A 57671-nucleotide genomic window follows, 5' to 3' on the forward strand; every position below is an offset into this window, starting at 1 on the left:
CGCTCGCCCGCGGTGGCGGGTCCGGAGCGCCCGTGCGGCACGGGGAGGGGTCGGCCCCGTCGGACGCCGGAACGCGGAGAGGCCCCCAGGGTGAACCTGGGGGCCTCTCGTCGGCCGCGGTGCCGCTCGTCCGGTTACAGGAAGTCGGACAGTTCCTTCTCCAGGAGCCGCTTCGGCTTGGCGCCGATGATCTGCTTGACGACCTCGCCGTCCTTGTAGAGGTTCATCGTCGGCAGCGACATGACGTTGTACGCGCGCGGCGTCTCGGGGTTCTGGTCGGTGTTGAGCTTGACGACCTCGATCTTGTCGCCGTACTCGTCCGCCAGCTTGTCCAGGACCGGGGCCATCTGCTTGCACGGGCCGCACCAGTCGGCCCAGAAGTCGACCAGGACGGGCTTGTCGCTGGCGAGGACCTCCTCCTTGAAGGTGGCGTCCGTGACGTGCTTGACAGTGGACATGGTTCTCCTTGGTTCACCTGGTGGCGGATGGCGGGGGGCGGAAGCCGGGCCCTCTCGGACGGGCCCGGGGGAGGGAGGCGTCAGTTGCCCTGCGCGGCGAGGAAGCGCTCGGCGTCCAGTGCGGCGGAGCAGCCCGTGCCGGCGGCCGTGATCGCCTGGCGGTACTGGTGGTCGACGACGTCGCCGCAGGCGAACACGCCCTCCAGGGTGGTCCGGGTGGACGGGAACTCCACCTTGACGTACCCCTCCTCGTCCAGCTCGATCTGCTTGTCGAACAGCTCGACGCGCGGGTCGTGGCCGATGGCGACGAACAGTCCGGTCACGTCGAGGGTGCTCGTCTCGCCGGACTTGTTGTTCAGGACACGGAGACCGGTGACGCGCTCCGTGCCGAGCACCTCGGTGACCTCCGAGTTCCACAGGAACCGGATCTTCTCGTTGGCCTCGGCGCGCTCGACCATGATGCGGCTCGCGCGCAGCTCCTCGCGGCGGTGGACCACGGTCACCGACGAGGCGAAGCGGGTGAGGAAGAGGGCCTCCTCCATGGCGGTGTCGCCGCCGCCGACCACCGCGATGTCCTGGTCGCGGAAGAAGAAGCCGTCGCAGGTGGCGCACCAGGAGGTGCCCCGGCCGGAGAGCTCCTTCTCACCGGGCACGCCCAGCTCGCGGTACCCGGACCCGGTGGCGAGGATGACCGTGTGCGCGAGGAAGGTCTCGCCGCCCGCGACGACCTCCTTGACCGGCTTGTCCAGGTTGACGGAGGTCACGTCCTCGGGGACCAGCTCGGCTCCGAAGCGCTCGGCCTGCTTGCGCAGGTTGTCCATGAGGTCCGGCCCCATGATGCCGTCGGGGAAGCCGGGGAAGTTCTCGACCTCGGTCGTGTTCATGAGGGCGCCGCCGGCGGTGATCGAACCCTCGAACACCAGCGGGCGCAGCTCGGCTCGGGCGGCGTACACGGCAGCGGTGTACCCCGCCGGTCCGGAACCGATGATGATGACATTGCGGACGTCACTCACGCTCGTAGGCCCTTCACACAGTCGCTGCCCTGGCCACGCGTCGTGACGTCAGGGGAAGATGGTTAGCACAACCGATGGTAGGTGCAGGGCATTCCCCTCCGGACATCCGCCCAGCTTACGGGGGCGGGGTATGCGGCACGGAGGCGGGGAGCCCCCGCGGACGCCGCTCAGGGGCCCTCCTGGCGGCCTTCCGGCGCCGCTCGGACCTTCGGGGTGAGCGCACCCGCCAGGAGCCCCACAGGGCGTTCGTGGCGGGTGCGGCGACCAGCGCGAGAGGGTGGGCGGGCGGCCCCGGGGGACCGCCCGCCCGTCACACGGGAACTCAGGGTTTCGGCACGCTCTCCTGGGCGAGCACGCTCCCGGAGGAGTCACCGCCCTGCGCGCAGACCGGGTCGACCACGTACACGTCGTACTCGTCGCCGTCGAGGGCGAACATGGCCCACGCCGGGGTCGTTCCGTCGCCGTAGTGGGCCTCGTCGACCAGGGTGAACCGGGTGTCGAGTTGCTCGCCGAGGAGTGCGGCGCACTCGTCCACCCCGGGCGGCGCGGTCTCCTCCGCCACCAGGGGTTCGGCGCCGCCGTCCTCCCGCGCCCCTCCCAGGGGGGAGAGGCCCAGGGTCAGGGACGCCTGCTCCTCGAGGTCCGTGCCGTTGTAGACGGTGCCGCTCCGCACCACCTGGGGCGTGTAGGCCTGCGCGATGTCGGGCGCGGCCTCCTCCTCGTCCTGCTGGAGGGGCGCCGCGACGCCGCCGGAACTGGCGCTCTCCTGCGCGGTCAGCCCGTTGAACAGGGCCGCGCCGCCGCCCGCGACGACCGCCGCCGCGGCGGCCACCATCATCAGCCGGGGCAGGTTGACACCGCCGAAGCCCCGCCGCCGACGCGGGAGCTGTGTGACCGTGGCGGGGGTGCCGAGGGGTGCGGGAACGGCGTCCGCCCCTCCGCCGCCCCCGGTCCGCTCGCGCGCCGCCTCGGCGATACGCCGGTCGAGGAGGTCGGCCACGTCCCGGGGCATCTCGGGAACGGGTGCGGCGGCCAGCGCCTCGGTGACCCCCGTGAGCTCTTCCAGGGTCGTCGCGCAGGTCGCGCAGGTCTCGATGTGGGATGCGACGGTGCGTTCCTCGCCGGGCTCCAGGAGCTCCTCGGCGAAGAAGGCGAGTGCCTCCACGTCTGGATGGGACGTCACGATGGGTTGGCACCTCCTCTCCCAGATGTGACGTCTCGGGGGTGCCGGGGGTTCCTCAGATGGGCCAGGGACGGAAGAAGTTTGGCGCGACCTCGGGCACACCGGCTCTTGACCGTTCCGGAGGCCACGTCGAGGATCTCCGCCGCCTCCTCCACGCGATAGCCGAGCATGTCCACGAGGGTCAGGGCCATCCGCTGGTCCAGCGGAAGGAGTTCCAGGGCGGCGTGCACGTCGAGCCGGGCCTCGGTCTGCGAGGCGTGGTCCGGGGAGCCGCCGGTCCGGCCCAGCCGCTCGTTGGCGACCACGTCCAGGGTGGCGTCCTCGGTGGGGGTGGCGGGGCGCACCTTGCGCCGCCGCAGCCGGTCGTGGCAGGCGTTCACTACGATCCGGTGCAGCCACGTGGTCACCTGGGACTCACCGCGGAACCGGTCGGCGGCGCGGAACGCCGACAGGAACGCGTCCTGGAGGGCGTCCGAGGCCTCCTCGGGGTCGCCCATCATCCGGACGGCGACAGCCCAGAGGCGCTCACGGTGGCGGCGAACCAGTACCCCGAACGCCTGTTCGTCACCCTGAGCGTGCCTCGTCAACAGCTCCCGGTCAGGAAGCTCCTGGACCGCGTCCATCAGCGCTGATCACATACCCCACTACTCGGTTCCGCGTACCTCGACCTCGTTGACGCTCCCACGGTAGTCCCCCCCGTTCTGGGGCAGGGTCGTGAACCAGACCAGGACGTACTGACCGTTGGCGGGTTCGTCGAGGACGACCTCCTGGGAGCCGCCACTGCCGCTGGCGACCACCTCGTAGTCGTCCTCCGAGTTCCCGTCCGCGTCGCCGACCCTGATCTCGAACTCGTATCCCTCACCGCCGAGGTCGAGGTCGACCGCGTGGATCTCATGGCTCGCGCCGAGCTGGAGCTGGAGGCCGACGCCGGGCTTGATGATGTCCAGCGGGTCCTGGTAGCCCTGGGTGTTCCAGGCGGTGCCGGTCTGGCCGTCCCAGGCCAGGGGCGAGCGTGCGCTGTGCTCGTCGGTGTCGCCGTGCGGGTTGAGGCCGCGCGAATCGACGATCTCCAGCGCGGTCGCCTCCGCGGCCTCGTTCGCCGCGTCGTCGGTGGAGTCCGCGCTGGGTGTCGCGGGGTCCTCGCCGGGCTGCATCATCGACCCCAGCCCCCAGGCGCCCACGACCACGGCGGCGAACAGCACGACCGCGACGACGCCGATGAGGATCCTCCGGGGCGACGTCCGGGAACGGGCCGCACGCTGGTCCATGCGGGAGGGGGCGGAGCGCTCCGCCCGGGGGGCGGAGGCGCTGTGTGACGTGGTGGCTCCGCGTGTCCCGTTGCCGTTGCGTGCGCTGCGGCGGGGGCCGGAACCGGTGGTGTCGAGCTCGCCCGTACGCCGGGAGGTTCCGGGTTCGGGGGGCGGCGAGGACTCCACGGGGGAGACGGGGAGCGGGATGAGCCGCGGCACCTCGGCCATGGCGGCGCAGAAGTCCGCCGGGGTGGTGATCGGCGGTCCGGGCACCATCTGGCCCGCGAGGTGGGGCAGGGCCGCGCGCGTGGTGATGGTGTTGAGGGGCTCGGTGACGCCCTGTCTGATCTGTCCGGGCGGGTAGGGGCCCGCCGTCCCTTGGGGGGCGCCGGGGAGACCGCTCTGCGGGCCGCCGGGCCAGTGCCCGGTGAGCGCCGCGTACAGGAGGTTGCCCAGCCCCTGGGCGTCGACCGCCCCGGGGTCGGCCACGTTGGCGCCGAGCAGAGCGGCGTCGACGCCGATGCCGGTGACCTTGACGGCCCCGCCGCTGCTCCACATGAGCTTGCTCGGGGTGAGGCACAGGTGGTGGAGGCCGCCGGCGTGCGCGGCGGCGATGGCCTCGGCGGCCTCGGCGACCAGGCCCGCGGCGCGCTCGGGCTCCATGGGGCCCTGGGAGAGGAGGTCGGCGAGGGAGGAGCCGATGACCCACTCCTCGACGACGTAGGGGACGGGGGTGGTGTCGTCGGCGTCGAAGACCTGGGTGACGCGGGCGTCGGGGATACGGCTCGTGGCCCTGGCCGCGCGTACGACCTCGGACGTGCGCGGGAAGCCCTCGGTGAAGGTCCACACCGCGACGGGCCGTGCGAGGGTCTCGTCGGTGGCCTTCCAACGGGTGGCCCCGCCGGTCTCACTCACCACTTGGTCGAGGCGGTACCGGTTGGCCAGCTTCGCCCCGGGTTCGATCAGGAAGGTGCTCATGTTGGGAGTGACGGACGCCAGTGCCGTGAGCTCCGCGCGCTCCTGCCGCACACGGGTCCCTGGGGACCGGAGCGGTGCGGGGTGTGCGCGAGGGGGTTATCGGCCCTGCCTGCTGTCCCCAGCCTCCCTTCGGGCAGCTCGGATGAACATTGCTGTAGCGGTAAAGCGATGCGTGTCCATGCTAGGACGCCTGAACAGCATCTTCGGAGGACAGGGGATACTCATTCACCTTCCGGGGCGTATCGGTGCTCGGCTACCCAACGTCATCCATTCCTGGTGATCAGCGGCGTCGCAACCGTGTTCTGAGCAAATCGAGGAAGGATGTGACTTCGGTCACATTCAGGAACTTCGCGGTAACAACGAACAGTACGGCACCGACGATGCCCCCGGCCAGCATCGCTGCGAGACCCGGCCACAGATCACCCGGCAGTCCCTGGAAGGCGTAGATCATCGCCAGGCCGAAGACCGCGGCGGGAACGGTGGCCGCGTGGAGCTTGAACAGCGTCGCCGCGGTGCGCCGCCCGTCCATGCCGTTGAGCCTGCGGTGGAGCAGATACCACATGATGACCGAGCCGACGATGTAGTAGAGACCGTACGGCACGGGCAGCCACACCACGACGTGTTGCGGTTCGACGACGAACAGCAGCGCGATCGCCGTCACCGCGTGCGCGATCTCGGAGGGGATCGACACCAGGGCGGGGGTCCGGGTGTCACCCAGCGCGTAGAACACGCGCATCTGGAGCTGGAACAGCGTGAACGGGATCAACATCACGCAGAAGACCATCAGGATGCGGCCGATCGCCGCCGCGTCGGACGCCGTCGTGCTCCCCTGCGCGTAGATCATCACGCAGAACGGGATGGCGAAGACGATCATCGCGACCGAGATCGGCACGATGAGCACCGACGAGAGCCGGAACCCGCGGGAGAAGTCGCTGCGCACCTGGTCCTTGCGCCCCGCCGCCACGTGCTCGCTCATCCGCGGCAGCAGCGCGGTGATCACGGACACCGCGATGATCGCGTACGGCAGCTGGAACAGCATCGACGCGAACTTGTACGCGGTGATGCCCGCCCCGGAGTCGAAGCCGAGCTCCGCCGCGCGCGTTCCCGCACGCGTCGCCACGTTGGTGGAGACGAGCGCGCCCAGTTGCGCGACCACGATGTAGAGCATCATCCACGAGGCGGCGCCGGCCGCCTCGCCCAGGCCCGAGCCGCGCAGGTCCAGGCGCGGCCGCCAGCGGAAGCCCGCCGCGGCCAGCGCCCACACCAGGACAGCGGCCTGGAGCACCTGGCCGACGGCCGTGCCCAGGCCGAGCAGCATCAGTTCGCCGGAGGTGATCGTCTCCGGGGTGCGCCCCGGGCCCGCGATCGAGATGAACCACAGGAGGATGCCGATGATGACGATGTTGTTGAGCACCGGCGCCCACATCGGGGCGCCGAACCGGTTGCGCGCGTTGAGCATCGCGCTGGCCAGGCCGCTCGCCCCGATGAAGAAGATCTGCGTCACCAGGTACCGGGCCATGACGACCGACACCTCGTACTGCGCGCCCGTGAACTCGCCGGCGTAGATCCGGATGAACCACTCCGCGACCAGGACCGACAGGAGCGTGATCACGAACAGGGCCAGCAGCATGAGGGTGACCAGGCGCTGCTCGGTCCTGTTCCCGCCGTCCGGGTCCAGCTTGCGCCGCTTCACCAGGAAGGGCACGAACACGCTGGCCAGCAACCCGCCGATGAGCAGGTCGTAGATCATGTACGGGACCATGCCGGCGGTCTGGTAGGCGTCGCCCAGCAGTTGGGTGCCGATCGCCGCGGCCAGGATGATGGTCCGGACGAACCCCGTGACACGGGAGACGATGGTGCCCAGCGCCATGACCGCGCTGGACTTGGCGATGTTGCCGGGGGCGGTGTGGGCACTGCCGCCGATCTCGTCGCCGTCCTCCAGGCGGTCGGCGGTTCCCACGTCGCCGATGTCGCTCGGATCGCGGTCGGTGCGGAGCCCGGTCTCGGGCACACCGTCCGGCTCGTCGCGCTCGTACGTGTCGAGCACGTCCTCCGGCATCACCATGTGGCGCCGGTGGTGCGTGCCCGGTTCCGCGGGCGCCCCGCTCGGCGCGGGGTCCTGCTCTCGGGCTTGATCGCTGGGCACCGTCGGGACGTCCTTATCTCGGTCGGGGTGCTTCGGGGGACCTTCGGCGGGATCAGAGCCGTGGCGCTACGGCATCAACGACGCAGGCGCCCGCGGATGAGTTCCACCGCCGCGCTCAGCTCCGGTACGCGCAGCAGTCGCGCGAAGCCGAGGAAGAGGAGCGCACCGAGGACGCACCCGGTGACCGGGGCCCCGATGTAGGTGGCCAGGCCGGGACCGACGTAGGCGTCGAAGAACCAGAGCACACCGAGGCCGGCCGCGATGCTCGGGACGACGGCCAGGTGCAAGCGCAACATTGTGCCAATGACGTGCTTTCCGTCAAGTCCGCCGATACGCCGACTCAGGACCAGTCCGGCGATGGTCAGACCGGACAGGAACGAGATCATGAAGCCCGAGGCCACTCCCACGACCACCAGGTTCGGCGGGAGCACCAGGTAGGAGACCAGGGCCAGCCCGCTGTGCACGGCCAGGTTGGCGGCGCCGATCATCGCGGGCGTGCGTGTGTCGCCCATGGCGAAGAACACGCGCAGCATGAGCTGGAAGACCGTGAACGGCACCAGGCCCAGCGACATGACCGCGAGGATCTGCCCGATGCTGGACGCGTCGTCGACCGAGATGGAACCGCGGGCGAAGGCAAGGACGGACAGCGGCTCCGCGAACATCGCCACCGCGAAGGCGGTCGGCACCAGCACGAACGCGGACACGCGCAGCGTCCGGGAGAAGTCCGAGCGGACGGCGTCCCAGTTCCGGTCGTCGGCGTGGGCGCTCATCCGGGGCAGCAGCACGGTGATGAGCGAGACCGCGATGATCGCGTACGGGAGCTGGAAGAGCTGGTACGCCAGGTTGTACGCGCTGATGCCCGCACCGACGTCGAGGCCCTCCTCGATGCTCGCCACGTTCGCGGCGTTGGCGATGTTGGTGGTGATCCACAGCCCGGCCTGCGTGAGCAGGGTGTAGAGCATCATCCACCCGGCGGTGCGGACCGCGTCGCCCAGCCCGGAGCCGCGCAGGTCCAGGCGGGGGCGCCAGCGGTAGCCGGTCCGGGAGAGGGCGACGAACAGCACGACCGCCTGGAGCAGCATGCCGCCCGCGGTGCCCGCGCCGAGCAGGGTGAGCTGGCCGTCGGTGACGGTCTCGGGGGTGCGCCCGGGGCCCGCGACCCACAGGAACACGGCCGCCACGGACATGATGACGACGTTGTTGAGGACCGGCGCCCACACGGCGGCGCCGAACTTGCCCCGGGTGTTGAGCATGGCGCTCAACAGGCCGCTCAGGCCCACGAAGAAGATCTGCGCGAGCAGGAACCTCGCCAGGTAGACGGACGCCTCGAACTGGACCGGTGTGAACCGGGACCCGTACATCCAGATGAGGAACTCGGCCGCCAGGATCGCCGCCGCGGTCAGGAGGAACAGCGCCAGGACCGTGGTGGTGAACAGGCGGTCCTCGGTGGCCTTGCCCCCGTCCGCGTCGTTCTTACGCCGCTTGACCAGGAACGGGATGATGACGCTGGCCATCAGCCCGCCGATGAGCAGGTCGTTGAGGATGAAGGGGATCGTGTGGGCCGTGTGGTAGGCGTCACCGAGGAGGTGGGTGCCGATGGCGGCGCCGAGCACGATGGTGCGGGCGAACCCGGTGAGCCGGGAGGCCATGGTGCCCACGGCCATGATCATGCTGGAGCGCATCATGCCGCCGGAGTCCGACCCGGAACCCGCCCCCGCGTCGGCGTCCGCCGCGTCCGAACCGGGGCCGTCCCCGGCCTTCGGCGCGGGGACGACGGCGGGCTCGGGCAGTTCGCCCTCCTCGAAGGAGGGCATGGGTCCGCCGCTGGGGCGGATCGTGCTCTCACCCGGGAGGGGGCCTTCGGGCTGGGGGGAACGGCGGTGTTTCCCGTTGCCGTTCGGAGAGTCGGTGACCACCGTGGATCAGGGTTCCTTTCGTCCGACTGGGGAGGGTCCGGCCGCGGCGCCGCGGTCCGGCGCCTGTCCGGTCGGGCCGGACACGCGGCTCGCCGCCGCGTGTGCCGACATGGAGACGTGCGGGTGTGTCGACATGGCGTCCTGTCGGTAAGGAGCCATGTCACCCATCGGTCCGTCCGGGCTCCGGGGTCACTTCCCGGAGCCGTCCGGGCCCCGCTCCGCGTCGTCCCGCTCGGGACTCGCGGCGGGGGGATCCTCGGGGCCCGAGGCGTCCCCGTCGTCCGGGCGGGACGCGGAGCCGGCGGAGTCACCGGGCGTCGAGGAGTCCCCGCCCCCGGCGTCCTCGCGGGGAGCGGAGTCCTGGGGTGCGTCCTCCGACGCGTCGGCGGCCTCACCGGTCGCGGCGCCGGTACCGTCCGGCTCGTCGCCGTCGCCGTCGCCGTCGCCGTCGCCGTCGCCGTCGCCGCCCGCGGACGCCGCGGCACCCGAGCGGGCCGCCTGCTTGCGCGCCCACTTGCGCAGGGCGCGGGGGGCCAGCGCGGCGACCAGGATCAGCAGGCCGATACCGCTGATCAGCAGCGCCTGTGTGCCCAGACCGGTGGCGTTCACCGGGATCACGGTGTCCTGCGTGCTGATCGGCTCGCCCGCGGAGTTGTGGAGGCTCACGGTCAGTTCCGTGCGGCCGTTGACCCGCGCCGACAGCGGGACGTAGACCGTGGTCTTCGCACCGGGGTCGATCTCGAAGAAGTCCGTGTACGAGCCGATGCTCAACCGCTCGGAGTTCTCGGAGAAGACCGACAGGCGCACGATGACGGCCTGGTCCTCCAGGTCGTTGGCCACCAGGACGCCGGTGGTGCCGGTCTGGCTGGCCAGGGTGACCGGCTCGCCCGGGATGACCCGCACGTCGCCCATGCGGCCCTGGACCGCATCCAGGACGAGGGACCGGGTCGCAGCCGCGAGGGCCTCCTCCTCCCGCCAGTACACGGACTCCAGGCGCAGCAGCGCGGGGCGGAACGGGTCGACGTCGCCCACCAGGACGCTGTTGAACAGGCGCACGTCCTTGTTGACGTCCTCGACCTGGCCCAGGTAGGTGGAGCTGAGCTCCTGCTCGGTCGCACGGTCCGGGTAGTCCAGGTTGCGCCGGGTGTCCTCGCGCTCGTCCGGGGCGGCCGGCTCGATCTCGTCCAGGTCCTCCGGGGACAGCCAGGGGAGGTCGTCGGAGGCGGCCAGCACGCCGTCGGCGAACTCCGGGCTGGGGTTCCAGCCCGGGCCCGGCGAGGCGACGACCACCCGGTCGCCGCCCGCGTTCTCACCGGCGATCATCGCGGTCTCGGCGGCGAAGCGCTGCAGCGCGAGGGCCGACTCGCCCGGCTCCCACGACGGCATGGACAGCACGTCGGAGAGGCCGGAGTCGGCCACCAGCGCGAACGGATCCTCGGCGGTCTCCTCGTCCGGAGCCGACAGCGGGGCCTGGGCGGTGGGGGTCGTGGACATCCAGGACGCTGGCGGCATGGCGCCCTCGTCCAACAGGAAGCGGGTGGAGCCGTGGGAGGCGAACAGCTCGTAGACGGAGTCGTCCATCAACCCCTCGGGCGGCAGGGCGAAGGCGCCGTCCGCCTCGAACGTCAGTGCGCGCAGGACCGCGTCCTGCCCGATCCGGATCGAGGCCCCGGCGTCGTCGCCCATGTCGTTGCGGAGCAGGGCGCTCAGATCGGGGTTGGCGTAGGGGGTCGCCACGACCGTGTCGCGGGCCAGCACCGCACGCGCCTCGCGCAGCCACACCTGGGCGGCCTCGTCGGCTCCGACCTCGCGCCGGACGGGGTCGGCGTCCGCCGGCACGTCGAGGACGTCCTCCAGGACCTCGTGCTCCTCACCCGCCATCCGGCGGATGTCGTCGAGGGTGCCGGGGTCCACCGCCCAGGTGACCGGCACGCCCTCGGTACGGGAGGGACGCGGCTCCTCCTCGGGAGCGTCCTCGTCCTCGCCGTCCTCCGGGGCCTCGCCGGCGTCCGGGTCCTCCTCGTCGCCGTTGCCCGAGCCCTCGGTCGCCTCCTCGGTGGGGACCGAGTCGGCGGTCTCCTCCGCGGTGGCCTCGTCCTCCTCCGCAGGGGAGGCCGCGGGGTCCCCGTCGAGGCCGAGCAGCTCGACCAGGTCCTCCTCGCCGACCTCGAAGTCCAGGGGGACCTGTGCGCCGGCGGCCAGCAGACGGCCCAGCCTGCCCTCCGCGCCGACGGAGGCGTGCAGGTCGTCACCGAGGAAGGTGTCGTCGTCGGCGCGCTGCGGCCGGTCCATCAGCGGCCACACCCACGCGATGTCGACGGAGGGGACGTCGTCGTCCCCGCCGCCCGTGTAGGGGAGGAAGGTGTACTGCGAGCCGAGGACGCCGCCGTCCGCGTCGACCGCCTCGACCACGAGCGGGTACACGCCGTACGACGTGAGGTCGAGGTCCTCGACCGGCACGCTCAGCGAGTACTCCTCGGAGGCGTCGGGCGGCAGGGCGGAGGTGACCTCCTCGTCCGGGCCGGAGGCGCTGGGCTGCCAGCCGTCCCCCGAGGCGAACTCGTCCAGCTCGTCGCGGTTGGTGAACGGGTGCCGGGAGTAGCGGACCCGCACCGTCACGTCGCGCACACTGTCCGCGGTGGTGTTGGTCACCTCGCCCGCGATCCGCAGGGTGCTGTCCTCGCGGATCACGTCCGGTGTGATGCGTTCGACGACGAGCGGCTCGACGGAGCCGTCGTCCTCGGGGTCCGCCAGCGCGGGTGAGTGCGCGGCCGGTATCGGGAGCAGCGCGGTGGTCATGGCCATGACCACCGTCGCGGAGGCAATTCGACGCAACGCTTGACCGGTTTCCTGATTCGGGTCCAGGTGGCCGTCCCGCCGGGGAACACGGTGAAGGGGCGGAGACGCTCGGGGTGCCCGCACGGCGCACACGGCGTACGCGGGTCGGGTGGACGCGAGATGACCGCGGTCCTACCACTCCACCCGAAGATACCGTCTTCCCTGTCCCGCGGGTCGGGGGAGGACCGTCGTGTGGTGCGCGGCGGGGGGCCACTCTTTCATCAAACGGGTGTGCTCCACCAGAGCCGACGCCGACCTGTGGACGGCTCGGCGTTCCCGGGAGCCGCGACGACGGCGATCGATTCGCAGTTTGGGCGGGGTGCCGCCTAATCTGCGTGGTGTGCCGAACACAGAGTTTTCGAGTGAGAACGACGCCGACCAGCGGCCGGACGCCGAGGCGGTCCCGACCACGGGATCGCTGGACGGTGTCCAGCGCGCGGCGATCACCGCGCTGGCGGAGACCGTCCAGCCGGTGTCGGACGAGCTCGGCGCCCACTTCGCGTCGCACGGCCAGGAGCTCGCCCTCGTCGGCGGCCCGGTCCGCGACGCGCTCCTCGGCAGGCGCTCCAACGACGTCGACCTGACCACCGACGCGGTTCCCTCGCGCATCCTGGAGCTCGTGGACGGCTGGGCCGACTCCGTGTGGACGGTCGGCATCGAGTTCGGCACGGTGGGCCTGCGGAAGAAGAACCACCAGCTGGAGATCACCACCTACCGCAGCGAGTCCTACTCGCCCAAGTCCCGCAAACCCGACGTGGCGTACGGCACGAACATCCACGACGACCTGCTGCGGCGCGACTTCACCGTCAACGCGATGGCGGTGCGGCTGCCCGGCCTGGAGTTCGTGGACCCCTTCGGCGGGCTCGCGGACCTGCGCGCCGGGGTGCTGCGCACGCCGGGGCGCCCCGAGGACTCCTTCAGCGACGATCCGCTGCGCATCATGCGCGCGGTGCGCTTCGCCGCGCAGCTCGGCTTCACGCTCGCGCCCGAGGTCGCCGAGGCGGCCCGTGACATGGCCGACCGCCTGTCCATCGTCTCCGCCGAGCGCGTCCGGGACGAGCTGACCAAGCTCATGGTCAGCCCCGACCCGCGCCGCGGCATCGAGCTGATGGTGGAACTGGGCATCGCCGAGTACGTGCTGCCGGAGATCCCCAAGCTCCGCCTGGAGATCGACGAGCACCACCGGCACAAGGACGTGTACGAGCACTCGCTCACCGTTCTCGACCAGGCCGTCGACCTGGAGCGGGAACGCGGCCACGAGCCGGACCTGGTGCTGCGCCTGGCCGCGCTGCTGCACGACGTCGGCAAGCCCAAGACGCGCGAGTTCGAGGGCGGGGGCCGGGTCACCTTCCACCACCACGAGGTGGTGGGGGCGTCGATGAGCCGCAAGAGGCTCACCGCCCTGCGGTTCCCCAAGGACGTCGTCTCCGACGTCTCCACCCTGGTCGGGCTGCACCTGCGCTTCCACGGGTACGGCAAGGGGGAGTGGACGGACTCCGCCGTGCGCCGCTACGCACGGGACGCGGGATCACAGCTGGAGCGGCTGCACATCCTCACCCGGGCCGACTGCACCACCCGCAACCGCCGCAAGGCGGCCACGCTGTCGAGGGCCTACGACGACATCGAACGGCGCATCGGGAAGCTGGCCGAGCAGGAGGAGTTGGACCGCATCCGGCCCGACCTGGACGGCAACGAGATCCAGGAGATCCTCGGGCTCTCGCCGGGGCCGGTCGTCGGCAAGGCGTACCGCTTCCTCCTGGAGCTGCGCCTGGAGAACGGGCCGATGAGCAAGGAGGAGGCGGCCGGGGAGCTGCGCACCTGGGCGGCCGAACACCTGTAGGTCGGGACGCCGGGCCGCCGTCAGCGGCCCGGCTTCACCGCGGTGACGGCCATCGCCATGCCGAACACCCGAAGCGGAGTGCCCTCCAGGCCGTCGGCCAGGGACTGGAGCCCCCGGGGGCGGCGGTCCAACGGCGGCATCACGTAGTCGATGGCGCGCACGCTCAGTCCCGCCGTGCGCAGCAGGCGGCCCATCTCCTGGGTGGTGAACGCGCGCGCGTCCGACATCCGCTCGTGCAGCGGGCGGACCCAGGGGAGGAACGGCGCCGTCAGGGCGGACCGGCGCCGATCGCCCCACAGCACGCCGTGGGTCTCGAACGGGAACCACCGGTTGGGCGTGGTGAGGGAGAACGCCCCGCCCGGCTTCAGCACGCGGTTGATCTCCGCGAGGCCGCGCTCCAGGTCCGCGAGGTGCTCCACCACCTCGAACGCCGTCACCCGGTCGAAGGTGTTGTTGTCGAAGGCCAGTGCCTCGGCGGACATCTTGTGGATGCCGATCCGGTCCTCGAACCCGGTGCCCGCGATCCTGTCCGCGAACGCGTTGAGCCTGGCGGGTTCGACGTCGATGGCGTCCACCCGCACGTAGCCCTGGGAGAGCTCCACGGTGTACGTGCCGTCTCCGCACCCCACGTCCAGCAGCCGGTCCCCGTAGACGGGCAGCTGCCGGGACACGGCCCCGATCCGCTTGGTCACCCCGCGCGCCCCGAAGGCGCTGGAGGGGTTCCCGAGGCCGAGTTCGCCGACCATGACGCACCACCCCTGTTTGTCGACAAGTCTTTCCCGGGACACTACAACAAGTAACTCAAAGGTCACGGAAAGAAGGGGAGGCGGGAGAGAGGCCCCGTTCGGGAGCCGCGAGCCACGGCCGGACCGGGCCGGAGCCGCTGTTCGGGACGGTGTGCCGCCCAGGTGGGGAGGGGTGTCTGCCGGGGTGGCGACCTGTCGACATGTCGCTCCGTCGCCACGTCGACGACCGAGGGAGCCGAGGGGGCGCCGTAGTGACTCCCGTCCTTGTCGCGCCAGGTGGGAGCCGGGAGACTGGAGCGGTGACGATCACCACCTGGTACCTGGAGTCCCACGACCCCGCCGACCTGCGCCCGGCGCGGGAGCCGGGGGCGGACCTGCGGTTCTCCCGGGCCGAGATGCCCAGCCCGCTGCTGAGCCGGTTCATGCACGGCGGCGAGGTCGGCGGGGACTGGGAGGGGAGCGACGGGCTCGGACTGTCGGCGGAGCAGTGGCGGGAGTGGGTGGACCACCCGGGCCGCGAGACCTGGGTCCTGTACGAGGGGGACACCCCGGCGGGCCACGCGGAGCTCGACGCCCAGCCCGACGGCGCGGTGGAGATCGCCTACCTCGGACTCGTGCCCGGTTTCCTCGGCAGGGGCATGGGCGGGCACATGCTCACCCTCGCCCTGGAGCGCGCCTGGGACCTGGCAGGACGCTGGCCGGACCGGGAGCCGACCCGGCGCGTGTGGCTGCACACGTGCTCCCTGGACGGCGAGCACGCGCTGGCCAACTACCTGGCCCGCGGACTGAGGGTCTACGAGGAGACCACGGAGCAGGGCTGACGGGGCTGCCGGGGAGCCCCGGGACGACATGTCGACAGCAGCAGGAGGAGGACCTGCCGGCGGAACCGGGGCCGAGGGCCGCGCGCAGACCGCCGAGGAGGTACACGCGCCCCGGAGTAGGGCGTGCCCGGGGCCGAGACGGCCCCGGGCACGCCCTGATCAGGGCTGTTACTCGCCCGCGATGAAGCGCTCGACCTTGTCGTGCGCCTCGGCGTCGCTGTACTGGACGGGCGGGGACTTCATGAAGTAGGAGGAGGGCTCCAGGATCGGGCCGCCGATCCCGCGGTCCTTGGCGATCTTCGCCGCGCGGACCGCGTCGATGATGATGCCCGCGGAGTTGGGGGAGTCCCAGACCTCCAGCTTGTACTCCAGGTTGAGGGGGACGTCGCCGAACGCGCGCCCCTCCAGCCGGATGTAGGCCCACTTGCGGTCGTCGAGCCACGGCACGTGGTCCGACGGGCCGATGTGCACGGACCCGGCCTTGAGCTCGTGGGGGATCTGCGAGGTGACGGACTGGGTCTTGGAGATCTTCTTGGACTCCAGGCGATCACGCTCCAACATGTTCTTGAAGTCCATGTTGCCGCCGAAGTTCAGCTGGTAGGTGCGGTCGACGATCACGCCCCGGTCCTCGAACAGCTTGGACAGCACGCGGTGGGTGATGGTCGCGCCGATCTGCGACTTGATGTCGTCGCCGATGATCGGCACGCCGGCCCGGGTGAACTTGTCGGCCCACTCGGGGTCGGACGCGATGAAGACCGGGAGGGCGTTGACGAAGGCGACGCCCGCGTCGATCGCGCACTGGGCGTAGAACTTGCCCGCGGCCTCGGAACCCACCGGGAGGTAGGACACGAGGACGTCGGCCTTGGTCGCCTTGAGGGCGGCGACCACGTCCACGGCGTCCTCGGGGGACTCCTGGATGATCTCGCGGTAGTACTTGCCGAGGCCGTCGTAGGTGGGGCCGCGCATGACGGTGACGCCGGTGGGCGGCACGTCGCAGATCTTGATGGTGTTGTTCTCGCTGGCCGTGATGGCGTCGGCCAGGTCGTGCCCGACCTTCTTGGCGTCCACGTCGAAGGCGGCGACGAACTCGATGTCACTCACGTGGTACGCGCCGAACTGCACATGCATGAGGCCGGGTACCCGGGACTCGGGGTTGGCGTCCTTGTAGTAGTGAACGCCCTGCACGAGCGATGCCGCACAGTTGCCGACGCCCACGACGGCTACACGTACCGAACCCATTGGTCCTTGCTCCTTCTTCTCCGCGAACATGGATTCCACAGCGCACGGCGACGGCCCCGCGCCGGAGGCGGTCCGGGGTTCGTCGTCCTGCGTTCGTCTTCCGTATGTGGTCAGCAGCGAACACGGCGTTTCTGTTCCCCCTGGGGCGGCCACCGGCTGCTGGGGGGAGAACGTGCATGTCTGGCTGTTTTGTTCAGCTATGACTCTATCTCCGCTCGCTCACGGGCCCGCATGGCGCACCGGGACACGGCCGCCCGCCGCCTTCCGGACCCCCTCCGTCCTGCGGGTATTCGGAGACACTGGGGGCAAAATCTCACACAGTCACCCCGACCTGCGCGGACGAACCCTCCGTCACGCAGCGCGTGTACGGCCGCCACGCCTACCGATGTTCGGTTCCCGGGCCCTGAACAGGGGGGACGGGCGGTTCCGTGTGGAACGTGGTCGGGCGTTCCATTACGCGCGATAGCCTCGCGCGTGGGTTGTGCTATACCGTTCCCTCGCTCTAACGTGACCTTTGATTTGCGTGCGTAGCCGGTAGAGCCCCCGGACGAAGCCCCGCCGCGGCGGCGTCCCGTCGGCGCAGAGCACCGACGAACGGGCAGTGCTCCCGCAGGCCAACGATCAGGAGGAAGAAGCGGCTAACGTCTTCGCGACCTGTTGAAAACCCCGAACCGCCTCTGGGCGTCCCTTTTATCAAGCCTTGAACGACCGGTGAAGAGGCGGACACGACCCCCCAGGGTCGCTTCGCCCAGGTCGCACGAGGAACAGGTCGCGGATCACCGATCCCCCAGGGGGACCGTCCCCCCGTTTCCACCAAGGAATCGTCAGGCCGACCGGCCGTGAGAGGCAATCGAGGACCCCACGTGAGTACCGAACGACGACGGAATGCCGACGGTGGCCGTCGCCGGGCCGAGGGCCCGGGCGACGGGCCACGAGGCGACGGCGGAAGGCGCAGGGCAGACGGCCCTCCGCCGGGCGACCAGGCCGGAGGCCGGCGTCGATCGGGCTCCGGAGGCGGCGCCCGCCGCGGAGACGGCGGAGCCGAGCGCCCCCGCCGCCCGCGCCCCCCCGAGAACGAGGCACGCTCCGAGGGCCAGGGCGGCCGCCGGAGAGCCGAGGGCGAGCGCCCGCGCCGCCCCGAGGGCGAGCGCCGACGCCCCGAGGACGGCGACCGCCCCCGGCGCCGTCCCGAAGGCGACCGCCCCCGCAGGCCGGAGGACGGCGACCGTCCCCGGCGCCGACCGGAGGGTGACCGCGGCGGACGCCCCGAGGGGCAGCGCCGCCGGCCCGACGACGAAGCGCGGTCCGGAGGACGGCGCAGGGCGGGGAACGGCCCCCGCGACCCCCGTGACCGGGACCGCGAGCACGGCTCGCGCTCGGAGGGGCGCCGCGCCGCAGGCCGGGGCACCCGCGCCGCGGCCGGTTCCGGCGGGCGCGGAGGCGGCGGCGGACGCCGCCGGTCCCGCGACGAGGAGCCGGACGACCGCCCCTGGTACAAGCGGTTCTTCGCCAAGGCGTGGAAGCCCGCGCTGGTGGCCTTCGGCCTGATGGTCATCGGCGGCGTGGGTGCCTTCGCGGTCCTGTACGCCCAGGCGCCCGACCGGGACGACCTCGACACCAGGGCCGAGAACGACATGTCGGCCACCCAGATCATGTGGGCGGCGGAGGGCGACGCGAACCCCGAGGTCGCGGTCACCACGGGCGACGTCACGCGCATCGCGGTCGACTACGAGGACATCCCGCCGGAGGTGATCGACGGCGTGCTCGCCGCCGAGCAGCGCACCTTCTTCGACGACCCCGGCATCAGCCTCACCGGTATCGGGCGCGCCATCCTCTCGCGCGGCGAGGCCGGCGGCGGTTCCACCATCACCCAGCAGATGGCCCGCAACTACTACAGCAACCTGGACTCGGACGACCGCATCGTCCGCAAGATCCGCGAGATCTTCATCTCCATCAAGCTCGGCCAGCAGCTGGAGCACGAGGAGATCCTCGAGGCCTACCTCAACTCGATCTACTTCGGCCGCGGCGCCTCGGGGATCGAGATGGCCTCCCAGCGCTACTTCGACAAGAGCGTGTCGGAGCTCAACGCCGAAGAGGGCGCCTTCCTGGGCCTCATCATCCAGATGCCCAGCAACTTCGAGGGCAACGAGATGGGGGACTGGACCAAGACGTACCTCGAGGACGAGCGCTGGCCCTACCTGCAGAACCAGCTCGCCCTCATGAACGAGGAGAACCCCGACCGCGGAATGCCGCGTGCCGAGGCCGAGGCGCTGCAGATCCCCGAACGGATCTCCTACGACCCGACGAGCGAGGTCGAACCGAAGTTCGGCTACGTGCGCAACGCCGTCATCCAGGAGATCACGGAGCGCTACTCGGACGCGGGCATCACCGACGCGACGATCGCCACCCAGGGCCTGGTCGTCGAGACCTCCCTCGACCCCGCGCTCATGGACGCGGCGACCGGCGCCTTCGACGTCCTCCCGGGCACCCCCGACGACACCATGCTGGGCCTGACCGCGGTCGACCCCGCAACGGGACAGATCGTCGCCTTCCACGGCGGCCCTGACGTGTCCGCCGTCGTCAACAACTCGCTGGAGCACCGCACGCAGGCGGGGTCGTCCTACAAGCCCTACGTGCTCGCCACCGCGCTCAGCAACGACATCAGCCTCCGGAGCATGTTCGACGGCGACTCGCCGCAGGAGTTCCCGGAGCTGGAGAGCCCGGTGCAGAACGCGAACGGGGTCAGCCACGGGCCCGTCGACCTGATCAGGTCCACCGCGGACTCCGTCAACACCCCGTTCGTGGAGATCACCTCCCGGCTGGGCGCCGCGGCGGTGGACGAGACCGCGGTCGCCGCCGGGGTGGACGAGGACCAGATCACGACCTCCGTCCAGGGCCCCCTCGTCGCGCTGGGCACCCACCAGGTGACCGCCCTCGACCAGGCCTCCGCCTACGCCACCTTCGCGGCGGGCGGACTCCACCGGCCGGCGCACATGGTCACCGAGCTGAGGCGCGCGGACGGCACTGTCGTCGAACCCAACGACGCGACCGAGATCGAGCAGGGCACCCAGGTGGTGTCCTCCGAGGTCGCGGCCGACGTCACCTACGCCATGACCCAGGTGGTCGAGGCGGGCGGTGGCACCAACGCGGCGCTCCCCGACGGTCGCCCTGTCGCCGGCAAGACCGGTACCTCCAGCAACGCGGTCTCCGCGTGGTTTGTGGGCTACACACCCCAGCTCGTCGCGGCGGTCGGGCTCAGTCGAGGGGACGCCAACCTCTCACTGGAGTTCGAGGGCCAGCCGCAGGACGAGATCTTCGGTGGCAGCACCTCGGCGAACGTGTGGAAGGAGTTCATGACCACGGCCGTGGAGGGCATGCCCGTCGAGCAGTTCCCGCAGCCCGCCTACGTCGGCGCGGACCAGAGCTTCCTGCCCACGCCGAGCCCGAGCGACGAGCCCAGCGAGGAGGAGAGCGAGGAGCCGTCGGACGAGCCCTCCGAGGACCCCCCGTGCGACCCGTCGGCCATCGACGAGAACAACCCGAACTGCGAGGACGTGGAGCCCTCGCCGGAGTGCGAGCGGTGGGACTGGGAGTGCCAGAACGGGGAGAACCCCGACCTCCCGGAGGAGTGCAACGGCCCGAACCCGCCGGAGAACTGCCAGGAGACCCCCGGCCCCGGCGACGACCCGAGCGGGGAGGACAACTTCCCCTGGGGCCGGAGCAACACCACCGAGAACAACCGCATGATCGTTCTCGGCCGGGACGAGTGACCCGGTCCCGCCTCGGCGGGACGGCCGGATGACGGGGCCGGTGCGCGGATACTCCGCGCACCGGCCCTCTTGCGTGTCGGGCCGTCCACAGGCATCACCGGTGGTACGCGGCGACTGGTAACCTTGGGGGCTGTATGGCTCAGAGTCCGTGGGACGCCCGCCGACGACGGCGCGGAACGGAACGCGGACTCCTGCCCTCCTGCCATGGAGATTCCATGGCCGCAACAGTCCAGAGGAGGAACGTACGCCTATGCGTCGTTACGAAATCATGGTCATCCTCGACCCGAACCTCGACGAGCGCACCGTCGCCCCGTCGCTGGAGAACTTCCTGGGCGTCGTGCGCAACGACGGCGGCTCGGTCGAGAAGGTCGACATCTGGGGCAAGCGTCGTCTCGCCTACGACATCGACAAGAACCCCGAGGGCATCTATGCGGTCATCGACCTGACGGCCACGCCCGCCACGGTCAAGGAGCTCGACCGCCAGCTCGGTCTCGCCGAGGCCGTGCTGCGCACCAAGGTCCTCCGGCCCGAGGTCCACTAGGACGGCGTTGCCCGTACCCCCTCACCCCTGGATATCCGTCCCGTTCTGTCAGTACCGGCGCGGATGATCAGGGGAGCAGGCGAAACCGCCTGAACCGACTACCTCGAACCGGAGCCCATCCATGGCAGGCGAAACCCAGATCACGCTCGTCGGCAACCTCGTCGACGACCCTGAGCTGCGCTTCACGCCCAGTGGAGCCGCGGTCGCCAACTTCCGTGTGGCCTCGACGCCTCGCACCTTCGACAAGCAGTCGGGGGAGTGGAAGGACGGCGAGTCCATGTTCCTCACCTGCACTGTCTGGCGGCAGTACGCGGAGAACGTGGCCGAGAGCCTTCAGCGGGGCATGCGCGTCATCGTGCAGGGCCGGCTGAAGCAGCGCTCGTACGAGACCCAGCAGGGTGAGAAGCGGACCGTCTTCGAGATCGACGTCGAGGAGGTCGGCCCGGCACTGCGCAGCGCCACCGCGAAGGTGACCAAGACGCAGCGCCAGGGTGGCGGCGGCTTCGGCGGCGGCAACGGTGGCGGTGGCGGCGGTTTCGGTGGCGGTCAGCCCCAGCAGGGTGGTGGCGGCTACGGGAACCAGGGTGGCGGGTTCGGCGGGGCGCAGGGCGGCGGAGGCCGCAGCGGTCCGCCGGCCGACGACCCGTGGGCGACCAACGGTGGCGGCGGTGGCGGCGGGTTCGGTGGCGGCGGCGGAGGCGGTTTCTCCGACGAGCCCCCGTTCTAGCGACACCCCGCACCACGTAACACACGACCCGGTGCCCCAGGGCACCGTGTCACCTTTCCATCCATAGACCATCCCCGGGAGGACCCCGGGGCTCTTGCGAAGGAGCACCACGATGGCGAAGCCGGCAGCGCGCAAGCCCAAGAAGAAGGTTTGCCTCTTCTGCCAGGAGAAGCAGTCCTACATCGATTACAAGGACACCACGCTTCTCCGCAAGTTCATCTCCGAGCGTGGCAAGATCCGTGCCCGCCGCGTCACTGGTAACTGCACCCAGCACCAGCGTGACGTCGCGACCGCGATCAAGAACGCGCGCGAGGTGGCCCTGCTGCCCTACACCAGCACCGCTCGCTAGCGGCGATATCCGAGGGAGGTTTTTGTCGTGAAGCTGATTTTGACCCACGAGGTCAACGGTCTCGGAGCCCCCGGCGATGTCGTCGAGGTGAAGAACGGTTACGGTCGCAACTACCTGCTGCCCCGCGGGTTCGCCATTCGGTGGACGCGCGGCGGTCAGAAGCAGATCGACCTGATCCAGCGCGCGCGTTCCGCGCGTGACATCCGCACCCTGGACGAGGCCAAGCAGGTCGCGGGCCAGGTCGGTGCTCTCACCGTGCGCCTCAAGCAGCGCGCCGGCGAGGGTGGTCGTCTGTTCGGTTCGGTCACGCCCGCGGACATCGTCGACGCCGTCAAGGCGACCGGCGGTCCCGAGCTGGACAAGCGCCGTATCGAGGTCAAGAACCCGATCAAGTCCGTCGGCAGCCACAAGGTCCAGGTCCGCCTGCACCCCGAGGTCTCCGCGACGATCAAGCTGGACGTCGTCGGTTCCTGATTCCAGGCACCGGACGCGTCAGGGCCCCGCCTCTCCTCGGAGAGGCGGGGCCCCGCTTTTTTCGGGGTGTGTGCCGGTGGGGGCGGTGTGTGCTTTCGCGGTGTGGAAGCGTCCTGACACGCCGCGTCACCGAAAGCAATGCTTTGACTACTGTTTGTAACCTATCGTGTTGTCTGTGTTGGTGTCGCATAGCGCGGCGCCCCGCGCGGAGAGGACGACGACCGATGGCCGTAGAGAGAACGACCGATCCGGACCGACACCCGCTGGTGGACCGTAGGACACTCCTGCGCGGAACCGCCCTCGCCGCCGGGGGCGTGCTCCTCGGCGGGATGATGGGGGTCGCCCCGGCCGGGGTGGCCTCCGCAGCCGCGAAGCCCAAGGTGTACACGCGCGCGGACTGGAGCGCGAGACCGCCCAAGAACAAGATCGAGCTGCTGTCCAAGGGCCCCACCCACATCGTGGTGCACCACACCGCGACGGGCAACACCTCCGACACCTCGGCGGCGCACGCCGCCTCGCTGTCCCGGTCCATCCAGCGATATCACATGGACAGCAACGGGTGGAGCGACACCGGACAGCAGCTCACCATCAGCCGGGGCGGGCACATCATGGAGGGCCGGGACCTGTCCCTCCAGGCGATCGGCGACGGCAAGCACGTGGTCGGCGCGCACACCGCCAACCACAACTCGCACACCATCGGGATCGAGAACGAGGGGACGTACTCCTCGGAGACCCCGCCCAAGGCGCTGATGGGCTCCCTGGTCGACACCTGCGCGTGGCTGTGCCTGGTGTACCAGCTGGACCCGGCGGAGGCGATCGTCGGCCACCGGGACTACAACTCCACGAGCTGCCCCGGGGACGAGCTCTACTCGATGCTTCCCCAGCTGCGGAAGGACGTGGCGAGCAGTGTGCGCAAGCAGCTCACCCACCTGAGCCAGGTCACCGGGGCGGAGCTGACCCTGGAGGAGCTGCCGACGTATCCGAGGGTTCCGCAGGCCGAGCGGGCGGTGCCGTACTACCACGGCCCCGCCGTCGGCGACCTCGACGCGTCCCCGTGACCTGAGGGAGCGTCAACCCTGCCCTGCCCCTCAGGAGAGCCGCCCCGTCCCCCGGGGCGGCTGCTCCGTCTCCGGCACCGGACGGGCCCCGGGGCGGGGGACAGCTCGGCGGGATGAAGGGGTCGGAGGACCCACCGGCCCGGCTGCGTGCGACCGACACCCGGGCGTGGAGGGAGGGGCCCGCAGTGGCTGTCCTCCCTCCCCCGAAACGTCGACATCCCGACAGGCCGACTCGGGGACTGGTCGACTCGGGGACTGGTCGACTCGTCCACAGGTCGATCCGGGGAGAGGCCGACTCGTCGACAGGTCGACATGGCGAGGGGCCGACTCGTCCCCAGGTCGACCTGTCCGCTCGGGGCGGTCTCGTACGTTCCGGGCCCGGGCCGGGGCACAACGCCTGCCGTAGCGAGGCCCGCGGCTGCCGTCCCGCTACGGTCGCGTCGCCCCGGTGACCAGCCAGGCCGTACCTCGCGCCCGCGAGCCCAGGGTGACCGCGCGCGCGAGGATCCACACCGTGAAAGCGATCCACAACCCCACGAGCCCCCACAGGGAGTTCTCCGCCAGCCGGGGGATCACCAGGGCGCACGGCACGAACGCCGCCATCGTCCACAGTGACGCCCACGCCAGGTAGCGCTGGTCGCCCGCCCCCATCAACACGCCGTCCAGCACCATGGTCACGCCGCTCAGCGGCTGCATGAGCGCGACCACCACCAGCGTGGCCATGATGAGGGCGCGCACCTCGGGGTCGGACGTGAAGGGGATCGGCGCCCACGGCAGCACCATGAACACCAGCACCATGAAGACCACGCCCAACATCACCCCCCACTCCACCATGCGGCGAGTGGCGTCCTTCGTGCCGCGCACGTCCCCTGCGCCCAGATAACGCCCCACGATGGACTGCCCGGCGATGGCGATCGCGTCCATCGCGAACACCAGCAGGGCCCAGATGTTGTAGCTCACCTGGTGTGCGGCGATCGACTCGTCGCCCAGACGAGCGGCCACCGCGGTGGTCATCAGCGCGACCACGCGCATCGACACGCTGCGCAGGAACAGGGCGAACCCGGCCGACGCGGAGGCCCGCAGCCCCGCCGCGGTCGGTGCGAGGGAGACCCCCTCGCGCCGGGCGGCACGGGAGATCGCCGCCACGTACCAGAACGCCCCCGCGCCCTGCGCGAGCACCGTCGACCAGGCCGAGCCCGCGATGCCCCAGTCCAGGACGAGCACGAACACCACGCACAGCACCGCGTTGCCGGCGTAGGAGGCGACAGCGACCACCAGCGGGGTCCGCGCGTCCTGGAGCCCCCGGAGCACACCGGTGCCCGCCATGATGATCAGTAGGAAGGGCGTGCTGAGCAGGCTGATCCGCAGATAGGTCAGCGCGTACGGCGCGATCTCGGGTGAGGCGCCCAACACGTCGACCATCAGCGGGCCCAGCGGCCAGCCGATCGCGATGGCCGCGAAGCCCAGAAGGATCGCGAGCCACAGCCCGTCCACACCGTCGCGGATGCCGCCCGCGACGTCGCCCGCGCCGAACCGGCGGGAGACCGCCGCCGTCGTGCCGTACGCCAGGAAGATGCAGACGGCCACCAGGGTCAGGAGGACCTGCCCGGCCACACCCAGCCCTCCCAGCGCCTGCGTGCCCAGGGTTCCGACGACCGCGGCGTCGGTGAGCAGGAACAGGGGCTCGCTGATGAGTGCGAAGAACGTGGGGACCGCCAGGGCGAAGATCTCGCGGTCGTGGCGGTGCCGGAAGGGGGCGGCCGAGAGCAGTTTTGGCATGACCAAGCCACAGTATCGGACAGGCGTTCTAGACGGGTGTGGAGTTATCCACACCCGCCCGGAAGCCTGTGGATAACCTGTGGAAACACTCCCTGTGAGGCATCTTGCACGACCCGTCTGCGCACAGTGTTTTCGCAGCTCAATGTCCCTGTGTGAGGGGCGTGGCAAAGTTATCCACAGGTGATGTGCACAACCTGTCTCCGGAATGCCCCGCAGTGGCGGGAGATCGTGGTAAACGCTCCGTCCACAGGCGCCGCCCACGGCGTCCCCAGCGCTCGCGATGGGGCATCCTGGGAGGGTCGGCCTGTTCGGGCGGACGGAGTACGGTCCTGGGGAGAGCGTTCGTGAGTGTCGCTGAGCAGCCACCTGAAGAAGGCGGATACGAGCGCACCCCACCCCACGACATCCAGGCCGAACAGAGCGTGCTCGGCGGCATGCTCCTCTCCAAGGACGCCATCACCCAGGTCGTCGAGATCATCCGCTCGGCGGACTTCTACCGCCCCGCGCACCAGATCATCTACGACAGCGTCGTCGACCTCTTCTCGCGCGGCGAGCCCGTGGACGCCATCTCGGTCAACGCCGAGCTCACCAAGCGCGGCGAGGCCACCCGCGTCGGCGGCGCCCTCTACCTCCACACCCTCACCGAGGCCATCCCGACCGCGGCCAACGCCGGCTACTACGCCAAGATCGTCTCCGACCGTGCGGTCCTGCGCCGCCTCGTCGAGGTCGGCACCCGCATCGCGCAGATCGGCTACGCGGGCGACGGCGAGGTGGACGACCTCGTCGACCACGCCCAGGCCGAGATCTACAAGGTCGCGGAGAAGCGGACCGGCGAGGACTACGTGGTCCTCGCCGACATCATGCCGGGCGCCCTCGACGAGATCGAGGCGATCGGCGCCCGCGACGGCACCCTGACCGGCGTGCCCACCGGCTTCGCCGACTTCGACGCCCTCACCAACGGCCTCCACCCCGGGCAGATGATCATCATCGCCGCCCGCCCCGCTGTCGGAAAGTCCACCCTGGCCCTGGACTTCGCGCGCGCGGCGTCGATCAAGAACGACATGGCCTCGGTCTTCTTCAGCCTGGAGATGGGCCGGAACGAGATCGTCATGCGCCTGCTGTCCGCGGAGGCCCGCGTGCCCCTGCACACGATGCGCTCCGGCCTGATGACCGACGAGGACTGGGCCAGGCTGGCCAGGCGCATGGGCGAGGTCGCCAACGCGCCCCTGTTCATCGACGACTCCCCCAACATGTCGATGATGGAGATCCGGGCCAAGTGCCGCAGGCTCAAACAGCAGCACGACCTCAAGCTGGTCATCGTCGACTACCTCCAGCTGATGAGCTCGCCCGGCCGGGTGGAGAGCCGCCAACAGGAGGTCTCGGAGATGTCCCGGTCCCTCAAGCTCCTGGCCAAGGAGCTGGAGGTCCCCGTCGTGGCGCTCTCCCAGCTGAACCGTGGCCCCGAGCAGCGCACCGACAAGCGGCCCCAGGTCTCCGACCTGCGTGAGTCCGGGTCGATCGAGCAGGACGCCGACATGGTGATCCTGCTCTACCGCGAGGACGTGCACGACAAGGAGTCCCCGCGGGCCGGCGAGGCCGACATCATCGTGGCCAAGCACCGTAACGGCCCCACGGCGGACGTGACCGTGGCCTTCCAGGGTCACTACAGCCGGTTCGTCGACATGGCGCCCGGGTAGCCGAGCGCGCTCACGTCGGACGGGCGGGGCTTCGGGGGCGTGCGCCAGGCGCGAGGAGGCGCCCGCGAGGCGCGGCCCGCGGTGTCCTCCGGGGCGGTGGCGCACGAGCGGGTCCCCCAGGTGCCCGGGCGGCTCGACGGGCCGTGCCGACGGACGTCGGCACGGGGCGTCCTTCGTTGCGGGGCCGACACCTGCGGGGCCTGCCGCAGCGCGACGAGCCCCGCATATCGGTCAGTCTCTTTAGTTATTTATGGCCAAGCCGATTTATCGACAAAGAGTCACGTCGGTCTCACCGTGAGTCGCTGACGATCATCCCCTCCCGCAGCTCCACGTGCCGGCCGGTGAACCTGCCGCGCATCGTCCGATCGTGCGTGACGATCACCAGGGCGCCCGTGAAGTGCGACAACGCCTCCTCCAGCTCCTCCACGAGGCCGGGGGAGAGGTGGTTGGTCGGCTCGTCCAGCAGCAGGAGGTCGTGGATTCCGGACGTCAGCCCGGCCACCTCGATCCGTCGACGCTGACCGACCGAGAGCGACCCCACCGCCTGGTCCAGCTCCTTCAGCCGGAAGAGACCCAACGACGCCAGCTCCTCCCGGTACTCCTCCGCCGGACCGGGCCGGCCGGCCGCGTAGGCCTGGAGCACGGTCTGCCCCGACGGGACCACCCCGTCCTCCTGCCGTAGGAAGCCGACCCTCCCCGGCACGGACACCCGCCCGGTGTGGGGGGCCAGGTCGCCGGAGAGGACCCGGAGGAGTGTCGTCTTCCCGGCCCCGTTGGGGCCGGTGACGAGAACGCGCTCCCCCGGCGCCAGACCCAGGACCGGGACGTGGAGCCTGTGGTCGACCCTCACGCGCTCCAGCTCCGCGACCGGCGACGCGTCGGTCTCCTCGGGCAGGGCCCCGGCGAACTCGGCCGTCATCCGGAGCGGGACCGGAGGCGGCGCCACCGGGTCCCCGGTCAGCCGATCCATCCTCTCCTTGGCGTTGCGGATGCGGCCCATGGCGCCGTGTGCCCGACCGCGCATCCTGAACGCGCCGTGCCCGAACGAGGCCTTGTCCACCTTGCGCGGGATGGCCTGGAGCGCGGCGACGTTGTTGTCCGCCAACTGCCTCTGCCTGGCCAGGTCGGCTTTCCAGTCCTCGTACTCGCGGATCCAGCGGGCCCGCGCCGACGCCTTGGCGGCCAGGAACCCGTCGTACCCGTTGCCGTACCTGTGGATCCGGCGCAGGTCGTGGTCGACCTCCAGGACGGTGTCGGTCACCCCGGACAGGAAGGCCCGGTCGTGGGTGACGGCGACCACCGTGCCGCGGTGGCGGCGGAGCCGGTCCTCCAACCAGGCGACCGCGCGGTCGTCCAGGTCGTTGGTGGGCTCGTCCAGAAGGAGCAGTTCGGGCGAGGCAGCCAGCATCGCGGCGAGCGCCAGCCGCGAGCGCTCCCCACCGGAGAGCGTGCGCAGCGGACGGCCCCGGTCCAGCCCGGGGAGCCCCAGGCCGTGCAGTCCGGCGTCCACGCGGGCGTCGGCGTCGTAGCCGCCCCGCGCCTCGAACTCTGCGAGCAGGTCGCCGTAGGCGTCCAGGTCCTCCGACGTGGCGGAGCCGAGGACGGCTTCGGCCCGGTGCAGGCGCTCCTCCAGGTCGCGCAGGCCGGCCAGGGCGGAGTCGATCGCGTCTCCCACGGTGCCGGTCCGCACCCCGACCCGCTCCAGGGTCTGGGGGAGGTAGCCGACACCGCCGGGGGCTCTGACGGTGAGCTCCCCGTTGTCGGGTTGCTCCTCGCCCGCCAGCAGGCGTAGCAGGGTGCTCTTGCCCGATCCGTTGTCTCCGATGACGCCGACACGCTCACCTGGACTGATGGTGAGGGTGACGCGGTCGAGGACGGTGTGGTCGTCGTAGCGTTTGGTGATCTCGGTGAGGGTGAGCTGGGAACGTGCTCGGAGTGCGACGGTGCGCATGGGTGCGCCTCCTGGTCTTGCGGTGCGGTCTGGCGGAACGGGACCGCGGATCGCCGGAGGAGAGCGCGTTCGGCGTGGTTTCGGACAGAGACCGCCCGTCGTGGGCAGGGGTCCCGTACGGCCGGAACGCTGAGGCTTCCCTGGGTCGACCGCGGTACGGCGAGGCCGACGGAGCCGCGCTGCGCTGGTGGGGCGACGGGGTGTCGTCGCTGGACAGCGGGCGCGATGGTGCTCGGACGTCGACGTCTGGCGCGGGACTACAGGAAGATGTACAGCCTCATGGGTAAGACGGTACGTCTCGTTTTGCTTGGCGTCAAGAGCCTTCGGAATGAGACGGGCATCACTCTCAGTCGACGCCTGGCGACCTATATAAGGACATCCGGATTCCGATTAATTACCAAACCGATTTATCGACAAAGCGAGAACGGCCCATCCTCGGGACTGTCCGGCAGGTCCGGGAACGCGAGAAGGGGCCGCCCCCGGGGGGCGGCCCCTTCTCGTCACTCACTCGTTCTGAACTCCCGGAGTCAGGGGCGTCCGGCGGTGCGGCCGAGCGTCCCGCCCCGCGTCTCGGGGCTTCGGGGAAGCCGGCACCCCCGCTCATGGGCGGGGGCGCGGCGTTCGCGTGCGGCTACAGCCAGCGTGCCTCTGGGCGGGTCCGACCGTTGTCGTCGGTGACCAGCACCCAGTGCATGATCGGGTGTTCGGAGGCGATGGCGTCGGCGTCCTCGCGCGGCTGCGGGACGTGCACCGGCTCGGGCGAAAGGCCGGAGAGGCGGCGGGTCGCGGCCGTGGGGCGAATGCGCCGACGGGGCGTCGCGGAGCGAGTGGGTTGCGGTGCACGGTCTGTCCTGCGCGCCATGGGCCCTCCTCGTTTCCGTATCAGATGATCCGAGTTAACCCTATGTTCACCTTCGCGTCAATTCGATTGGCTTGCGAAGGTTCGCGCCAGAGGGGTAGTGGCGCCGACGCGCGCACCTGGGGGGAATCCTCCCCGGAGGGCGTCCGCCCAAGCAGGCGCGTGGGTGGACCGGCGTTCCAGGTGGGCGGCCGGCCGGGGCGCGGGGGAGGGAAGTGTGACTCCGAGGCAAGGTGAACAGAAGGTGAACGAGGGGCGAATCGGACGACGGCCGGCCCGCGTGGGCGCCCCGCCCCGCCCCGTCGCGGGGACGGTGGACTCGGAGGCGTGCCGGTGGCACGACGAAGGGCACCCGCCCCTCGGCGGATGCCCCACGACACTGGTCGAGACCTGCGGCGGCTCACTCCTTGAAGATGAGCCCCACGACCTCCAGATAGAGCTGCTCCGGGTACGGGATGAAGGCGATCTTGCTCAGCGCCTGGTCCTGACCCGCGGACTCCATCACGAAGGTGCCGTAGCCGAGGAAGCGGCCCAGCAGGGTCCGCTCGAACCTCATGTCCGTGACCTTGCCCAGCGGCATCATGTTGACCTGTCGGGTGATCAGCCCCGTGGTCAGCAGCAGGCGCGCCGACGTGATGACGAAGTAGTCCACGGACCACTCCGCGACCCGCCAGACGAACCACACCAGGACCAGCAGCCACAGCCACCAGATGATCGCCAGCGCCGCGGTGTTGTCCGCGATCTGTGTGTTGCTGAGGATCCCCGCGACGATCAACGCTCCGAGGACGGCCCCGACCGGCCCGATGAGGATCGCGGGGTGCCGACGGATGGTCACGACGTCCTGCTCGTGCGGCAGGAGGTAGCGGTTGACCGACGCGGGAGCGCTGTTACTCGACGCTACGAGGCGCATGGCACCCGACCATCCCCACTACGGCAGTAGTGCGTTGACGAAGCGGGACATCGACTCCGCGCCACCCATCAGACCGCCCAACGCGCTCTGGATCACCCCAGCGGCGCTTTCAGGTTGCGTGAGCAGATAAAACGCCACGAAACCGATGAGAGCGTAGCCGCCCCATTTCTTCAACTTCGCCACGACTGACTCCCCTTGGAATCCACCTGACCCACCAACCCAGCAGTGATTGTTCCATTCACAATGATGCCCGTAAAGCCTGGGGCGCACCCTCGGCGTGGCGGTATGTCTGCCGTACCGCGCTTGCGGGCTGTGTCCGGTTCCGGTGGTGTTGGTGAACCTGTGTTCGGTGGACCGGAACACGGTCCAGGTCCGACGCAGGTCACGACATCGGGGACGACCGTACGAAGAAGAGAGGGGTCTTCTCCGAGACCGGTTGAGTCCCCCACCGAGGATGGGACACGGTCGGGCCGAAACCCGTCGTCCGTCCGGGCCGATCCCTAGCGCTGTTCGGCGAAGGCCAGGGCGAGCACCTGGAGGTGCTGGCGGGCGATCCGTTCGACGAGATCGGGTGTGGCGCGGCCGGTGACGTCCTCGGCGCCGTGTCTGGCGGCGTCGACGCACCGGGTGACGGTGGAGTCGTGGTGGACGCCGGAGAACTCCGTGGACAGGCGGTCGACGACGGGGCCGAAGCTGGAGTCGCGGTCGGTCGAGGGAGAGGTGTTCTCGGGCATCTCGCTCCTTGAGGGACGTGGGGGAGGATGTCGCAGCGTGTGCAGTCGGGGGCTTTGGGTAGTCGACGGAGGGTTGCCCGAACGCCCCGCGAAAAGCGGCGAGGGAGTCGCCGTCAACGCGCCGGGCCCATGCGGGGTGGTTTCGGTCCGGCTGGTCTTGCCTGTTATGGGTGATCAGGAACCATGATCACTCTCATCTGTTACGTTCCAATCTCAAAATGAATTCGGCTAATGCAGTGACGTGTCGCTGCTCGGTCAGGCATGCGCCGCCACCTGGCCGAACATACCTGCCTCCGAGGTCAATGCCCGATTTTCGGGCGTTCATTCGCCCGGCGGCCAAAAGAGCCGAAAAAGCGCCCAACCGGTGATCCGGTTGGGCGCTGAGGCTCGTGGGGGCCGACGCGCGGGTCAGGCGCAGCCGTACAGGCGGTCGCCCGCGTCGCCGAGACCCGGGAGGATGAACCCGTTCTCGTCCAGGCGCTCGTCCACCGCCGCGGTCACCACGCGCAGGGTCGCACCGTGGTCCGGGGCCAGGGTTTCGGACAGCTTCTGCTCCACCGCGACCAGCCCTTCAGGAGCGGCGAGCAGGCAGATGGCGGTGATGTGGTCCGCGCCCCGGTCGACCAGGAGCTTGAGCGCGGCGGCCAGGGTGCCGCCGGTCGCCAGCATCGGGTCCAGCACGTAGCACTGGCGGCCGGACAGGTCCTGCGGCAGCCGGTCGGCGTAGGTGGCGGGCTGGAGCGTGTCCTCGTCGCGGGCCATGCCCAGGAAGCCGACCTCGGCGGTCGGGAGCAGACGGGTCATCCCGTCCAGCATGCCCAGTCCGGCGCGCAGGATCGGGACGACGAGGGGCGTCGGACGCGTCAGCTGCGTTCCGGTGGTCTCCACGAGAGGAGTTCTGATGGTGACGTCGGTCACTCGGACGTCCCGGGTCGCCTCGTAGGCGAGCAGGGTGACCAACTCGTCGGTCAGGCGCCGGAAGGTCGGTGAGTCGGTCCGCACGTCGCGCAGGGTGGTCAGTTTGTGCGCGACCAGGGGATGGTCGACGACCAGGGTTTCCAAGGCGTTCTCCGGGTGAGCTGGGATAACGGGACGATGGCTGGGGATGGGGGCCCGCCCGAGTCTAACCGCGCGTACCACCCGGAACAGGGCAAGGCGGATCCGCGCCGGTCGCGCGGCAGTCCCGTGGGAGGGGGCGGCCGACCCGGTGTCGTCCACGTGGAACCGCCGGGGCGGCAGCGCGCACCCGGTTCTCATGAGAGCGTGGTCCGACTGACACGGACCGGGGGAGACGGCTGCGCGGGAGTGATCGTTACCATTGCACTCGCACGGGCGCGGGCCTCCCTCGTCCGCACCGATACACCGGCCGGGTTGGGGTGACGATGACAGTACTCGATCATGGTGACGACGACTCGGGTGACTTCGCGGCGGTCGCGTACAGGGAAGAGGAGTACTGGGACGTCGACCTCCTCCCCGTGACGCTGACGCACGACCTGAAGGGCCTGATCCACGCACTGCGCCAACAACCGAGCATCAGCGGCTCCCTCGGGCTGGTCTCGGTCGGCGACGACTTCTTCATCATCGTGCGGGTCTACGGCGAGGACGTCTCCCTCTTCCTCTCCGACGTGACCGCGTCGGTGGACTGGCAGGTCGCCCGGGACGTCCTCGACTACCTGGACATCGACCTCCCCGATGACGACGACCTCGACCAGGTGCTCCCCGCCGGCGATCTGTCCATCGTCGCCGATCTGGGCCTGGACGAGATGGAACTCGGTGCCCTGGCGGGAGATCTCGACCTCTACCCCGACGAGGTTCTGGCCAGCGTCTCCGAACGCCTCGGATTCGCGCAGTCCTTCCAGCGTGTCCTGGACGGGATGGGGTAAGGGACCCCCTGGAAAAACCACCTGGAGAACAGGAGTGCCCGCGGTGTCGACCTTCGCAGCTGTCTTCACTCCCAACGGGAAGACGTGGCGGGGAACCGAGGTCGAACTCGGGGACGTGGACGTCATCGACGACGTCACCGACCTGATGCTCGACTTCGCGGCAGAGCAGAGCAGCGACAGCGCGCTTCTCCTGGTGGAGGCCGACGACGAGTGGTTCGCCGTCGTGCGCGCCGCCGACGACGGCGGTGAGCCGCGCGTGTACCTCTCCGACGCCCGCGTCGTCCACGACCACCCCCTGGCCTCCGTCCTCTCCGAGGCGGGCGCCCTCGGCGCCCCACAGCCCTCCGAGAGCGCGGGCTCCCGGCCCAACCCGGTGCCCGCCGGAGACGGCGACCTCATCACCGACCTCGGTGTGTCCGGCGACGAACTGCGCTCGCTGTCGGCCGGCGGCGGCGTCCTGCCCGCCGACGTCCTCGCGGTCGTGGCCGAGCGGGCCGGGTTCGGCGACATCCTCGACGCCATGAGGCTGTGACGTGAGGGACCGCGGGGTCCTCGACGCCGCGCTCTGGACGGCGGTCGCCGAGGCCGAGCTCGCCCTCGCGACGGACGACGTCCCGGTCGGCGCGATCGTCCTGGACGCCGACGGCAAGGTCCTGGGGACGGGGCACAACGAGCGCGAGGCGACGGGCGACCCCACCGCGCACGCCGAGGTGCTCGCCCTGCGGGCGGCGGCCCGCGCCCGCGGTGAGTGGCGCCTGAGCGGCTGCACCCTGGTCGTCACCCTCGAACCGTGCGTGATGTGCGCCGGCGCTACGGTGCTCTCGCGCGTGGACCGGCTGGTCTACGGCGCACGGGACGCCAAGGCCGGCGCGGTCGGATCGGTGTGGGACGTGGTCCGCGACCCCCGTCTCAACCACCGCCCCGAGGTGGTGCCGCCCGACCTGGTCGGCGTGGACGTCGCCGCGAGGTGCGCCGAGCTCCTCACCGCGTTCTTCGGGCACCGCCGTCAGGGCGGGGAGCCCGGCTGACCTGCGAGCCCCGGGGAGTGCCCCCGCGGCGGCAGGAGCCGTCCCGGCCATCCGGTTTTCCGCACGGCGGCGTATCCGGTAGAGTTGCTCGCGGTGGAGTCGCCTAGTGGCCGATGGCGCCCGCCTCGAAAGCGGGTAAGGGGCAACCCTTCGAGGGTTCAAATCCCTCCTCCACCGCACGAGGCCGACGTTCACGCAGGTGAGCGTAGGGCCGGTAGAGGTAGCGATGGCCGGTTGATCCGGGCCGGTGCACATACGGTGCACATGGTCGGAGAGACCGGCCTTTCGCGTTCCCGGGGTCCGATCCCCGAGGGAGCTCCGTCAGAATCCTTACGCAGCGGTGCCGAGAGCCTTCACACGGGCCGCGTCCATCGCGTCGGCCACCTCGTCCAGGCGGTCGGGGAACAGGTGCCCGTACCGGTCGAGGGTCATCGTGGCGGTCGCGTGGCCGAGCATCGCTTGCACCACCTTGACGTCCGCGCCGGCGGCGATGGCCAGAGACGCGGCGGTGTGCCGGAGCTTGTGCGGGGTCAGCCCGGTTCCGTCGAGCCTCGTAGGCCGGAAGCGGTGATGTCCTCGTCCAGTCCCGCTATGGCCCCGTCCAGGACTGCGAGCTGTTCTGGGTCAGCTGTCCCAGTGGCCGCGAGTCGGTCCCGTTCGGCGGTGACCATCGCACGCTGTTCCACCCAGGAGCGCTGTTCCTCGGTGGGCGGGTCGGGTTCCACGACGGGTTCTGTGGTCAGGTGCCAGTGCTCTTCGCATTGGGTCCGTCGCAGCGACCTCTTGCGTTTGGCGCAGGCGGGGCACCGGGATTCCAGGGTGGACCCGCACGGGACGTCGATGATCTCCGTGGCACCGGTGGCGATGTTCGTGCGTCGAAGTGAGACGGGGCGGATGCACACCCGTGGTCGGCGGCGACCTGTTCGGCCACCTCATGGGCCAGGGGTTGCGCGAGGCGTTCGGTCCTCGTTGACTTACCGGTAGGCGTCGGCATCAGCCCACCCCCCAAGAAGCAGAGGCGACATGATGAAGACCTTGTTGGGGTTACACGTGCTCAGTGCCGTGATGCTCACCGTGACCAGCGCTGTGATGGTGCTCCAAGAGCGGCCCGGCGCGGTGGTGTTCGGTGCCTGTGCAGTCACCATGGCCGCTTGCAGCGTTGTTTGGGCTGTGTACGCGAGGCAGGGTCAAGCGATGGGGAAGTTGAAGAGCACGGGTCGTCACTCGCATTCGTCGTCGGTGGAGTGAGGGCCGGACTTTCCAAAGGCACCGGCCATGGCGGTGATGTCGGAGGTGCTCTGTTCGGCCACCTGTCGGGCCAGCGGCTGCGCGAGGCGTTCGGCCCGGGTGGACTTACCGGTAGGCGTCGGCGTCAGCCCACCCCCACAACCACAGAGCAGGAGCGCCCCTGTTGGCCAGACTCTCCAAGGAGCTCCCTTTCCGCTGGTAGGCGATCCTGTGCGCGTTCGGGGTTCTGTGGTTCGCGTTCGAAATTCACATGAGCTGGAGCGGGGGCGAAGGCTTGGCAGGGGTGTCCCCGGTGGCGTGGTGGAGCGGCCCCGTGTGCGCCTTCGGGATCCCGTTCTTCGTGGTGGAGTACCGGCAACGACGTTGGGCGAAGCGCATCCAACAGGCCCTCCCTCCCACTGAGGAAGAGTCCGACCCGCATCCACCAGCCGGCACAGCTGAACACACTCACAGAGCGGGAGCCTCTCACCCCATGAGCCCTCCCATACCTCCGGCCCGCTGGCAGGTCATCGTCCCTGCTGTCGCCTTGCTGCTCGGAGTGGTGTGGGCGGTACTGACACGGGTGGCTGAAAGCCAGATCAACCCCATGGCGATTTTCTGGATGTACCTGTGGACCTTGCACCTGACTGTGGGGGTTGTGACGTACAGGCGTGAACGCCGTGACTTCCTTGCGCATCAGGCCGCCCAGCCCGCCGAGGAAGAGCCCGCCTCATAGCTTCCCGACGCACCACTCCACAACCACAGAGCAGGAGCCCCCGTGCCAGAACGAAGACCTCGCAGGCTTCTCTTCGTGGGGGCAGCGCACGGAATGATGTTCTTCGGCGCTTTGGGGACCCTGGTGGCTTCCAGCCCTCTCATGGGCCCTACGGACTGGCCGTTTCTCCTGTTCGCGAGCGCTGTGTTGGCATGGGTGCCGCTGAGCTGGCAGCTGTTTCGTCGCGCCACGACCGCGATCAACGCTCCTCCCCCTCACCGGACTCCCCGTAGGCGTTGACCATGGCGGTGATGTCGTCGTCGGAGACGTAGGCCGCGCGGACCCGCACCGGGGCGGAGGAGGTCCCCACCCGACGAAGACCCTCACACCTGCGATCCGTTGGCTGCTCCTGTTCATGGCGTTCGCCGCGCCGGTTGGAGTGGTGTGGGTGGCACTGGCGTGGGAGGCAGAAGGCCAGAGCAGGTATGTGGTGACGTTGTGGATGTGCCTGTTGTCTCGTGCCGGTTTTATTGGAGGCTCGGAATCAACGCTTCACCCTGTGTTGAAGCGGAACCCTGCTGGTAGAAGTCGTCTTCGAACTCTCTCGGCGGGACCAGGCCGATCTCTCCGTGCAGGCGGGGGCGGTTTTTCGTGCGGGTCGCCGGACACGGACGGGCGGGCCCGATGACTTGCGCGCGCCAGGGGGCTCGGGTTGGCTTACCGGCGGGTGTTGGCATCACGCCACCCCGGGACGAAGGAGTTCGGGTCGACATGAGGGATACACAGGACGCGTGGCGGCTCAACCTGTCGATGTTGGCCGTCACGGTCCCCCTGATGGTGGCGATCGCGTTGTCGCTCGTGTTCCTGACCGGATGGCCTGCGTGGGTCGCGTCCGCCGTCGGGGGCGCTGTCGGCGGGCTGGCGGGCCCTCTCGCCGTCCGGTGGATCCTCGCCCGACGCGAGCGCGGACGGGACCGCTCCCCATCGACCACCGAGCGGTAGACCTCGCACACCGCGGTGAGGCTGAGCGCCGACCCCGCCTCCGCAACCACGAAGCAGGAGCCCCCGTGACCGAACGCAGTCCCCGCGAACTCCTGGTGCTGCGGGCAGCTCTCGCAATGATGGTCGTCGGTGCCCTGATCCTGCTGGTGTGGGCCAGTCCCCTCCTGGGGGAGCCGAGGTGGCCGTACATGCTGTTCGCCGTGGTGATGCTGGTGGTGGCGCCGGTGAACTACCGGCTGATCCGTCGCCGTGACCGTGTTCCGCGTTCGGGCGACTCACCGGAATCGCCGTAGCGGCCCACCGGGGTGAGCGGGGGTGTGCCGCCTCCCTCCATGTGAGGGCTGCTCCGTGCCGCCCCGGCGGCGGTGGAACCACCACCGCCGGGGCGGACGCGGGCGACGCACCGCGGTCCGGTCCGCTTCTACGGAGCGGGGGCGGGGCCCGTGCTCCCGCGGGTGACGAGGGTCGCGGCGGGGGACCACCGCTCCGCGACGGGGAGCCCGTCGGCGCACTCCAGCGCCGACTCGCCGACCGCCGCCCCGTACCGGTACACGTCCACGCTCACGCTGGTCAGCGCCGGCGAGGCCAGACGGCACAGGGTCGAGTCGTCCCAGGCCACCATGCTGACCTCGCCGGGGACGGCGACGCCCAGCTCGCGGGCCGCCTCCAGCCCGGAGACGGCCATCACGTCGTTGTCGTACAGGATCGCCGTCGGGGGCTGCTCGCGGTCGAGCAGCTCCCGGGTGAGCCGTGCGCCCTCCTCGTGCGAGTAGTCGCCCTCCAGGACGACCGGGTCGGCGATCCCGGCCTCCCGGCAGCTCTCGGCGAGGGCGTCGGTCCGGGCCCGGGTGTGCAGCAGCCGGGAGGGCCCGGACACCCGGGCGATCCGCCGGTGCCCCAGGTCCAGGAGGCGTGTCAGGGCCTCCCGGACCGGGAACACGTGGTCGGTGCGGACCGCCGGGGGCCCGGACGGCTCGGGGTCCTGGACGCCCGCGAGCACCGCGGGCAGGCCGAGTCCGCGCAGCACGGCCGGCCTCGGGTCGTCCTCGGCGAGGTTGACCACGACCACGGCGTCGACCAGGCGCCGCTCCGCCCACCTGAGATAGGTGGAGAGCTCGGCGTCGGTGTCGGTCACCAGGTGCAGCAGGAACGCCGTGTCCCGTGCGGCCACGCGCTCCTCGATCCCGGCGACGAACTCCATGAAGAACGGTTCCGCGCTGAGCAGGCGGCGCGGTCGGGCCAGGACCAGCCCGATCGCGCCCGCGGGTTCGAGACGGTCCATCACACCTGTTTCGCCGGGGTGTGCGGGGTGTTCGCCGAGCGGAGGACGGCCGCCGTGGTCAGCGAGAGCGGGTCGATCTCCGCCTCGGTCCGCACCGTGAAGCTGTGCGTCTCCCCGGCCAGCAGGTCCACGAGCATGTCGTCCACCTCGGCGTCACGGGCGGCCCGGTCGGCCAGGACGGAGACGTCGCGGACGAACGAGGAGGCGCGCACGTCCACCCGGTAGCCGCCCGGGACGGGGACCGCCACGGCCGTCAGCGCCTCGGGGTCGTAGGCCAGGTGCACGTCCTCCCGGAAGGGGTGGACGACGCGCGCGTCCCCGGCCGCGGCCACGAACACCTCCCTGTCGGGGTCCGCGGGGGCGAGGAGGGGCCGTTCCGGCTCGAACTCGTAGGTCGAGCGGGGCGGCACGGCGAGCTCGGTGCTCCCCGTGTGGAGCACGTCGCCCCCGAAGGTCTGGCGCTCCAGCGTGAGGGCGCCCGACCAGGTCTTGTCGGTGTCGTTGACGGCGACGAGGACGAGGCGGCCGTCCCGGGGCTGGACGGTGAGCAGGCGCGGCGCGTAGGAGCGGCGGAGCGCGTACCAGAGGGGTTTGAGCCGTTCGTCGCCGTCGACGGCCGCCCAGGAGGTCACCGGCCAGCAGTCGTTGATCTGCCAGACGAGGGCCCCGGAGGTGCGGGGCCACCAGGACCGGAAGTGCTCGATGCCGAAGGCGACCGCGCGGGCCTGGTTGAGCTGGGTGGCCCAGTGCCAGTCCTCGAAGGTGCGCGGGGTGGCCAGGTGGGCGGAGTAGCCCCGGTCGAGCTTGCCGTTGCCGTCGGCGGCCTTCTGGTGCAGCAGGAACGCGGGCGAGGTGGGCGTCAGCGGCTCGTCGTGCACCGCGTCGGTGAGGGTGGTCCAGGTCGGCGGGCCCTGGAAGCCGAACTCGGAGCAGAACCGCGGGACGTGGTCCTGGTAGGCCCGGTAGTCGGTCTGGTTCCAGACGGTCCACTCGTGGCGGGTGCCGTGCGCCTCGTTGTTGGGGTGGACCTCGTCCGGGGCGAACCCGGGGCTGTAGGGGCTGCCCGCGGAGTAGAAGCGGGTCGGGTCGAGTTCGGCGACGATGCGGGGGAAGAGGTCGGTGTAGTAGCCGTGGCCCCAGGTGCGGCCGTCGAGCGGTTCCTGCCACCCCCAGTCCATGAAGCCCCACAGGTTCTCGTTGCCGCCGTTCCAGAGGGCGAGCGAGGCGTGGGAGGTGAGGCGGGCGACGTTCTCGCGTGCCTCGGCCTCGAACTCGCCGCGGAGCGGCTCCTCCTCGGGGTAGGCGGCGCAGGCGAGGAGGAAGTCCTGCCAGACGAGGACGCCGCGCTCGTCGCAGACGTCGTAGAAGTCCTCGCTCTCGTAGATGCCGCCGCCCCACACGCGCAGCATGTTCATGTGGGCGTCGACGGCCTGGTCCACGCGCCTGGCGAGGCGGTCGCGGGTGATCCGGGTCAGGAAGTGGTCGTCGGGGATCCAGTTGGCGCCCTTGACGAAGAGGGGCCGCCCGTTGACGGTGACGGTGAAGGGGGTGCCGTGCTCGTCGGGCTCGGTGTCCACGGTGATCGTGCGGAAGCCGATCCGGCGGGCGTCGGTGTCCAGGGTGGTCGGCGCGGAGGCGTCGTCGGCGGAGCCCAGGGTCACGGCGAGGTCGTACAGGGGGTGGTCGCCGTAGCCGACGGGCCACCACAGGCGCGCGTCGGGGACCTCCACCACGACCACGCCGGTGTCGGCGCCGGGGGCGAGGGTGGCGGTGGCCGTGTGCCCGGCGACCTCGGCGGTCAGGGTGAGTGCGGACGGCGCCTCGGTCGCGGAGCGCTCGACGTCGGCGTGGACCTCGACCCGGCCGACGCCGTCCTCGCCGACGGTGACCAGCGGGCGGACCCTGGCCAGGCGGGCGGTGCGCCAGCGCTCCAGGCGCACGGGCTTCCAGATCCCCGCGGTCTGGAAGTCGGGCCCCCAGTCCCAGCCGAAGGAGCAGGCCATCTTGCGGACCATGTTGTACGGGTGGGTGTTGGTGTGGGGGCGGGCGCCGAGTTCGTCGCGGACCTCCTCCGCGTACTCCAGCGCGGGCCGGAAGGAGACGGTGAGGTCGTTGGCTCCGTCGCGGAGGACGCCGCCCACGGGGAAGCGGTAGCCGCGGTGCATGTTGGCGGTGGAGCCGAGCGTCACCCCGTTGAGTTCGACCGTCGCCACGGTGTCGAGGCCGTCGAAGGCCAGGTCCACGTGTTCGGAGGCGGAGGCCTGCTCGGCGTCGAAGGTGAGGCTGTAGCGCCAGCCGACGCGGTGGGTCCAGGCCAGCTCGGTCTCGTTGGAGTCGAGGTAGGGGTCCGGGATCAGCCCGGCGGCCAGCAGGTCGAGGTGGGTGCTGCCCGGTACCTGGGCCGGGACCGAGCGGCCCGCGATCTGCTCGGGCACGTTTCCGGTGGTGCTCGTCAGCAGCCAGCCGTCATGCAGGGTGCGGCGGATCATCCTCTGCCTCTCCGGGTTCTGGGGGTGCGGCCGCGCTGGGGAGGCGGGCCGTCGGCGGCCGGGCGCATCGTGCGCCGACCACTCCCGAGATTCTTACTTCGGTGATCTAACTAAGTCAATGGGGTGCGGTGACTTCACGGGGCGGGCCCGACCCCGCCCCCGGGGCCGGGCCGCAGGCGCACGGCCTCTGCCCGGGGCAGGGCGTCGGTGCGGGACGGGAGGGAGGCGACCGCGGGCACAGGGCCTGCCCGAGCGCACCCCTCTCCGCGCCGCGTGCGCCCGGGGGCGGTCCGGCAGGGGGCCCGTCGCCGCACCGGGACCGGGGGAGGAACGGCCGCGGCGGTACGCTGGTACGCGCCCCGCCGGGCGCGGCGACGCGTTCGCCGGGCCGTACACCGAGGCCGCACCCCGCGCGGACGCCACGGCACGGAAGCGGCGGAGGTTCCCTTGGGCGGTCCATCACGCGCCACCCCCCACACCACGAGCAGGTCGGCGGTCCTCGACGTCATCCGGGCGGCGGGCACCATCAGCCGGGCCGGTCTGGTGTCCGCGACCGGGTTCACCGGTGCGACCATCTCCACGGTCGTCCGCGCGCTCATCGACGACGGGCTGGTCCGCGAGACCGGCCGCGCCGAGTCGACCGGGGGCAAGCCGCGCGTCCTGCTCCAGCTCGACCAGGGGGCCCGCTACGCCGTCGGCGTGCACCTCGACCCGGTCGGCATCACGTACGCCCTCACCGACCTCACGGGCGCGGTCGTGTCCCGGGTGACCCGTGCGGGCGAGGGCGGCGACGCCACCACGCTCGTCACCCGGATGGCCCGCCAGGTCGACGCGCTGGTCGAGGGGGCCGGGGTGGAGCGCGAGCGGGTCCTGGGCGTGGGCCTGGTGTCCGCCACCGGGGGGCCGAGGCCCCTGCCGGCGATGCGGCACTGGGCGCACTTCCCCGTGACGGAGGAGCTGGAGCGGGCGGTCGGCCTGCCCGTGGTGCCCGGAAACGACGCGACCGCCGCCGCGCTCGGCGAGTACTGGTCCGGCGGGGTGCACGAGGCGTCGGTCTTCGCGGCCGTCTACATGGGGACCGGCATCGGCGCCGGGCTCCTGGTCGACGGAATCCCGTACCACGGGGCGAGCGGGAACGCCGGGGAGATCGGGCACGTGTGCCTGGACGTGGACGGCCCCGCGTGCTGGTGCGGCGCGCGCGGGTGCGTCGAGGCGATCGCCGGGCCCGCCGCGGTGGTGCGGGCCGCGCGCGAGGACGCCGACCTGGTCCGCGCCGCCGAGCTGGGACCACCGGAGGACGGCTCCGGCTCCGGGGTGCGGGAGGCCTCCGCCCGGGGGGACGGATCGTGGGGCGACGGAAGGGCGGCGCGGTCCGAGGCGGCGGAGTTCGCCGCCGTCGTCCGGGCCGCACGCCGCGGCCAACCGACCGCGCGCGCCCTCCTGGACCGCTCAGCGCGGTACCTGGCGGTGGCGGTGCGGACGCTGGCCAACGTCATGGACCTGGACCTGCTGGTGCTGACGGGGCCGAGCCTGGCCCTCGCCGGGTCCGTGTACCTGCCCGCCATCCGGTCGGAGCTGGACGGCGCCTTCTTCGCCCGGGCCAGCCACCCGGTCGACGTGCGCCTGTCCGCGTCGGCCGCGACAGCACCCGCGATCGGGGCGGCGACGATGGTCCTCCAGTCACGGCTGGTGCCGCTGCGGCCGCGACCCCGCCTGCCCGAGGACCTGTCGGAGTCCGCGGCGCCGTCCGCGCGGTGACCGTCGGCCGACCCGGCCCCGGCCCTGGCCCCGGTCCCGGGGCCCGGCGCTCCGCCCGCCCGGCGGAGCCGGTCAGCCGGTGTCCTCCAGGTCGGCGAGGGCCCTGTCGAGCCAGGTGACCCAGAAGAGCTCCAGGTCGATCCCGCCCTGGAGCACCAGCCGGTGCACGCGGTCCCGCTCGGTCCCGTTGCCGCGCGCCGCGTCGCGCCTCTCGAACTCCCGGTACTCTGCCAGCCGCTCCTGGTGCAGTGCCCGGTGGCGGCGCAGCTCGTCCACCATGTCACCGCCGACCCCCACGACGCCCGTCGCACGCAGGCGCAGCAGCAGGGGGTCGCGGGGGTCGCGCGGGTCCTCGCGCACGCCGACCCACCGCTCCAGTTCCTCCCGGCCCGAGGGCAAGACCTCGTACTCCTTCTTCTGCCCCCGGGTCGGGACGTCGCGGTCGAGCGCCCTGATCAGCCCCGCCTTCTCCAGCTTTCCCAGCTCCCGGTAGATCTGCTGGTGGGTCGCCGACCAGAAGTACCCGATCGAGCGGTCGAAGCGGCGGGTCAGCTCCAGCCCGGAGGACGGCTTCTCCAGCAGGGCGGTCAGGATGGCGTGGGGCAGGGACATGAGCGCATTCTAGGTTCGGCGGCTACAGCGCGGCGGCGAGTCTGGTGCCCTGGTCGATGGCCCTCTTGGCATCCAGTTCGGCGGCGACGTCGGCGCCGCCGATGACGTGCACCGTCCGTCCCGCCGCCGCCAGTTCGTCGGCGAGGTCCCGCCGGGGCTCCTGGCCCGAGCAGAGCACCACCGTGTCCACGTCGAGCACGGTCTTCTCGTCCCCGACGGTCAGGTGCAGGCCCTCGTCGTCGATCCGGTCGTAGGAGACGCCCGCGACCATGTCCACGCCCCGGTGGCGCAGCTCCAGGCGGTGGATCCACCCCGTGGTCTTGCCCAGGCCCGCACCGACCTTGGCGGTCTTGCGCTGGAGCAGGTGCACGGTGCGCGGCGGAGCCGGGCGCTCCGGGGCGGTGAGCCCGCCCGCCGTGGTGTGACCGGTGTCCACGCCCCACTGGCGGAAGAACGCGCCGGAGTCCCGGCTCGCCCCCTCGCCGCCGTCGGTCAGGAACTCGGCGACGTCGAAGCCGATGCCGCCCGCGCCGATGACCGCGACCCGGGCGCCGACGTCGGCGTTCCCGCGCAGGACGTCCACGTAGCTCACCACCTTCGGGTGGTCGACGCCGGGGATCTCCGGCGTGCGCGGGGTGACCCCCGTGGCCACCACCACGTCGTCGAAGCCGGCCAGGTCGGCGGCGGACACCGGGGTGCCCAGCCGCACGTCCACGCCGTGCTTGTCCAGCTGCACCCGGAAGTAGCGGAGGGTCTCGTCGAACTCCTCCTTGCCGGGCACGCGGCGGGCCATGTCGAGCTGGCCGCCGATCTCCTCGGCGGCGTCGAACAGGGTGACGTCGTGGCCGATCCCGGCGGCGGAGACGGAGAAGGCGAGGCCGGCGGGCCCGGCGCCGACGACGGCCACCCGCTTGCGGTTCCTGGTGGGGGAGAGCACCAGTTCGGTCTCGTGGCACGCCCGCGGGTTCACGAGGCAGGAGGTGATCTTGAGGCTGAAGGTGTGGTCGAGGCAGGCTTGGTTGCAGCCGATGCAGGTGTTGATCTCCTCTGGGGTCCCCGCGGCCGCCTTCGCGACGAAGTCCGGGTCGGCGAGGAAGGGCCGGGCCAGTGACACCATGTCGGCGTCGCCCCCGGCGATGACGGCCTCGGCGACCTCGGGGGTGTTGATGCGGTTGACCGCGACCAGCGGGACGGACACCTCGCCCATCAGCTTGCGGGTCACCCAGCTGTAGGCGCCGCGCGGCACGGACGTGGCGATGGTGGGGATGCGCGCCTCGTGCCAGCCGATCCCGGTGTTGATGATGGTCGCCCCGGCCACCTCGACGGCCTTGGCGAGCCGGACGACCTCCTCGAACGTGGAGCCGCCGGGCACCAGGTCGAGCATGGAGAGCCGGTAGACGAGGATGAAGTCGTCGCCGACGCGCTCGCGGACGCGCCGCACGATCTCCACGGGGAAGCGCATCCGGTTCTCGTAGGAGCCGCCCCAGCGGTCCTCGCGCCTGTTCGTCGCGGAGGCGATGAACTGGTTGATGAGGTAGCCCTCGGAGCCCATCACCTCGACGCCGTCGTATCCGGCGGTCCGGGCCAGTTCGGCGGTGCGCGCGAAGTCCTCGATGGTCTGCTCGACCTCGTCGTCGGTGAGGGCCCGGGGGGTGAACGCGCTGATGGGCGCCTGGATCGCGCTGGGGGCGACGGACTGCTCGCTGAAGGCGTACCGCCCCGTGTGCAGGATCTGCAGGGCGATGCGGCCGCCCTCGCGGTGCACGGCGTCGGTGATCACGCGGTGTTCGGCGGCCTCGGCCGCGGTGGTCAGCTTGGCCGCGCCGGTGTAGGTGGCGCCCTCGGGGTTGGGGGCGATGCCGCCGGTGACGATGAGGCCGACGCCGCCGCGGGCGCGTTCGGCGTAGAAGGCGGCCATCCGCTCGAACCCCTGGGGCGCCTCCTCCAGGCCGACGTGCATGGAACCCATGATCACGCGGTTGGGGAGGGTCGTGAAGCCCAGGTCCAGGGGTTCCAGAAGGTGGGGGTAGTCGCTCATGCTCGTCTCCTCGCGCGGGTGCCCGGTCGGTGTCCGGCCGACCTCGACTTCATTATGCAACAAGTTGCAAAATACCCTGCGCGGGGCCCCGGAACCGCGCGGGCCGACGGCGTGCACACCGTCGGCCGGGCCAAGGGTCCCCGTGTCGAGGGGCCGGCCGGGTCGGCTCAGGCCGTCTCCACCGGCAGGAGCGCCGGGCGCTTGGCGGCGCGGCCGTCACCCGACGACCGCCCGCGCACGCGCCGCACCATCCACGGGCCGAGGAAGGTCCCCAGCCAGCGGACCTCCTCCGCCAACGTGAGGAGCGTGCTCCGTTCGGGCATCAGGGGGAGGGCGTCCGCCCACGACCCGTCGGCGCCGGGGAGCTCCAGTGCGGACGCCAGCGCACCCGCGATCCGGTCGTGCCCCAAGGGGGTGCAGTGCAGCCGGTCGGTCGCCCACAGGCGCCGGTCCGTGGCCACCTCGTGCGCGGCGACGTCGGCCACGACCACGCCGTGGCGGTCGGCGGCGGCGCGGACGCGCTCGTTGAAGTCCAGCACCCGCGGCAGCAGCGGCTTGGTCAGCGGCGCGATCCTCGCGATGTCGGGAAAGGTCAGCGTCGCCACGCGCGCCCCCGTCGCGGTCAGCTCGGCGAACATCGCCTCCAGGTGGCCGACCACCGCCTCGGCGTCGTACCCGGACCGGATGACGTCGTTGACCCCGGCGAACACGGTGGCCACGTCCGGGCGCATCTCCAGCGCGGCGGCGAGCTGCTCCTCGCGCACCTGGCGTGCCAGCCGCCCCCGGACCGCGAGGTTGGCGTACTCCACCCGTGCGCCCGTGGCGGCCAGGCGGTCGGCCAGACGGTCCGCCCACCCCCGGAGCCCGGTGTCGTCGTCACCGTCCCCGACGCCCTCGGTGTGGCTGTCGCCCAGGGCCACGTAGCGAAGGTTCCCGTCGAGCCTCATGCCCTCTCCTCATCCTCGTGGACAGGTCCGGAATGTTACTCCACTAAGTGACTAATCGTTTATGTGAATAAAAGGAGCCCGGGGAGGAGGCGCGTGGCGGTCAGGCACGGCGCCCGCCCCTGCTCCTAGCGTGGACCGGGGCGTCCCCGCGGCGCCCGGACCTGTCCGTCCGTGCCCGGGAGGAACCATCGTGGCCAGGAACACCGTCGCCGAACAGCTCGTCCGGACGCTGCTCTCCGCCGGGGTGACCCGGATCTACGGGGTCGTCGGCGACAGCCTCAACCCGGTCGTCGACGCCGTCCGCGGCACCGACGGCATCGAGTGGGTGCACGTGCGCAACGAGGAGGCGGCGGCGTTCGCGGCCTCCGCCCAGGCACAGGTCGACGGGAAGCTCGCCGTGTGCGCCGGATCGTGCGGCCCCGGCAACGCCCACCTGGTGCAGGGCCTGTACGACGCCCAGCGCAGCGGCGTCCCCGTGCTCGCCATCGCCTCGCACATCCCCTCGCGCCAGATCGGCACCGGCTTCTTCCAGGAGACCCACCCCGAGCGGCTGTTCTCGGACGTCACCGAGTTCCGGGAACTCGTCTCCGAACCCGAGCAGATGCCGCGCCTGGCCCGGATCGCGATCCAGCACGCCCTCGGCACCCCCGGTGTGGCGGTCCTCGTCCTCCCCGGGGACGTCGCGGGGCGCAAGGCCGTCGGCCCCGCCGACACCAGCCCGGTGACCGCCGGCCGTGCCACCGCCTGGCCCGCGGAGGACGACGTCCGGGAGCTGGCCGAGCGGATCAACGCCGCGGACAAGGTCGCCCTGTTCTGCGGCGCCGGGGTCAGGGAGGCGCACGACGAGGTGATGGCGCTGGCCGGGCGGGTGCACGCACCGGTCGGGCACACCCTGCGCGGCAAGGAGTGGATCCAGTACGACAACGCGTACGACGTGGGCATGATCGGCCTGCTCGGCTACGGCGCCTGCTTCGACGCCCTGCACGGGGCGGACCTGGTGCTGATGCTCGGGTGCGACTTCCCCTACGACGACTTCCTGCCCACCGGGAACGTCGTCCAGGTCGACCGCGACCCGCGCCGACTCGGCCGCCGGGTCCCGCTCCGGCTCGGGGTGCACGGGGACGTCGCGGCGACACTGCGCGCCGTGAGGCCGCTCGTCCGGGAGCGGTCGGCCGCCTCCGCCGCACGGTTCCTCCAGGACATGCTGGAGCGCCACGAACGAGCGCTGACCAAGGTCGTGGACGCGTACACGAAGGACATCGAGCACCACACGCCCATCCACCCGGAGTACGTGGCGCGGATCCTCGACGAGGAGGCCGACGGGGACGCCGTCTTCACCGTCGACACGGGCATGAACAACGTGTGGGCCGCCCGCTACCTGACCCCGAACGGGCGCCGCCGGGTGATCGGCTCCTTCACCCACGGCACGATGGCGAACGCGCTGCCCCACGCGATCGGCGCGGCCTACGCCGCACCCGACCGTCAGATCGTCTCGCTGTCCGGCGACGGCGGGCTGAGCATGCTGCTGGGCGAGCTGATCACCGTCCACCAGCACGAGCTGCCGATCACCACGGTCGTGTTCGACAACTCCTCGCTCGGCATGGTCAAGCTGGAGATGATGGTGGACGGGATGCCCTCCTTCCAGACCGACCACCCGCAGGTGGACTACGCGGCCGTCGCCGCGGCGATCGGCATGCGCTCCGTCCGGGTGGAGCGACCCGACCAGGTCCGCGACGCGCTCCGGGAGGCGCTGTCCGCGCACGAACCGGTGCTGGTGGACGTGGTCACGGATCCCAACGCGCTCTCCCTGCCCTCCCGCATCACCGCCGACCAGGTCGCGGGCTTCGCCCTGTCCGCAGGCCGGACGGTGCTCCAGGGCGGGGTGGGGGCGATGGTCGACATGGCCCGCTCGAACCTGCGCAACATCCCCCGGCCGTGACGTGCCCCGGCAGTCGCGCCCGGTCCGGGGAGGGGCGGGACGGCCCGCGGTGACCGCGGTGGCGTCCGCCGCGTCCCGACCGCCGGCGGCGGACCGGCCCACACGGCCCGCTCCGGAGGGTGCAGTGGCGGACCCGGAAACGACGAAGGGCCCGACCGCGATGCGATCGAGCCCTTCGGTGGCGGAGGATAGGGGATTCGAACCCCTGAGGGCTTGCACCCAACACGCTTTCCAAGCGTGCGCCCTAGGCCACTAGGCGAATCCTCCGCGCACCACTTTACACGCCGGAGGGGGGTGGTCCGACCGGGTTTCCCGAGGGCCCGCCGGAGGGGGTCCGCGAGGGCTCCCGAAGGGCTCAGCGCAGACCCCGTGAGGCGCCCCGGAGGTCTCCCTCCGGTGCGGGACGGGCCGCCGTGCGTCCCGTGACCGCCCCGGCTTCCCGGCCCCGCCGCGCACGCCCTCGGCGGGGCCGGAGCGCCCGGACGGGTCAGGGCCGGCTGGACCGCACCCCCTTGACGGCGTTGTTGCGGAACGCGTCCACGAACAGCGAGTGGTCCGCGCGCGCCTGGGCCGCGTAGCGGTGGGCGAAGCGCACGCACCAGTCGGTGAACTCCGCCTCGCGGCCGTCGAGCACCGTCATGAGCGCCTCCTCGGTCTCCCAGTCCACCAGGGTCGCGTCCGCGTGCGAGTCGGACACGCAGTGCGCCTTGGCGGTCGCGCGGCCCAGGTAGCCCAGCACCGGTTCGACGTCCTCCGGCTCGGTGAGCCCGTTCCAGTCCAGGTCGTTCGTGTACGGGGACACCTCGCTCACCACGAAGCCCACGCCGTCGATCTCGGTGTGACCCAGCAGCGGGTCGGCGTGGGCCTGGAGCGCGCGCTGGGACACGGCGGTGCGGTGTCCGTGGTGCTCGAAGGCCGCCATGATGCGCTGGTCCGTCACCACCCGGGACGGGGCGGCGACGTTCCCCTGCTTCACGGACAGGACGATGTCGTTGTCCCACGCCTCCGACCGGCCCTCGATGAGGACGCTGTAGGCCGGAAGGCCCGCGGAGCCGATCCCGAAGCCGCCGCTGCCCACCACGTCCTTGACCCCGTAGTCCAGCGACGCGAACCGCCGGTCGTCCGGGATGGTCCCCAGGTAGGCGCGGTACGCGGCGAGCACCTTCTCGCGCTCGGCGTCGTCCAGCCGCCGCACCCGCGGTCCCTCGCGGAACCGCCGGTTGTAGCCGTCGCGGGCGGTCATGGCCGACAGCATCGCGGCGCGGCTGTTGAGCCGGGCGCGCTGGAGCACGTCGTGGACCGTGCCGTCGGTGTTGTCCAGCTTGAGGGAGAAGCCGGAGTCGCCGCCCCGCGTCGCGAACTGGCGGACCTGGGACACGTAGGCCTCGACGTAGCGCGGGACGAGCGCGCCGATGTCGTCGTCGGACAGGGCCTTCTGCCACCCCATCAGGGCCACGCTGGACACGAACCGGAGCACGTCCCACGTGAAGTGGCCGAGGTAGGCCTCGTCGAAGTCGTTGACGTCGAAGACCAGGCGCCCGGTCGAGTCCATGTAGGTGCCGAAGTTCTCGGCGTGCAGGTCGCCCTGGATCCACACGCGGGAGGTGCGGTCGTCCGCCCAGGGGTCCTCCATCGACGCGACGTCGGAGTAGAAGAGCGAGGCGCTGCCCCGGTAGAACGCGAAGGGGCTGGCGGCCATCTTGCGGAACTTGACCCGGAACGCGGCCGGGGCCGTGGCCATGAGGTCGGAGAACGCGTTCTCCAACGTGTCCACGATGAGGTCTTGTCGCTCGGAGGAGTGGTCGGTGGATTCCAGGGGGTCGAACATGCCGTCCATGATGGCCCCGGGACGCCGCCCTGGCCATGCGCGCCGGGATTCCCGGGCGGAGGGCGCCCCTGGAGGGGCGGCGCGCGGGGTTGCCAGAGCGGTCGGGGGGTCGGATACACTCGGGGCAGACCCCTCGTGCGGCGTCACCCTATGAACCTCCCCAGGGCCGGAAGGCAGCAAGGATAAATGGGCTCTGGCGGGTGCGCGGGGGGTCCTTTCTGTTTCTCGGGCCCGGTCGGACCCTCCCGGTTCCTCGATCCGGTGCGAGCTGTCACTGTCAGCGGGTTGAATGGACAGGTGGCAGGGACCAGGGGAGTGAGCACACCGTGAGCATCGCGCTGTACCGCAAGTACCGTCCCGCGACGTTCGGTGAGGTGCGGGGCCAGGAACACGTGACCGACCCGCTCCGCCAGGCGTTGCGCAGCGGTCGCATCAACCACGCCTACCTGTTCAGCGGTCCCCGCGGCTGCGGCAAGACGACCAGCGCGCGCATCCTCGCCCGTTCGCTCAACTGCGCCGAGGGGCCCACCCCGGACCCGTGCGGGACCTGCGACTCGTGTGTGGCGCTGGCCCCCGACGGCGGCGGCAGCATCGACGTCATCGAGATCGACGCCGCGTCCCACGGCGGTGTGGACGACGCCCGCGACCTGCGCGAGCGCGCCTTCTTCTCCCCGGTCAACTCGCGCTTCAAGATCTACATCATCGACGAGGCGCACATGGTGACCCGCGAGGGTTTCAACGCGCTCCTCAAGCTGGTGGAGGAACCCCCGCCGCACCTGAAGTTCGTGTTCGCGACCACCGAGCCCGAGAAGGTCATCGGCACGATCCGCTCGCGGACCCACCACTACCCGTTCCGGCTCATCCCGCCGAGCACGCTCCGGGAGCTCTTCGAGGACCTCCTCAAGGAGGAGGGGATCTCCTACGACCCCGCCGCGCTGCCGCTGGTGGTCCGGGCCGGAGCCGGTTCCGCCCGTGACGGGCTGTCGGTGCTCGACCAGCTCATCGCCGGTTCGGGCGATGACGGCATCACCCGCGAGGGCGCGGTCTCCCTGCTGGGCTACACCGACTCCAGCCTGCTGGGCGAGATGGTCGACGCGCTCGGAGCCCGCGACGGCGCCGCCGTGTTCGGGCTGATCGACCGGGTGGTCGAGGGCGGCCACGACCCGCGCCGGTTCACCACGGACCTGCTGGAGCGCTTCCGCGACCTGGTCATCCTGGCCGCCGTGCCGGACGCCCTGGACAAGGGCCTGGTCAACGTGGCCGCGGAGGCCGCGGAGCAGATGAAGTCGCAGGCCACCCGCATGGGGCCCGCCGAGCTCACCCGCGCCGCCGACATCCTCAACCAGGGCCTGACCGAGATGCGCGGGGCCACCGCGCCCCGCCTGCTGCTCGAACTGATGTGCTCGCGGGTGCTCCTGCCCGGCACCGACGGAGACCAGGGCACGGCCCTGCTGGCCCGCCTGGAGCAGATGGAGCGCCGGATCTCCTCCGGCGCCGTCGCCCCGGCCGCGGCGCCGGTCCGGGCCGTGCCCCCGGCCGCCCCGCCGGCGCCCGCCGAGCCCGTACGCGCGCCCGCGGCCCCCGCGGCCGGTCCGCCCCCGGCCCAGCCCGCTCCGGCCGCCGCGCCCGCACCGGCGCCGGCCGCCGGGCGCGACGCCGAACCGGCTGGTTGGGACGCTCCGGCCCGTCCGAGCACACCCGAACCCGCGCGCCGGGCCCCGTCGGCGCCCGCCGCTCCGTCGGGCGGAGGCGGTGCCCTGGACCTGGGCCGGATCCAGGGGTCGTGGAGCCAGATCCTGGAGGCGGTCAAGGGGCTGCGCCGGTTCACCTGGATGGTGCTGTCCGGCGGTGAGGTCCGCCCGGTCGGGGTGGAGGGCAACGCCGTCCTGCTCGGCTTCTCCCGTCCCAGCGAGGCCAAGGGGTTCAGCAACAGCGGCAGCGACCAGGTGGTCGCCAACGCGATCCGGCAGGTCCTCGGCATCGAGGTGCGGGTCGCCGCGGCAGGCAGCGCGGCGTCGGCCGCCGCGCCCGCCCGGCGGCCCGAACCCGCGCGCCCGGCCGAACCCGCCGGGTGGGACGCTCCCGCGCCCGCACGGCCCGCCGCCCCGGCCCCCGCCCAGCAGACGCCGGAGCCGGAGGCCGCCGCCCCGTCGGGACCGCCGCCGGACCGGATCGTCACCGGCCTCGAGGAGCCGCCGCCGGATCCCTACGAGGACGCGGCCGCCTCCCCGCCGCCGGAGTACGACGACCCGTCCGCCGGTCGGTCGCGGCCCCGGTCGGCTCCCGCGTCAGCACCCGCCCCGCCTCCTGGCGCCGGTACGGCCCCGGGCGGTGGCGCCGCGCAGCCCGCCCCCTCAGGGGGATCGTCCTCCGCGGCTCCGGCGTCCGCCGGCGGGAAGGCGTCCGCAGGCGGCTCGGCCCCCCGCGGCCCGGGCGGCACGTCCCTCATCGAGACGGAGCTGGGCGGCCGCGTGATCGAGGAGATCGAGCACGAGGCCGACACGGACGCACCCTTCTAGGTCGTCGGCGGGACTCCTCGGGGCGGTGGTCGGCGGACCGCCTCAGCCCCGGGGTGCCAGCCCGGTGAGCACCGTGTCCACGAGTTCGTCCGCGTACGCGTGCGTCAGGGGCCCGGTGCGCAGCATCCAGCGGTGGTGGAGCGGCCCGGTCAGCAGCTCGGCCACGATGTCGAGGTCGGCCCCGGGGGCGAGCTGACCCGCGTCGCGTCCGGCGCGCAGCCGCTCCTTGATCGCCTCCATGTTGGGACGGACCAGGCGCTCGGTGACGGCCTCGGCGAAGGCCGTGTCGTTCTGGAGCTCGGTCGTGAACGCACGGGTGGTCCGGTCCATCTCGGGGTCGTTCAACTCGTCGACGGTGGCGCGGAGGACGGTCCTCAGGTCGTCGGCCAGGTCGCCGGTGTCGGGCAGGGGTTCTCCCGCGGTGCCGCCGGTCAGCGCTGTGAAGACGTCGAACACCACGGAGGCCTTGGACGGCCACCAGCGGTAGATGGTCTGCTTGCCGACACCGGCCCGCGCGGCGATCGCCTCGATGGTCACCTTGCTGTAACCGACCTCACCCAGCAGCTCCGAGGCGGCGTCGAGGATGGCGCGTCGTGCCCGCTCGCTGCGGCGCCGGGGGTCCGGGGCACGTCGGGGGGACCGGGACTCTTCCAGTGGGGTGCTCTCTGCCATACCTGCCACGCTAACCGCTCGAAAATGACGAGACGTATCGTCTTGACACGGATACTCTACAGAGGCAGGATCACACTTGACGAGACGACACGTCTCGTTAGAAGCGAAAGGAGGTCCGCATGTCCAAGAACAGTGACAACCTTCTCGGCATGGGCGGACAGCGCACCACGGTCTCCCGTTCCGCGATGCGCGGCGGTCCGGCCGGGGGCAAGGGCGGCCCCAGCGCCGAGGCCAGGGAGCGCAAGCAGGAGCTCCTGCGCAAGCTTCGCGAGAAGAACACACCCGAGAGTTCCGAGGAGTCCAAGGACACCGAAGGAACAGCGTGAACGCACGGCGGCGGCCCCCACCGGAAACGGTCGGGGGCCGTCGGCGTTCCCGCCCCGGGGCCGTGCCCGTGCCCGTGTCCGTGCGGTGCCGTCGGGGGGCCCCGGCCCCGGGAGGTCCGGCCCGCCCAGGGCGGGGCATCCGCGTTCACACGTCCCAGGTGCGGCCGCCCGCCGAGTCCAGCCACACCCGATGTGTTCCGTCACCGGACACCGACAGCCCGAACCGGTCCGGTTCCGGCTCGCCCAGCTCGGACCACAGGGCCAGGGCCTCCTCGAACTCGTCCCAGATGCTCCTCGGGCCGCCCTGCTCGATCATCCACGACGTTCCGTAGGGGTACACCCGCACCCACGAGGCGCCCTCCACGTCGCACACCCACACGCCCGACCCCGTGCCGATCCACCGCCGCCGCACCCGCCAGTCCGGCACCATCACGGACAGTGCGAACGCGGTCGTGAACGCCATCAGCGGCGCCACCGGGTCGGACTGCGTGAGCCGGTACTCGTCCGGCTGCTGACCGGAGTCGCGCGCGGGACGGACCGCGGCGTCCGGGGTCCGCAGCGGCAGGAACCCCACACCTCCGTGGAAGCTCCCCCGTGCCGACCCGTCACCGGCGCACTCCACGCGGGCGAGCACCCCGGCCCCCTCCAGCAGCCCCCACGGGCACACCACCAGCCCGTCCGGGCGCACCTGGTCGAGCCACGCGCGGGGGACCCGCCGCACGCCGCAGGTGGAGGTGATCAGGTCGTAGGGGGCGTCGGGAGGGTAGCCCCCGTAGCCGTCGGCCACGTGGACGGCGGGGGACAGGCCCTCCGTGCGCAGGGCCTTCCGGGCGGACTCGGCCAGACGGGCGTCGATCTCCACGGAGGTGACGGCCCCGTCGCCGAGCCGGTGCGCCAGCAGTGCGGTGTTCCAGGCGGTTCCGGTGCCGACCTCCAGCACGGTCTGTCCGTCGTCGAGGCCGGCCAGCCCCAGCATGCGGGCGAGGACCGTGGGAGCCGGGCTGGACGAGGCCGGGGCGGGCCCCGGATCGAGCTCGCCCGGGGCGGGCGCCTCACGGGACCGGGGGACACCGGGCTCGTCCACCCGGGTGGCGATGGCGTTGTCGGTGTAGACGGCGGCCAGCCACCGCTCCGGGTCGCTGTCGGCGTTGAGCGCGGTCCCGTACGCGGTCAGCGCACCCGTCTCGGGGACGAACCGGTGCCGTGGGACCGACCGGAAGGCGTCGATCAGCGCGGCGTCGGTCAGCGTGCCGTCCGCGATCATCGCCTCGATCAATGCCGAGTGGCGCTCACTGGCGGTCAACACGTCCTCAGTCCCCCGTGGCTGTCGGTGATGCCGGTGAAGCCCGTGGGCGCCACCGGGACGGTTGTGCCCCGCTGGACACCTTTGCAACCGACAGTGATGTTATCGCTACTCTTGGTCCTCGTTGCTGGTCGAAGCGCCCGTCGGGAGAGTCGGCGCGGCGCCGGGCCGGCGGTGCTCCGCGTGGTCCCGGACGCCGGACGCGGGGTGGAGGCGCCCCTCCGGGAACGGCGCCCACCCGGGGCCGGTCGGCCGGGAGGCCGCCGGTGCGGTGGACCTCCGCGCCGTCGGACGGGGCCCGGGCCGTGGCGCGGACGGCGCACGGACGGGTCGCGGGCGGTGAGCAGGGGGCGCGTGGCCTCGCCAGGGGAGTGGGGAGCGGCGCCGGCGCCCGACCGGCACCCGGCGGCCCTCATGCGCCCTGATGACCGGTTAGTCTCACAGCGACAGCCACACAACTGCGAGACCCAGCACCATGAGTGCGGCGAGGAGACGGCCGTGAACCCTGGCGGAATGGACATGCAGGCCCTGCTCCAGCAGGCCCAGCAGATGCAGCAGCAGCTCGTGGAGGCCCAGGAGGCCCTGGACGAGGCCGAGGTCGAGGGCACCTCGGGCGGAGGCCTGGTCAAGGTCAGGCTGAGCGGGCGCGGGCAGGTGGAGGACATCACGGTCTCCGCCGACGCGATCGACCCGAGCGACGCGGACGAGAGCGCGCAGACCGTCGCGGACCTGGTCCTGGCGGCCATCCGCGACGCCGAGGCGCAGGTCGAACGGCTCCAGCAGGAGAAGATGGGTCCGCTCACCCAGGGGCTGGGCGGCGGCGGCATGCCCGGGGGCATGCCCGGCCTCCCCGGTTTCTGACCCGGGACGGACACCGGGCGGGGCGGCCTCCGCGGCGCGTACGTGAGAGGTCGTCGCGCCGGATACGGTGGTGTCCGGGGATACGGACCGCCCCGCCAATCGGTCCGACCTGATGGGTAGGCGATGTACGAAGGCGCGGTGCAGAATCTGATCGACGAGCTGGGGCGACTGCCCGGCGTCGGTCCGAAAAGCGCGCAGCGCATCGCCTTCCACCTGCTGTCCGCCGAGCACGCGGACGTCAAGCGTCTCGTCAACGCGCTGGTCGAGGTCAAGGAGAAGGTGCGCTTCTGCTCCATCTGCGGCAATGTCGCGGAGGAGGAGCAGTGCCGTATCTGCCGTGACGCCCGGCGCGACACCGCGGTCATCTGCGTGGTCGAGGAGTCCAAGGACGTCGTCGCCATCGAGCGCACCCGCGAGTTCCGCGGCCGCTACCACGTCCTGGGCGGGGCGATCAGCCCGATCGAGGGCGTCGGCCCCGACGACCTGCGCATCAAGGACCTGATGGTCCGTCTGGCGGACGGCCAGATCACCGAGCTCATCCTCGCCACGGACCCCAATCTGGAAGGGGAGGCCACCGCGACCTATCTGGCGCGGCTGGTCAAACCCATGGGTCTGAAGGTGACGCGTCTGGCCAGCGGTCTGCCCGTCGGCGGAGACCTGGAGTACGCCGACGAGGTCACCCTCGGCCGTGCCTTCGAGGGCCGCCGCAGCCTGGAGTTCTAGCTCACACTTCGCCGTAATGCGGTCGAAATATGAGTAACCTCCGTTTCACCGGGTAACCCGAGCGCTGGTGTGTCAAGTACTCCGAGCGTTCCCGTCCCAGGTCGGACGGTGTAGACGACGGCGTCGCTGGCTACACTCCATTTCATTGTCTTGATCCCAACTCCTCAGGAGCAATCGATCGTGGCCCTAATCGTGCAGAAGTACGGTGGGTCTTCCGTGTCCGACGCGGAAGCCATCAAGCGAGTAGCCCAACGGATCGTGGCTCAGAAAAAAGCGGGATATGACGTCGTCGTCGTGGTCTCGGCCATGGGCGACACCACCGACGAGCTGATCGACCTCGCCGAGCAGGTGTCCCCCCTGCCGCCCGCGCGCGAACTCGACATGCTGCTCACCGCTGGCGAGCGCATGTCCATGGCCCTGGTCGCCATGGCCATCGAGAACCTGGGCTTCGAGGCCCGGTCCTTCACCGGCTCCCAGGCCGGTGTCATCACCACGTCGTTGCACGGCAACGCCAAGATCATCGACGTGACCCCGGGACGCATCAAGGAGGCCGTGGACGAGGGCGCGATCTGCATCGTCGCCGGGTTCCAGGGCGTCTCCCAGGACACCAAGGACATCACCACCCTGGGCCGGGGAGGCTCGGACACCACCGCGGTGGCGCTCGCCGCCGCGCTGGAGGCCGACGCCTGCGAGATCTACAGCGACGTCGACGGTGTGTTCACCGCCGACCCGCGCATCGTGCCGTCCGCGCAGCGCATCCCCCAGATCTCCTACGAGGAGATGCTGGAGATGGCGGCGTGCGGGACGAAGATCCTGCACCTGCGGTGCGTCGAGTACGCGCGCCAGTACAACATGCCCCTGCACGTCCGTTCATCTTTCAGCCAGAAGCAGGGGACCTGGGTCGTCCCGGAAGTCGAGGAAAGCGAAGGCATGGAACAGCCGATCATCTCCGGGGTCTCCCACGACCGGAGCGAAGCCAAGATCACCGTCGTCGGAGTGCCCGACAAGATCGGTGAGGCCGCGACGATCTTCCGCGCGCTGGCGGAGGCCGAGATCAACATCGACATGATCGTCCAGAACGTGTCGGCGGTCTCCACCTCGCGCACCGACATCTCCTTCACGGTCCCCAAGGACTTCGGCAAGGAGGCGGTCGCCGCGCTGAAGAAGGTCCAGGAGAAGGTCGGCTTCGAGTCGCTGCGCTACGACGACAAGATCGGCAAGGTCTCGCTGATCGGTGCGGGC

Annotated in this window: 49 protein-coding genes, 2 tRNA genes, 1 other RNA gene and 1 pseudogene (1 of these 53 running past the window's edge); 24 read left to right on the forward strand and 29 right to left on the reverse strand. The window is 71.2% G+C overall.

The features are described 5' to 3' along the window. Positions 1 to 134: 134 nt before the first annotated feature. The 8 genes from trxA to Q8791_RS21460 all read right to left on the reverse strand — a co-directional run bounded on the left by trxA (position 135) and on the right by Q8791_RS21460 (position 11755). A complete protein-coding gene (trxA, locus tag Q8791_RS21425; RefSeq protein ID WP_330093555.1) occupies positions 135 to 458 on the reverse strand; it encodes a thioredoxin in 324 nt (107 codons plus the stop codon). 80 nt (positions 459 to 538) lie between these two features. Beyond that, positions 539 to 1471: a thioredoxin-disulfide reductase gene (gene trxB / locus Q8791_RS21430; protein WP_330093556.1), complete on the reverse strand. Its 933-nt coding sequence runs from the start codon at positions 1469 to 1471 to the stop codon at positions 539 to 541. Between the two features lie 322 nt (positions 1472 to 1793). After that, entirely contained in the window at positions 1794 to 2654 is an 861-nt protein-coding gene (locus Q8791_RS21435) for an anti-sigma factor family protein (protein WP_330093557.1), read from the reverse strand. After that, positions 2651 to 3277, reverse strand: coding sequence for an RNA polymerase sigma factor SigM (sigM, locus tag Q8791_RS21440; protein WP_330093558.1), 627 nt, complete (start codon positions 3275 to 3277; stop codon positions 2651 to 2653). The genes Q8791_RS21435 and sigM overlap by 4 nt, the downstream gene beginning before the upstream one ends. Positions 3278 to 3298: 21 nt before the next feature. Beyond that, positions 3299 to 4882, reverse strand: coding sequence for a protein kinase family protein (locus Q8791_RS21445; RefSeq protein WP_330093559.1), 1584 nt, complete (start codon positions 4880 to 4882; stop codon positions 3299 to 3301). Positions 4883 to 5162: 280 nt separating this feature from the next. Then, positions 5163 to 6947 (reverse strand): murein biosynthesis integral membrane protein MurJ, encoded by a 1785-nt coding sequence (murJ, locus tag Q8791_RS21450; RefSeq protein ID WP_330093650.1) that lies wholly within the window; start codon positions 6945 to 6947, stop codon positions 5163 to 5165. A 155-nt stretch (positions 6948 to 7102) separates the two neighbouring features. Continuing rightward, positions 7103 to 8944, reverse strand: coding sequence for a murein biosynthesis integral membrane protein MurJ (murJ, locus tag Q8791_RS21455; protein ID WP_330093560.1), 1842 nt, complete (start codon positions 8942 to 8944; stop codon positions 7103 to 7105). 189 nt (positions 8945 to 9133) lie between these two features. Continuing rightward, on the reverse strand, positions 9134 to 11755 hold the full coding sequence (locus Q8791_RS21460) for a DUF6049 family protein (RefSeq protein WP_330093651.1): 2622 nt from the start codon (positions 11753 to 11755) through the stop codon (positions 9134 to 9136). A gap of 367 nt (positions 11756 to 12122) precedes the next feature. Between Q8791_RS21460 and Q8791_RS21465 the strand changes: the two genes are divergently transcribed. After that, positions 12123 to 13622: a CCA tRNA nucleotidyltransferase gene (locus Q8791_RS21465; protein ID WP_330093561.1), complete on the forward strand. Its 1500-nt coding sequence runs from the start codon at positions 12123 to 12125 to the stop codon at positions 13620 to 13622. Positions 13623 to 13642: 20 nt separating this feature from the next. Here the strand turns inward: Q8791_RS21465 and Q8791_RS21470 are convergent, their stop codons facing one another. Beyond that, complete coding sequence (locus Q8791_RS21470) at positions 13643 to 14368, reverse strand: class I SAM-dependent methyltransferase (protein ID WP_330093562.1); 726 nt, start codon at positions 14366 to 14368, stop codon at positions 13643 to 13645. Between the two features lie 299 nt (positions 14369 to 14667). Here Q8791_RS21470 and Q8791_RS21475 point away from each other — a divergent pair, with 299 nt between their 5' ends. Further along, positions 14668 to 15189: a GNAT family N-acetyltransferase gene (locus tag Q8791_RS21475; protein WP_330093563.1), complete on the forward strand. Its 522-nt coding sequence runs from the start codon at positions 14668 to 14670 to the stop codon at positions 15187 to 15189. Positions 15190 to 15357: 168 nt separating this feature from the next. On the opposite strand, the gene Q8791_RS21480 is transcribed toward Q8791_RS21475, so the two are convergent. Beyond that, positions 15358 to 16428, reverse strand: a complete 1071-nt coding sequence (locus tag Q8791_RS21480; protein WP_330093564.1) for an inositol-3-phosphate synthase — start codon at positions 16426 to 16428, stop codon at positions 15358 to 15360. Positions 16429 to 17291: 863 nt separating this feature from the next. On the opposite strand from Q8791_RS21480, the gene Q8791_RS21485 reads away from it, so the two are divergent. From Q8791_RS21485 to Q8791_RS21510, 6 genes are all read left to right on the forward strand, one after another. Continuing rightward, positions 17292 to 20198 (forward strand): transglycosylase domain-containing protein, encoded by a 2907-nt coding sequence (locus Q8791_RS21485; protein ID WP_330093565.1) that lies wholly within the window; start codon positions 17292 to 17294, stop codon positions 20196 to 20198. 250 nt (positions 20199 to 20448) lie between these two features. Continuing rightward, a complete protein-coding gene (rpsF, locus tag Q8791_RS21490) occupies positions 20449 to 20739 on the forward strand; it encodes a 30S ribosomal protein S6 (RefSeq protein ID WP_267947333.1) in 291 nt (96 codons plus the stop codon). A gap of 121 nt (positions 20740 to 20860) precedes the next feature. Continuing rightward, positions 20861 to 21466: a single-stranded DNA-binding protein gene (locus Q8791_RS21495; protein WP_330093566.1), complete on the forward strand. Its 606-nt coding sequence runs from the start codon at positions 20861 to 20863 to the stop codon at positions 21464 to 21466. 112 nt (positions 21467 to 21578) lie between these two features. Further along, on the forward strand, positions 21579 to 21815 hold the full coding sequence (gene rpsR, locus Q8791_RS21500; protein ID WP_013155832.1) for a 30S ribosomal protein S18: 237 nt from the start codon (positions 21579 to 21581) through the stop codon (positions 21813 to 21815). A 27-nt stretch (positions 21816 to 21842) separates the two neighbouring features. Beyond that, positions 21843 to 22289, forward strand: a complete 447-nt coding sequence (rplI, locus tag Q8791_RS21505) for a 50S ribosomal protein L9 (protein ID WP_330093567.1) — start codon at positions 21843 to 21845, stop codon at positions 22287 to 22289. Positions 22290 to 22513: 224 nt separating this feature from the next. Continuing rightward, positions 22514 to 23347: a peptidoglycan recognition protein family protein gene (locus Q8791_RS21510; RefSeq protein WP_330093568.1), complete on the forward strand. Its 834-nt coding sequence runs from the start codon at positions 22514 to 22516 to the stop codon at positions 23345 to 23347. A 429-nt stretch (positions 23348 to 23776) separates the two neighbouring features. Here the strand turns inward: Q8791_RS21510 and Q8791_RS21515 are convergent, their stop codons facing one another. Then, positions 23777 to 25126 carry an MATE family efflux transporter gene (locus tag Q8791_RS21515; protein ID WP_330093569.1) on the reverse strand — a complete coding sequence of 450 codons (1350 nt, stop codon included), beginning with the start codon at positions 25124 to 25126 and terminating at the stop codon, positions 23777 to 23779. A 344-nt stretch (positions 25127 to 25470) separates the two neighbouring features. Between Q8791_RS21515 and dnaB the strand changes: the two genes are divergently transcribed. Continuing rightward, on the forward strand, positions 25471 to 26823 hold the full coding sequence (dnaB, locus tag Q8791_RS21520) for a replicative DNA helicase (RefSeq protein ID WP_330093570.1): 1353 nt from the start codon (positions 25471 to 25473) through the stop codon (positions 26821 to 26823). Positions 26824 to 27112: 289 nt separating this feature from the next. Here the strand turns inward: dnaB and abc-f are convergent, their stop codons facing one another. The 6 genes from abc-f to upp all read right to left on the reverse strand — a co-directional run bounded on the left by abc-f (position 27113) and on the right by upp (position 32339). After that, complete coding sequence (gene abc-f, locus Q8791_RS21525) at positions 27113 to 28774, reverse strand: ribosomal protection-like ABC-F family protein (RefSeq protein WP_330093571.1); 1662 nt, start codon at positions 28772 to 28774, stop codon at positions 27113 to 27115. Positions 28775 to 29405: 631 nt separating this feature from the next. Beyond that, complete coding sequence (locus Q8791_RS21530) at positions 29406 to 29636, reverse strand: hypothetical protein (RefSeq protein ID WP_330093572.1); 231 nt, start codon at positions 29634 to 29636, stop codon at positions 29406 to 29408. Between the two features lie 397 nt (positions 29637 to 30033). Continuing rightward, positions 30034 to 30543, reverse strand: a complete 510-nt coding sequence (locus tag Q8791_RS21535; RefSeq protein WP_330093573.1) for a PH domain-containing protein — start codon at positions 30541 to 30543, stop codon at positions 30034 to 30036. An 18-nt stretch (positions 30544 to 30561) separates the two neighbouring features. Then, positions 30562 to 30726, reverse strand: coding sequence for a hypothetical protein (locus tag Q8791_RS21540; protein WP_170293704.1), 165 nt, complete (start codon positions 30724 to 30726; stop codon positions 30562 to 30564). A gap of 317 nt (positions 30727 to 31043) precedes the next feature. Further along, the gene (locus Q8791_RS21545; RefSeq protein ID WP_330093574.1) at positions 31044 to 31277 is read right to left on the reverse strand and encodes a three-helix bundle dimerization domain-containing protein; all 234 of its coding nucleotides are present in this window, start codon (positions 31275 to 31277) and stop codon (positions 31044 to 31046) included. Between the two features lie 408 nt (positions 31278 to 31685). Beyond that, positions 31686 to 32339 carry a uracil phosphoribosyltransferase gene (upp, locus tag Q8791_RS21550; protein ID WP_330093575.1) on the reverse strand — a complete coding sequence of 218 codons (654 nt, stop codon included), beginning with the start codon at positions 32337 to 32339 and terminating at the stop codon, positions 31686 to 31688. 320 nt (positions 32340 to 32659) lie between these two features. Between upp and Q8791_RS21555 the strand changes: the two genes are divergently transcribed. The 4 genes from Q8791_RS21555 to Q8791_RS21570 all read left to right on the forward strand — a co-directional run bounded on the left by Q8791_RS21555 (position 32660) and on the right by Q8791_RS21570 (position 34365). Continuing rightward, a complete protein-coding gene (locus Q8791_RS21555) occupies positions 32660 to 33160 on the forward strand; it encodes a tRNA adenosine deaminase-associated protein (protein ID WP_267947321.1) in 501 nt (166 codons plus the stop codon). A gap of 43 nt (positions 33161 to 33203) precedes the next feature. Beyond that, the gene (locus Q8791_RS21560; RefSeq protein WP_330093576.1) at positions 33204 to 33692 is read left to right on the forward strand and encodes a tRNA adenosine deaminase-associated protein; all 489 of its coding nucleotides are present in this window, start codon (positions 33204 to 33206) and stop codon (positions 33690 to 33692) included. A 1-nt stretch (position 33693) separates the two neighbouring features. Then, entirely contained in the window at positions 33694 to 34188 is a 495-nt protein-coding gene (locus Q8791_RS21565) for a nucleoside deaminase (RefSeq protein WP_330093577.1), read from the forward strand. A gap of 92 nt (positions 34189 to 34280) precedes the next feature. Beyond that, positions 34281 to 34365, forward strand: a tRNA-Ser gene (locus Q8791_RS21570). A 153-nt stretch (positions 34366 to 34518) separates the two neighbouring features. On the opposite strand, the gene Q8791_RS31855 is transcribed toward Q8791_RS21570, so the two are convergent. The 3 genes and pseudogenes from Q8791_RS31855 to Q8791_RS21580 all read right to left on the reverse strand — a co-directional run bounded on the left by Q8791_RS31855 (position 34519) and on the right by Q8791_RS21580 (position 35090). Further along, positions 34519 to 34644: a hypothetical protein gene (locus Q8791_RS31855; RefSeq protein WP_407942035.1), complete on the reverse strand. Its 126-nt coding sequence runs from the start codon at positions 34642 to 34644 to the stop codon at positions 34519 to 34521. A gap of 6 nt (positions 34645 to 34650) precedes the next feature. After that, positions 34651 to 34722: pseudogene (locus Q8791_RS31860) on the reverse strand (tyrosine-type recombinase/integrase); the annotation flags it as partial. Next, the gene (locus Q8791_RS21580) at positions 34719 to 35090 is read right to left on the reverse strand and encodes a replication initiator (protein ID WP_330093578.1); all 372 of its coding nucleotides are present in this window, start codon (positions 35088 to 35090) and stop codon (positions 34719 to 34721) included. The gene Q8791_RS21580 and the pseudogene Q8791_RS31860, both read right to left, overlap by 4 nt. 818 nt (positions 35091 to 35908) lie before the next feature. Here Q8791_RS21580 and Q8791_RS21585 point away from each other — a divergent pair. The 3 genes from Q8791_RS21585 to Q8791_RS21595 all read left to right on the forward strand — a co-directional run bounded on the left by Q8791_RS21585 (position 35909) and on the right by Q8791_RS21595 (position 37425). Beyond that, positions 35909 to 36151 carry a hypothetical protein gene (locus Q8791_RS21585; RefSeq protein ID WP_330093579.1) on the forward strand — a complete coding sequence of 81 codons (243 nt, stop codon included), beginning with the start codon at positions 35909 to 35911 and terminating at the stop codon, positions 36149 to 36151. Between the two features lie 750 nt (positions 36152 to 36901). Next, the gene (locus tag Q8791_RS21590; RefSeq protein ID WP_330093580.1) at positions 36902 to 37132 is read left to right on the forward strand and encodes a hypothetical protein; all 231 of its coding nucleotides are present in this window, start codon (positions 36902 to 36904) and stop codon (positions 37130 to 37132) included. Between the two features lie 65 nt (positions 37133 to 37197). Further along, positions 37198 to 37425 carry a hypothetical protein gene (locus Q8791_RS21595; protein WP_330093581.1) on the forward strand — a complete coding sequence of 76 codons (228 nt, stop codon included), beginning with the start codon at positions 37198 to 37200 and terminating at the stop codon, positions 37423 to 37425. 128 nt (positions 37426 to 37553) lie between these two features. Here Q8791_RS21595 and Q8791_RS21600 read toward each other — a convergent pair whose 3' ends face one another. Next, a complete protein-coding gene (locus Q8791_RS21600; protein WP_330093582.1) occupies positions 37554 to 38414 on the reverse strand; it encodes a LacI family DNA-binding transcriptional regulator in 861 nt (286 codons plus the stop codon). Beyond that, on the reverse strand, positions 38414 to 40903 hold the full coding sequence (locus Q8791_RS21605) for a glycoside hydrolase family 2 protein (RefSeq protein WP_330093583.1): 2490 nt from the start codon (positions 40901 to 40903) through the stop codon (positions 38414 to 38416). The genes Q8791_RS21600 and Q8791_RS21605 overlap by 1 nt, the downstream gene beginning before the upstream one ends. Before the next feature lie 447 nt (positions 40904 to 41350). Here Q8791_RS21605 and Q8791_RS21610 point away from each other — a divergent pair, with 447 nt between their 5' ends. Beyond that, on the forward strand, positions 41351 to 42661 hold the full coding sequence (locus Q8791_RS21610; protein ID WP_330093584.1) for an ROK family transcriptional regulator: 1311 nt from the start codon (positions 41351 to 41353) through the stop codon (positions 42659 to 42661). Between the two features lie 72 nt (positions 42662 to 42733). Here Q8791_RS21610 and Q8791_RS21615 read toward each other — a convergent pair whose 3' ends face one another. The 3 genes from Q8791_RS21615 to Q8791_RS21625 all read right to left on the reverse strand — a co-directional run bounded on the left by Q8791_RS21615 (position 42734) and on the right by Q8791_RS21625 (position 46258). Further along, the gene (locus Q8791_RS21615) at positions 42734 to 43273 is read right to left on the reverse strand and encodes a PadR family transcriptional regulator (protein WP_330093585.1); all 540 of its coding nucleotides are present in this window, start codon (positions 43271 to 43273) and stop codon (positions 42734 to 42736) included. Between the two features lie 22 nt (positions 43274 to 43295). Beyond that, a complete protein-coding gene (locus Q8791_RS21620; protein ID WP_330093586.1) occupies positions 43296 to 45311 on the reverse strand; it encodes an NADPH-dependent 2,4-dienoyl-CoA reductase in 2016 nt (671 codons plus the stop codon). 167 nt (positions 45312 to 45478) lie between these two features. After that, on the reverse strand, positions 45479 to 46258 hold the full coding sequence (locus tag Q8791_RS21625) for an SGNH/GDSL hydrolase family protein (protein ID WP_330093587.1): 780 nt from the start codon (positions 46256 to 46258) through the stop codon (positions 45479 to 45481). A gap of 190 nt (positions 46259 to 46448) precedes the next feature. Here Q8791_RS21625 and Q8791_RS21630 point away from each other — a divergent pair, with 190 nt between their 5' ends. Continuing rightward, the gene (locus Q8791_RS21630; RefSeq protein WP_330093588.1) at positions 46449 to 48197 is read left to right on the forward strand and encodes a pyruvate dehydrogenase; all 1749 of its coding nucleotides are present in this window, start codon (positions 46449 to 46451) and stop codon (positions 48195 to 48197) included. A gap of 179 nt (positions 48198 to 48376) precedes the next feature. On the opposite strand, the gene Q8791_RS21635 is transcribed toward Q8791_RS21630, so the two are convergent. Both Q8791_RS21635 and Q8791_RS21640 read right to left on the reverse strand, forming a co-directional pair. Continuing rightward, a tRNA-Ser gene (locus tag Q8791_RS21635) sits at positions 48377 to 48464 on the reverse strand. A gap of 220 nt (positions 48465 to 48684) precedes the next feature. Next, positions 48685 to 50025, reverse strand: coding sequence for a DUF2252 domain-containing protein (locus Q8791_RS21640; RefSeq protein WP_407942036.1), 1341 nt, complete (start codon positions 50023 to 50025; stop codon positions 48685 to 48687). Positions 50026 to 50149: 124 nt separating this feature from the next. On the opposite strand from Q8791_RS21640, the gene ffs reads away from it, so the two are divergent. Both ffs and Q8791_RS21650 read left to right on the forward strand, forming a co-directional pair. After that, positions 50150 to 50245, forward strand: an RNA gene (ffs, locus tag Q8791_RS21645) — signal recognition particle sRNA small type. Positions 50246 to 50351: 106 nt separating this feature from the next. Next, a complete protein-coding gene (locus Q8791_RS21650; protein WP_330093590.1) occupies positions 50352 to 52544 on the forward strand; it encodes a DNA polymerase III subunit gamma and tau in 2193 nt (730 codons plus the stop codon). Positions 52545 to 52586: 42 nt separating this feature from the next. Here the strand turns inward: Q8791_RS21650 and Q8791_RS21655 are convergent, their stop codons facing one another. After that, positions 52587 to 53216, reverse strand: a complete 630-nt coding sequence (locus Q8791_RS21655) for a TetR/AcrR family transcriptional regulator (RefSeq protein WP_330093591.1) — start codon at positions 53214 to 53216, stop codon at positions 52587 to 52589. A gap of 119 nt (positions 53217 to 53335) precedes the next feature. On the opposite strand from Q8791_RS21655, the gene Q8791_RS21660 reads away from it, so the two are divergent. Further along, positions 53336 to 53542 (forward strand): DUF6243 family protein, encoded by a 207-nt coding sequence (locus tag Q8791_RS21660; protein WP_330093592.1) that lies wholly within the window; start codon positions 53336 to 53338, stop codon positions 53540 to 53542. 145 nt (positions 53543 to 53687) lie between these two features. Here Q8791_RS21660 and Q8791_RS21665 read toward each other — a convergent pair whose 3' ends face one another. Beyond that, a complete protein-coding gene (locus tag Q8791_RS21665; RefSeq protein ID WP_330093593.1) occupies positions 53688 to 54845 on the reverse strand; it encodes a methyltransferase domain-containing protein in 1158 nt (385 codons plus the stop codon). Positions 54846 to 55358: 513 nt separating this feature from the next. Between Q8791_RS21665 and Q8791_RS21670 the strand changes: the two genes are divergently transcribed. The 3 genes from Q8791_RS21670 to Q8791_RS21680 form a co-directional block, all read left to right on the forward strand. Then, complete coding sequence (locus Q8791_RS21670; protein ID WP_330093652.1) at positions 55359 to 55706, forward strand: YbaB/EbfC family nucleoid-associated protein; 348 nt, start codon at positions 55359 to 55361, stop codon at positions 55704 to 55706. A 123-nt stretch (positions 55707 to 55829) separates the two neighbouring features. Beyond that, positions 55830 to 56429 (forward strand): recombination mediator RecR, encoded by a 600-nt coding sequence (recR, locus tag Q8791_RS21675; protein ID WP_330093594.1) that lies wholly within the window; start codon positions 55830 to 55832, stop codon positions 56427 to 56429. Between the two features lie 180 nt (positions 56430 to 56609). Then, positions 56610 to 57671 carry the 5' portion of an aspartate kinase gene (locus tag Q8791_RS21680; protein ID WP_330093595.1) on the forward strand. 210 nt of this gene lie beyond the right edge of the window, so 1062 of the gene's 1272 nt are visible here — the first part of the coding sequence; it begins with the start codon at positions 56610 to 56612; the stop codon falls past the right edge of the window.

It is taken from the genome of Nocardiopsis codii (genome assembly GCF_036327455.1).
Classification (GTDB): Bacteria; Actinomycetota; Actinomycetes; order Streptosporangiales; family Streptosporangiaceae; genus Nocardiopsis; species Nocardiopsis codii.

Coding starts and splice junctions, on each gene's coding strand:
- trxA (WP_330093555.1), bottom strand. CDS start 458: ATGTCCACTGTCAAGCACGTCACGGACGCCACCTTCAAGGAGGAGGTC.
- sigM (WP_330093558.1), bottom strand. CDS start 3,277: ATGGACGCGGTCCAGGAGCTTCCTGACCGGGAGCTGTTGACGAGGCAC.
- Q8791_RS21445 (WP_330093559.1), bottom strand. CDS start 4,882: ATGAGCACCTTCCTGATCGAACCCGGGGCGAAGCTGGCCAACCGGTAC.
- murJ (WP_330093650.1), bottom strand. CDS start 6,947: ATGGTGATGCCGGAGGACGTGCTCGACACGTACGAGCGCGACGAGCCG.
- Q8791_RS21470 (WP_330093562.1), bottom strand. CDS start 14,368: ATGGTCGGCGAACTCGGCCTCGGGAACCCCTCCAGCGCCTTCGGGGCG.
- Q8791_RS21480 (WP_330093564.1), bottom strand. CDS start 16,428: ATGGGTTCGGTACGTGTAGCCGTCGTGGGCGTCGGCAACTGTGCGGCA.
- rpsF (WP_267947333.1), top strand. CDS start 20,449: ATGCGTCGTTACGAAATCATGGTCATCCTCGACCCGAACCTCGACGAG.
- Q8791_RS21495 (WP_330093566.1), top strand. CDS start 20,861: ATGGCAGGCGAAACCCAGATCACGCTCGTCGGCAACCTCGTCGACGAC.
- rpsR (WP_013155832.1), top strand. CDS start 21,579: ATGGCGAAGCCGGCAGCGCGCAAGCCCAAGAAGAAGGTTTGCCTCTTC.
- Q8791_RS21510 (WP_330093568.1), top strand. CDS start 22,514: ATGGCCGTAGAGAGAACGACCGATCCGGACCGACACCCGCTGGTGGAC.
- Q8791_RS21515 (WP_330093569.1), bottom strand. CDS start 25,126: ATGCCAAAACTGCTCTCGGCCGCCCCCTTCCGGCACCGCCACGACCGC.
- abc-f (WP_330093571.1), bottom strand. CDS start 28,774: ATGCGCACCGTCGCACTCCGAGCACGTTCCCAGCTCACCCTCACCGAG.
- Q8791_RS21530 (WP_330093572.1), bottom strand. CDS start 29,636: ATGGCGCGCAGGACAGACCGTGCACCGCAACCCACTCGCTCCGCGACG.
- Q8791_RS21535 (WP_330093573.1), bottom strand. CDS start 30,543: ATGCGCCTCGTAGCGTCGAGTAACAGCGCTCCCGCGTCGGTCAACCGC.
- Q8791_RS21545 (WP_330093574.1), bottom strand. CDS start 31,277: ATGCCCGAGAACACCTCTCCCTCGACCGACCGCGACTCCAGCTTCGGC.
- Q8791_RS21555 (WP_267947321.1), top strand. CDS start 32,660: ATGACAGTACTCGATCATGGTGACGACGACTCGGGTGACTTCGCGGCG.
- Q8791_RS31855 (WP_407942035.1), bottom strand. CDS start 34,644: ATGCTCGGCCACGCGACCGCCACGATGACCCTCGACCGGTACGGGCAC.
- Q8791_RS21585 (WP_330093579.1), top strand. CDS start 35,909: ATGAGCCCTCCCATACCTCCGGCCCGCTGGCAGGTCATCGTCCCTGCT.
- Q8791_RS21590 (WP_330093580.1), top strand. CDS start 36,902: ATGAGGGATACACAGGACGCGTGGCGGCTCAACCTGTCGATGTTGGCC.
- Q8791_RS21600 (WP_330093582.1), bottom strand. CDS start 38,414: ATGGACCGTCTCGAACCCGCGGGCGCGATCGGGCTGGTCCTGGCCCGA.
- Q8791_RS21605 (WP_330093583.1), bottom strand. CDS start 40,903: ATGATCCGCCGCACCCTGCATGACGGCTGGCTGCTGACGAGCACCACC.
- Q8791_RS21615 (WP_330093585.1), bottom strand. CDS start 43,273: ATGTCCCTGCCCCACGCCATCCTGACCGCCCTGCTGGAGAAGCCGTCC.
- Q8791_RS21620 (WP_330093586.1), bottom strand. CDS start 45,311: ATGAGCGACTACCCCCACCTTCTGGAACCCCTGGACCTGGGCTTCACG.
- Q8791_RS21625 (WP_330093587.1), bottom strand. CDS start 46,258: ATGAGGCTCGACGGGAACCTTCGCTACGTGGCCCTGGGCGACAGCCAC.
- Q8791_RS21640 (WP_407942036.1), bottom strand. CDS start 50,025: ATGTTCGACCCCCTGGAATCCACCGACCACTCCTCCGAGCGACAAGAC.
- Q8791_RS21655 (WP_330093591.1), bottom strand. CDS start 53,216: ATGGCAGAGAGCACCCCACTGGAAGAGTCCCGGTCCCCCCGACGTGCC.
- Q8791_RS21660 (WP_330093592.1), top strand. CDS start 53,336: ATGTCCAAGAACAGTGACAACCTTCTCGGCATGGGCGGACAGCGCACC.
- Q8791_RS21670 (WP_330093652.1), top strand. CDS start 55,359: ATGGACATGCAGGCCCTGCTCCAGCAGGCCCAGCAGATGCAGCAGCAG.
- recR (WP_330093594.1), top strand. CDS start 55,830: ATGTACGAAGGCGCGGTGCAGAATCTGATCGACGAGCTGGGGCGACTG.